Genomic DNA, 55393 nt, shown 5'->3' with positions numbered 1-55393 from the left:
TTGTTGCTTCCGCTGCGCCACCTTTTCCCCCCCCCCCGCTGCCCCCCCTCCCCCCCCCCCCCCCCCCCACCCCCCCCCCCCCCCCCCCCCCCCCCCCCCCCCCGCCCCCCCCCCCCCCGGCCGCGGACGCGTCAGGGGTTGGGGCCGGTGGCCACGGGCCGCTCCGGGTCCGAGGACCACTGCGACCAGCTGCCCGCGTACAGACTGGCCGGAATGCCCGCCACCTCCAGCGCGAGGACCTCGTGCGCCCCGGAGACCCCGGAACCGCAGTACACGCCCACCGCGGTGTCCCCCGCGGCGCCGAGCGCCGCGAACCGGGCGCGCAGCTCCCCGGCCGACAGGAACCGCCCGTCCGGGCCGACGTTCTCGGTGGTCGGGGCCGACACCGCGCCCGGGATGTGCCCGCCGACCGGGTCGATCGGCTCGACCTCGCCGCGGTAGCGCTCCCCCGCCCGGGCGTCCAGCAGGAGGCCCGTACGGGCCAGCGCGGCCGCGTCATCGGCCTCCAGCAGTCCGAACGCCCCCGGGTTTGGCTTGAAATCGCCCTCGACGGGTGCCGGCGCGTCGGTGGTGAGCACGCCGCCCGCCGCCGTCCACGCGGCCAGGCCGCCGTCCAGTACGCGCACGTTCCGGTGACCCGTCCAGCGCAGCAGCCACCAGGCACGGGCGGCCGCCCAGCCGAGACCGCCGTCGTACACGACCACCGGCGCATCGGTGCGCACCCCGGCCCGGCGCATCGCGGCGCCGAAGTCCTCCGGGTCCGGGAGCGGGTGGCGGCCGCCCGCCCCCGGCGGACCAGCCAGTTCGCGGTCCAGGTCGACGTACACGGCACCGGGGAGGTGCCCGGCTTCGTAGGCGGGGCGCTGGTCGGGGCCGCCCAGCTGCCAGCGGACGTCCAGGAGTACCGGCGGGCGGGAGCCGGCGAGCTCGCCCCGCAGTTCGGAGGCCGAGAGAATCGCAGTCATGGGCCCATCTTCCTCCCCGCCCTCGAACCCGTGTAACAAGCCCGACATCGACGGGGCGCAGTGATTCGGACATCTCTGTTCCGCGCCCCGGTCACGCGGCCGGTCGGGGCGCACGGGGTGCCGCGGAGTGCAAGCATCTGCGGGGAACAGGGACACTACGGCGGGAGACGGCTGACATGACGGAGGCATCGGGGGCTTCGCGGCGCACGCCCGGCACACCGTGCTGGGTGAGCCTGATGGTGCACGGCCTCGGGAGCACGGAGGACTTCTACGCCGACCTCTTCGGCTGGGAGTACGAGCCCGGACCCACCCAGTTCGGCCCGAGCGTGCGGGCCTTCCTCGACGGCCAGGAGGTCGCCGGGATCGGCGAGATGCCGCCGGACCGCCATCTTCCGGTGGCATGGACCCCGTACTTCGCCACGGACGACGCCGACTGCACCGCCGAATCCATCCGGTCCTGCGGCGGCACGGTCGCGGTGGGCCCGCTCGACGCGGGGGCGGCGGGGCGGATGGCGATCTGCTCCGACCCGCTCGGCGCGATCTTCGGGATCTGGCAGACCGACGGTCACCCCGCGGCCCACTGGGCGGGGGCGGCGGGCACCCCGGTGTGGAACGAGCTGCTCACCCAGGAGTCCTCGACGGTCGGCAAGTTCTACGAGCACGTCTTCGGCCACGAGGCCGAGCGGCACCCGGACGCCTCGGCCGACTTCGACTACCTGACGCTGCGCCTGGGCGGCCGTCCGGTCGCCGCCGTCCACGGGGTCGGCCGGTCTCTGCCGCACGACCGGGGGCCGCACTGGATGACGTACTTCGAGGTGGCGGACCCCGACGCGGCCGCCGCACGGGTGACCGGGCTGGGCGGCCGGGTCGTCACCCCGCCCCGGGAGCGGATCACGGGCCGGCTGGCCGTGGTCGCGGACCCGGAGGGAGCGGTGTTCGCGCTGGTCCGGACGGCTTCCGCCTAAGGGCCCTTAGAGCGGCAGCAGCTGCGGGCGCTTCGCGGTGCGGCCGTCGCCGGAGGAGGTGCCGCGCAGTCGGCGGCCGAGCCAGGGGCCGAGGAAGGCCGCCACCCAGGCCGCCTCGGCGGCGACGGCCCCGGCCAGCGCGCGGGGCGGCCGGGGCGGCAGCGGCTCCTTCCAGGCACCGCCGCTGCCGGGCAGCTCCAGGGCCTCGGCCAGGGCGGCGGCGATCCGGGCGTGGCCGAGGGGGCTGGCGTGCAGCCGGTCGGCGGTCCACAGCCGCGGGTCGGTGGCCACGGCCGCCCGGCCGGTCTCGGCGACCACGACCCCGTGGCGGGCGGCCGCGGCGCGGATGCGGTTGTTGAGCTCGCTCACGCGGGGGCTCAGCGGCCGGGCCAGGGGCGCGATGCGCGCCACGTCGGGGAAGGTCACGGTGGCCACCCGGGCCCCGGCACCGGTGAGCGCGGCGAACGCCTCCTCCAGCTCCCCGGCCACCTCGGCGGCGTCGAAGCGCGGCCGGAGCAGGTCGTTGACCCCCGCGACGACGGTCGCGACGTCCGGCCGCAGCTCCAGGGCGGGCCCGAGCTGTTCGGCGCGGACCTGTCCGGCGAGCCGGCCCCGGACCGCGAGGTTGGCGTACCGAAGCCCGGGGGCGGCGGCCGCGAGGTGACCGGCGAGGCGGTCGGCGAAGCCCCGCAGGCCCACCGTGTCGTCGCCGTCCCCCAGCCCCTCGGTCTGGCTGTCGCCCAGGGCGACGTAACGCAGGTACTCAGCCTTCCGCACGGGTGGTCCCCTCCCTCTTCCTCAGCACGTCCGCGGTGCGCAGGCACCAGTCCCGGTGGCCCTCCTCGAAGGCCACCCCGCGCAGGCAGGTCAGGTAGCCGCCGATCCGCTCGCCGCGCAGCAGGAACTCGTCCTCGTCCAGCTCGCCGCGCATGTCGCTCAGCAGCTTGCGCAGCAGCTCGATCTTGGCCTCGGCGGCGGCCGCCCGTTCCAGGAGCTGCTCGATGACCGGGGCGGTGCCGATGCGGTCGGCGCTCTGGACCTTCACGAGGAGGTCGTCGCGGATCGAGGAGGGCTTGGACGCCGCCCCGGCGAACCGCTCCAGTTCGGCGCGGCCGGTGCCGGTGACCCGGAACAGCCGCTTGTTGGGCCGGGACTCCTGCACCACCTCCCGGCCCGCGACCAGCCCGTCCGCCTCCAGCCTCGCCAGTTCGGCGTAGAGCTGCTGGGGCTGGGCGTGCCAGAAGTTCGCGACGCTGATGTCGAAGGCCTTCGCCAGCTGGTAGCCGCTGTACTCGCCGTCGAGCAGCGCCGCCAGTACCGCGTGCCGCAAGGCCATGGCCGCTCCCTCTTCCCTTTCCGTGCCCGCACCGGCACCATACTCAAAAATATGACTACTCGCATTCTTGAGTAATCGCCGACAGGAGGAGGGGCACATGGGGACCGTGGAGACCGCCGAACGCTTCCGCGCCGCCGTGGAGAAGCGCGATCTCGCCGCGCTGGACGACCTGTTCACGCAGGACATCCGGCTCTACAGCCCGGTGAAGTTCAACCCGTTCGAGGGCAAGGCCGCCGTCCTGGGCCTCTTCGGCGTCCTGCTGCGCACCTTCGAGGACCTGCGCTACCTCGGCCGGCTGGACGGCGACGCCGAGACCACCTCCGGCGACGGGGAGGCCCCGACGGTGATCCTGCCCTTCCGCGCGACGGTGGCGGGCAAGCAGATCCACGGCATCGACCAGCTCCAGTTCGACGAGGCGGGCCGGGTGAAGGAGTTCACGGTGATGGTCCGCCCCCAGTCCGCCGTCCAGGCCCTGGGCCAGGCGGTCCTGGCCGGCCTGATCGCCGACGGCCTCGCGCCGGAGGCCTGACGGCGGGTCAACACCACGGCCCGGCGGGCCCGTAGCCGCATCCCGGCAAGTACTTGCTACATTGGCAAGTACTTGCCGGGCGCTCGTACGTGGAACCGCCCGGCCACCACACAGGGGGGACCGCCATGAGCGAACAGGCCGTCGCAGCAGCGGCGTTGAAGGGGATCGCACGGATCGAGGCTGGCGCGCGGCAGCGGAGCCGGTGGCTCACCGGCTGCCTGTGGGCCTTCGCGGGATGGCAGCTCGTCCTCGTCCCCACCGTGCTGCTGTGGCACGGGCGGACGGGCACGCTCGTCAGCACGGTGGCGAACGCGGTCGTGGTGACGGGACTGTCCGCGTTCACCATGCGGCAGCCGGTGGTCCCCCGGGGCCACGGCCGCCGCCACCTCGGCGCGATCGGCGCGTGGGCCGCCGCGTACGTGCTGTCCCTCGCGCTGGGCCTCACCGTCTTCGCGGACAGCACCGCCTTCGTGGCCGCGGCCGCCCTGCTGTGCGCGCTGCCGCCCGCCGCCGCGGCCTGGCGGGAGGCCCGCGCGGCATGACACCGTCCCCCGGGACTCCGGCCGACCGGACTCCGCACCCGCGCCACGCGCTCGCCCCGCTGCTCTCCTCGGCCGTGCGCCTGTCGGTCGTGGCGGCCCTCGCGCCGGTGGAGAAGGCCGAGTTCGCCTACGTACGGGACCTCGTGGAGATCACCGACTCCGCGCTGTCGAAGCAGGTCGCGCGCCTGGAGGAGGCCGGCTGGGTGACGGTCGAGAAGGGGCGGGTCGGGCGCATGCCGCGCACCTGGCTGCTCCTGACCGGGGAGGGCCTGGCCGGCTACCGGCGGCACGTCGCCGCCCTCACAGCCATCGCGGGCCCGCCGCGCTGACCGCGGCGTGTCGCCGTCCGGCCGGCACCGCCGCGGTACGAGGATGTGGCCGGCGTTTCCGCACCTGACGGACCGCGCCCACGCGGCTACGCACCGCCCCGGGGAGCCGCCCACGAGTACTGTGGAAGGGCTCCCGGGGGCGCACCGGCGGATGGGGTTCACCGTGTCGACATCGAGTCACGAAACATTCGGCGCGCCCTGCTGGGTCAGCCTCATGGCCCGCGACCTCGACGCGGCGAAGGAGTTCTACAGCGCGGTCCTCGGATGGGAATTCGGCCCCGCCCACCTCGGCGAGGCCTTCGCCGTCGGCTTCGCCTCCGGGGTCCCGGTGGCCGGGATCGGCGCGCTGCCCCCGACGCTCAGCATCCCCGTCGCCTGGACCCCGTACTTCGCCGTGGACGACGCCGACGTCACGGCGGCGCGCATCCGGGAGCGCAGCGGGACCGTCGCCGTCGGCCCCCTGTCCTTCGGCACCGGCCGGGCCGCGCTCGCCTCCGACCGGGACGGGGCGGTCTTCGGGATCTGGCAGGGCGAGGCCATCCCGGACTGGGGCATGGGCGGCGAAGCGGCGCCGGCCTGGCTGGAGCTGCACACCAGGAACGCCTTCGACGCGGCCATCTTCTACGGCGAGGTCCTGGAGTGGGCCTGCGACCACGCCGGCTGCTGCGAGGTCGCCTACGTGGAGGAGGACGAACGCATCCTGCTCCGCCGCGCGGGCCGGACCGTGGCCCGCCTGCACGGCGGGACGCTCACGGAGGCCCCCGACCCGCACCTGAGGCCGCGCTGGCGCGTCCACTTCCGGGTTCCCGACCTGGACACCGCGGTGGAGGCCGCCACCGCGCTCGGCGGCAGTGCCGTCCCCGCCGCGGACTCCGGCGCCTTCCCCCACGAGCGCACCCTGCGGGACCGCGACGGCGCCGCGTTCAGCATCGTCGGCCCGGCCGCGCCCGGCCGCTTCTGAGCGCCTCTAGGCGTTGTTGACCGGGAGGACGTCCGGGGAGAGGCTGCCAGCGTGGGCGGACGCGGAGGTCATCAGGCGGCGGTGGTGGCGGCGGCAGAGGACCTCGTAGCCGATCTCCTCCGCCGGGCGGTTCACGTCGCCGACCACCACCTGGGCGCCCTCGACGACCATCTCCCCGCCCACCGTGCGGGCGTTGTGCGTGGCGCGGGCTCCGCACCAGCACAGGGCCTCGACCTGGAGCTGCTCGATCCGGTCCGCCAGCTCGATCAGCCGCTGCGAGCCCGGGAAGAGCTTGGTGCGGAAGTCGGTGGTGATCCCGAAGGCGAAGACGTCCATGTGCAGGTCGTCCACGACGCGCGCCAGCTGGTCGATCTGCTCGGGCGCGAGGAACTGCGCCTCGTCGACGATCACGTAGTCCGCCTTGCCGCCCTTGGACAGCAGCTCCACCAGGTACGCGTACAGGTCCATCCCCTCGCCGGCCTCGACCGCCTCGGTCACCAGCCCCAGGCGGGAGGAGATCTTGCCCTCGCCCGCCCGGTCGTCACGCGTGAAGATCACTCCCTGAAGCCCGCGCGCGGAACGGTTGTGGCCGATCTGGAGAGCCAGTGTGCTCTTTCCGCAGTCCATCGTTCCGGAGAAGAACACCAGCTCGGGCATGGGAAGTACGGGACCTTTCGGGTCGGGGTGGGAGAGGAGGGGGCGGGCGGGGGGCGGGTCAGGTGCGGATTTCGAGCAGCGGGACCAGTTGCTCGGCCGCGGTCATGGAGCCGTGCATCCCGGTCAGCGCCGACTCGTTGGGCTCGTTGCGGGAGGCGGTGATCGCGACGTCGGCCTGGGCCGCGGCGATCACGTCGCCGATCCGCCCGAGGACCCGCTCGTCGCACTCCCCCGGCGTCCCGAACCAGCCCAGTTCCAGGGCCTCTTCGCGGCTCGCCACCCAGAAGCGGTCGCCGAGCACCTCACGCCACACGGTCAGTACGTCGGCCTCGGCGCCCGGCACCGCGTAGACGTGCCGGGCCCGGCCCTCGCCGCCCAGCAGGGCCACGCCCGCGCCCAGCTCCCAGTCCTCGTCGAAGTCGATCCGGGAGTCCTCGTCGAAGGGGACGTCGACCATGCCGTGGTCGGAGGTGACGTACAGGGCGGTGCGGGGCGGCAGCTGCTCGGCGAGGCGCTGCACGAGCCGGTCGACGTACATGAGCTGTCCGCGCCAGGCGTCGGAGTCCACGCCGTGCCGGTGTCCGGCGCCGTCGAGTTCGCTGAAGTACGTGTACACGAGCGAGCGCTCGCCGGCCGCGAGCTGGATCGCCGCGAGGTCCATCCGCTCCTCGCCGGTCATCCGGCCGTGGAAGGTGCCGCCGCTGAGCGCGATCTGGGTGAGCGGGGTGGTCTGGAAGTTCGGCGCGGACACCTGCGCGGTGTGCACCCCGGCCGCGTCGGCGAGCTGGAAGACCGTCGGGTACGGCTGCCAGGGCTTCGGCGGGGTCCACGGGTGCCAGCGGAGCTGGTTCATCAGCTCGCCGGAGGCCGGGTTGCGCACGGCGTAGCCGGGCAGGCCGTGCCGGGCCGGCGGCAGGCCGGTGCCGACGGAGGCCAGGGAGGTGGCGGTGGTCGCCGGGAAGCCGGAGGTGATCGGCAGGCCGGTGCCGCCGCGCGAGCTCGCGAGGAGGGAGGTGAGGAACGGGGCCTCGTCCGGGTGGGCCTTGATCTGCTCCCAGCCCATGCCGTCGACCAGGAACACGCAGTTCCGGTCGGCCGGGGCCAGCTCGGTGATCCCGGAGGCGAGGCCGGGTACGCCCTGGCCGGCCGCGAGGGTCGGCAGCAGGTCGGCGAGCGAGCCGGAGCCGTACTGCGGGACCGGGGCGCCCGCGAGGTCGAGCAGCTCCGGCTCGTCCTGCCAGTTCGACGGTACGGAGTAGGACATCAGCGGGCGGGACCGGAGGTGGCCGCCGTCGCCTCGCTGAGCGCCTGCGCGAAGAGCAGCGCCTGGCGCACCGTCTCGGGGCCGTCGCCGGCCTCGCTGACGCGCAGGCTGAGGTCGTCGGCGGTGGAGTTGCCGGTGTAGCCGTGGTCGGAGTCGCAGTTGGGGTCGCCGCAGGCGGCGGGCTCCAGGTCGATGCGCGAGACCGCGCCCCAGCCGATGGTCAGGACGACCTCGCGGGGCAGCTGGCCGGGCGTGTACGACTCCGGGTTGGCCACGACGCGGCTGAGCACCACGGAGGAGATGCTGGAGAGCTTGACCGACTCGGTGGAGGTGGTCGCGTACGGGGACGGCGACCCGGCGTCGGCGGCCTGCTCGTCGGTGTGGCTGACGATGAACCGGTTGCCGGTCAGGACCAGCACGGTGACGTGCCGGCGCACCTCGTTGGAGTCGAAGGTGGTCTCCTGGTGGACCAGGTACGACGAGATCGGCTCGCCGCCCACCGCGGCCTCCACCGCCTCGGCCACGAGGGCCGGGTAGTAGCCGCTGCGCTCGATGGCCGCGCGCAGCCCCTGGGTCGTCGTACCGGATTTCGCCATGAGGTCCATCCTAAGGCCCGTACGGGCTCACCCTGCCTGCCGTGCGCTCAGTAGCTCGGCAGCGTTCGCGGGCCGAGGTCGGTCCGGGCGGGCGGGTGGGCCACGCGGACGGTGGCGCTGAGCACGGAGAGGCCCTCGGTGGCGACGACGACCGGCTCCAGCGAGACCCCGGTCACCTCCGGGTGGTCGTCCACCAGCCGGGACAGCCGCAGCAGCAGCTCCTCCAGGGCGGGGGTGTCGACGGGGTCGCTGCCGCGCCAGCCGAAGAGCAGCGGGGCGGCGCGGATGGAGCGGATCAGGGCGGCGGTGTCCCGGTCGGTGGCGGGGACCAGGCCGTGGGCGGTGTCGCCGAGCAGCTCGGAGGGGACCCCGGCGAGCCCGAAGGAGAGGACGGCTCCGGCGGCGGGGTCGACGGTGGCGCGGACGACGGTGTCCACCCCGCGCGGGGCCATCGCCTGCACCACGGGCTGCAGCTCGGCCGGCTTGCCGAGGGCCTCGGTGAGCTCCTCGTACGAGCGCCTGAGCTCGGCCTCGGTGGTGAGGTCGAGGCGTACGCCGCCCAGGTCGGCGCGGTGGCGCAGGTGCGGGGCGGTGGTCTTGAGGGCGACCGGGTAGCCCAGGACCCCGGCCGCGCGGACCGCGGCGTCGGGGCTGGGGGCGGGGAGGGTGGGCAGCACCCGGATCCCGTAGCGGGCGAGCAGCTCGCGGGCGTCGGCCTCGTCCAGGGTCAGCGCGCCCCCCTCCTCGACGCCGGCCAGCAGGGTGGCGAGCCGGGCCGCGGCGCCGGCCTCGTCGATGTCCTCGTATTCGGGGACCTGCCCGGTCTCGGCGTTGTCCCGGCGCCACTGGGCGTACCGCACGGCTTCGGCGACCGCCTTCACGGCGCGCTCGGCGGCCGGGTAGGCGGGGATCCGGCCGGCTCCCTCCGGGCCGTGCGCGCCGCCGTCGGCCGGGGCCTCGGCGGGCGGCGGGGGCGCGGCGGCAGGCGTGTCGCCGGCTGCGGCGGACAGGGCTTCGACCAGGTCGCCGAGTTCCACGTGGACCACGGCGACGGGCTTGCCCGGGACCTCGGCGACGGCCTCCCGCAGCGCCTGCGCGAGGTCGTCGGCGAGCTCGCGGTCGCTCACGGACGGGATGGCGGTGACGACGACCGCGTCGCAGTCGTCGGAGGCGAGCGCGGCGCACAGGGCGGTGCGGAAGTCGGCCGGGCCGGCGGCGGTCGTCAGGTCCAGCGGCGGCAGCGGGCGCAGCCCCTCGGTCAGGCAGGCGTCGTAGGTGAGCACGCCGAGGGACTCGGAGTTGCCGAGGACCGCCACCCTGGGCCCGGCCGGCAGCGGCTGCCCGGCGAGCAGCAGGCCGACGTCGACCAGCTCGGTGACGGTGTCGACGCGGATGACGCCGGCCTGGCGGAGCAGCTCGGAGACGGTGGCCTCGGGGAGCCGGGTGCCGGGGACGACGTGTCCGGCGGGGGTGTGGCGGCCGCCCAGGGCGACGACGACGGGCTTGGCGTCGGCCGTGCGGCGGGCGAGGCGGGTGAACTTGCGTGGGTTGCCGAGGGTTTCCAGGTACATCAGGGCGACGTCGGTGGCCTCGTCCTCGTACCAGTACTGGAGGATGTCGTTGCCGGAGACGTCGGCCCGGTTCCCGGCCGAGACGAAGGACGACAGTCCCTCGCCGCGCCGCAGCAGGGCGGACAGCAGGGCGATGCCGATCGCTCCGGACTGGGTGAACAGGCCGATCCGGCCGCGCGCGGAGGCGGGGGCCGGGGCGAGGCAGGCGTTCAGTTCCACCTCCGGGGCCGTGTTGATCACCCCGAAGGCGTTGGGTCCGATGAGCCGCATCCCGTACGAGCGGACCTGCCGCACCAGTTCGCGCTGGCGGTCGAGTCCGGCCGGGCCGCTCTCCCCGTATCCGGCGGACAGGACCACCAGCCCCTGCACCCCGTGCTCGCCGCAGGCGGCCACGGCGTCCGGGACCCGGTCCGCGGGGACGGCGATCACGGCGAGGTCGACGGGGGCGCCGATGTCGGCGAGGCCGCGGTAGGCCCGTACGCCTTCGAGGAGGTCGCCCTCCATGCCGGGGGCGCGGGCCTCGTTGACGGCGTAGAGGTGTCCGCGGAAACCTCCGTCGCGCAGGTTGCGCAGGACGGTGGCGCCCACGCCGGCGCCGGAGCGGCTGGCGCCGATCACCGCGACGGAGCCGGGGGCGAGGAGGCGCTGCACGGAGCGGGCCTCGGCGCGCTGTTCGCGGGCGCGCTGGACGGCGAGGGACTCGGCGGTGGGTTCGAGATCGAGGGTGAGGTGGACGGAGCCGTCCTCGAAGCTGCGCTTCTGCTGGTAGCCGACGTCCGTGAACACCTTGATCATCTTGGTGTTGGCCGGCAGCACCTCGGCCGCGAACCTGCGGATCCCGCGCTCCCGGGCCACCGCGCCGATGTGCTCCAGGAGGGCGGAGGCCACCCCGCGGCCCTGGTGGGCGTCCTGGACGAGGAAGGCGACCTCGGCCTCGTCGGCGGGGGCGGAGGCGGGCCGTCCGTCGGGGCCGATGCGGTCGAAGCGGACCGTGCCGATGAACTCCCCGCCGATGGTCGCGGCGAGGCCGACCCGGTCGACGTAGTCGTGGTGCGTGAAGCGGCGGACGTCGCGGTCCGAGAGGCGGGGGTAGGGCGCGAAGAAGCGGTAGTACTTCGACTCGTCCGAGACCTGTTCGTAGAAGCTGACCAGGCGGCCCGCGTCCTCGGTGGTGATGGGGCGGATCCGGGCGGTGCCGCCGTCGCGCAGCACGACGTCCGCTTCCCAGTGGGCCGGGTACGAGGGGTCCGACGCGGTGGTCATGGGGCCACCTTAAGGGGCGGTCCGGCCGGGTGTGCGGGTGCGGTGGGCGGCCCGCTCGGCGAGCGCGCGGCGAATGCGGCACGCCGGGTCGAACCAGTGCAAGCTGGGGAGGGTCGAACGGCGGTGGACAGGGGCCGAAGGTCGGTCCGAGCATTCCGGACGGCGTGAGAGACTGGTCTAGACAACCCGTAGAACCTGAAGGGCATCACCATGGCAGAGCGCCGCGTCAACGTCGGCTGGGCCGAGGGCCTGCACGCTCGTCCCGCCTCGATCTTCGTCCGGGCGACGACCGCCTCCGGAGTCCCGGTGACCATCGCGAAGGCCGGCGGCGACCCCGTCAACGCCGCGTCGATGCTGGCGGTCCTGGGCCTGGGCGCCCAGGGCGGCGAGGAGATCGTCCTGGCTTCCGACGCCGAGGGCGCGGACGCCGCGCTCGACCGCCTCGCGAAGCTGGTCGCCGAGGGCCTCGAGGAGCTCCCCGAGACCGTCTGACCCTTCGGGTCCGGTAGACCGGAAGCCGCAGTTCCCGCCACCCCGGGGCTGCGGCTTCCGCGTTCCCCGGCCGCCCCGACGGCGGGAGGAGCAGGGCGCCTTCCGAATCCTCCGGGGAATTACGGAATTCGGCGCGACGGAATCGAGCCACGGATCCGTAAATGCGGACGGCCAATACTGCGACGTCCGGGAGGGCCGGGATATCCCTCCTTTGTATACGGGACTTGTTAATGCCGGACGCTCGCCGTGTTTACGGCAGGTTGCGGATTCCTCACCCTCGGCCGGTACGCCCCGGCCGAGCGCTGCGCGTGCAGCGCGGTCAGGGCCCTGGCCCGCTCCGCGTCCCCGCGCGCGACGGCGTCCACGATGGCGGCGTGCTCGGCCCAGCACTCCGCGGGCTGAGCGGGGGCTTCGACCACGTACATCCAGGCGATCTTGTGCCGGGTCTGGGTCAGCAGGGCGATCAGCCCCGGGCTGCCGGAGGCCTGGGCCAGCGTCTCGTGGAACCAGCTCCCCAGGGAGCGCAGGTCCTCCCCCTGCGCCCGGCCGGCCCGCTCCCGGCCCAGCCTGACCAGTCCGCGCAGCACCTTCAGGTGGCCATCGGTGCGCCGGCGGGCGGCCCGGGAGGCGGCGAGCGGCTCCAGCAGCATCCGCAGCTCCAGGAGGTCGGCGGCCTCCTGCTCGGTCGGTTCGGCCACGCAGGCGCCCGCGTGGCGCCGCGTGGTGACGAAGCCCTCGGACTCCAGGGTGCGCAGCGCCTCGCGGACCGGGACGCGCGAGACCCCGTAGCGGCGGGCGAGCACCTCCTCGGTCAGCCGGCCGCCCGGCCCGAAGAATCCGGAGACGATATCGTCGCGAATCGCTGTGCACACCGCGTGCGCCGGAATACGCAAGGCCGGACCTCCGCTGGTTTCGGTTCGGTTTATCGTGGCCGTGCTGCGACTCTATTGCAACACGCGATAATTTCCGAGCAGGGCCGGAAATCCGAAACAATCAACGGACGGTTGGAGGGCGCTGTGGACGGCCTGGCAGCACGAAGAAGGCCCCGGCTCTGTGAGCCGGGGCCTTCTTCGGTGAAGCGTGCTGCGTGCCTGCGGGTCAGATGCCCACGCCGTGGCTGCGCAGGTAGGCCAGCGGGTTGATGTCCGTGCCGTACGTGGCGCCGGTGCGGGCCTCGAAGTGCAGGTGCGGGCCGCTGGAGTTGCCGGTGGAGCCCGACAGGCCGATCTGCTGGCCCGGGGTAACCGTTTCGCCGGCGGAGACGCTCAGCGAGTCCAGGTGGCCGTACTGGGTGTACGTGCCGTCGTTGTGCCGGATCACGACGTTGTTGCCGTAGGCGCCGCCCCAGCCGGCCTCGACGACGGTACCCGCGCCCACCGCGCGGACGGAGGTGCCGGAGTCGGCGTGGAAGTCGATGCCCGTGTGGCTGCCGGAGGACCACATGCCGCCGCCCGCGCCGTACGAGGTGCTGACGTACGAGCCCTCGATGGGGGACACGAACGTGTTGAGGCGCTTGCGGGCCTCTTCCTTGGCGGCCTTCTCGGCGGCCTCGCGCTCGGCCTTCTCCTTGGCCTCGGCGGTGCGCTTCGCCTCGGCGGCACGCGTCTTCGCCTCGGCCTCGGCCTGCGCCTGCGCGGCGACGGCCTCGGCGGCGCTCTGCTGGGTCGCGGCCTGGACCTCGATGTCGTCCTGCAGACCGTCGGCGACGACGATCGCGTTCTGACCGGTGTCCTCCATGGACGGAGCGCTGCTGTTGTCCGCCGCGAAGGCCGGAGCGGCCAGGGTGCCGACCACGCCCGTGGTGGCGAGGGCGGCGATGCCGGCGTAGCCGGCGGTCTTGCGGCTCAGACGGCTGGAACCACGGTGCTTACCAGAACCGGCGGCACGACTGCCAAACGCCATGAAGGGGGTGATCCTTTCCTTCCCTCTCGCCTACCGGGTTAGCTGACGGGTTCGGAGCAGGAAGGTCTCCTACGGGCCTCCTCTTGCGAGGGGGTCCGATTCACCCCAGGGACGCATGTGGGTCCCCGGCTCCCCAGGCTCGCGCCTGACGGGGACTCGGCGATCGCTGTCCGGTGCCGCGGGGGTGCGACGGGTGCAAACTGACGAACAGCACGGCCGACGCTAGGCGGATCATCAGTCAATCGCCAAACAGACGAGCGCTTTTGTTGCGTACGCCACACCGCATACCTGCAACCACGGCTCTAAACCGGACAAAGGGGGCTCCGATGGATGTTCCACCGGAGCCCCCTTCAAACGAGCCGGGTTCCGCCCCGTCTCGCGCCTCGCGCCGCTCAGTTGGAGACGACGGTGACCTCACCGATCCCGAGGGCCAGGACGGGCTCCTCGATCTGCGCGGCGTCGCCCACCAGGATGGTGACCAGACGGTCCACCGGGAAGGCGTTCACGACGGCCGAAGTGGCCTCCGCCGTACCGGTTTCGGCCAGCCGCGCGTACAGCCGCGCCTGGTAGTCGTCCGGCAGCTCCTGCTCCACCTGGTCGGCGAGGGTGCCGGCGACGGAGGCGGCCGTCTCGAACTTCAGCGGGGCCACGCCCACCAGGTTCTGCACCGCCACGTCCCGCTCGGCGTCGGTCAGTCCGCCCTCCGCGAGGGTGCGCAGCACCTTCCACAGGTCCTCCAGCGCCGGACCCGTGTTGGGGGTGTCCACCGAACCGCTGATGGCGAGCATCGAGGCGCCCTTGCCGTCGGCGGTCGAGCGCAGCACCTGCCCGAAGGCGCGCACGCCGTAGGTGTAGCCCTTCTCCTCGCGCAGCACCTTGTCCAGCCGGGAGGTGAGGGTGCCGCCGAGGCAGTAGGTGCCGAGCACCTGCGGGGCCCAGACGATGTCGTGCCGGTCCGGCCCGATCCGGCCGATCAGCAGCTGCGTCTGGACGGCGCCCGGCCGGTCCACGATGACCACGCGGCCCGTGTCGTCCGCCGTCACCGGCTGGACGGGGCGGGGCGCGGCGGTGTCGCCGGTCCAGGCGCCCAGGGTGTCCGCCAGCAGGGCGTCCAGGTCGATGCCGGTCAGGTCGCCGACGACCACCGCGGTGGCGGTGGAGGGACGTACGTGGGCCTCGTAGAAGGCGCGTACGGCCCCGGAGTCGATCCGCGCGACCGTCTCCTCGGTGCCCTGGCGCGGGCGGGACATGCGCAGCGTCGCCGGGAACAGCTCCTTGGAGAGCTCCTTGGCGGCGCGGCGCTGCGGGTTGGCCAGCTCGTGCGGGATCTCGTCGAGCCGGTTGCGCACCAGGCGGTCGACCTCGCTGTCGGCGAAGGCGGGCGCGCTCAGGGCCTCGGCGAGCAGGGCGAGCGCCTTGGGCAGCCGGGAGGCCGGGACCTCCAGGGAGACCCGCAGGCCGGGGTGGTCGGCGTGGGCGTCGAGCGTGGCGCCGCAGCGCTCCAGCTCGGCGGCGAACTCCTCGGCGGAGTGCTTGTCGGTGCCCTCCGACAGGGCGCGGGCCATGATGGTGGCCACCCCGTCGAGGCCCTCGGGCTCGGCGTCCAGCGGGGCCGCGAGGTTGACCTCGACCGCCACCACCTGCTGGCCGGGGCGGTGGCAGTGCAGCAGGGTCAGGCCGTTGGGGAGCGTGGAGCGCTCGGGGGCCGGGAAGGCCCACGGCTTCGCCTCGCCGGCCTGCGGCCGCGGGTGGAAGGTCATCGTGACGGCTGCGGTGTCGCTCACTGCTCCGCCCCCTCGTTCTCGTCGTGCTGCTCGGTCTCGTGGGCCTCGGCGCCGGCCAGCGGCTCGTAGACCAGTACCGCGCGGTTGTCGGGGCGCAGCCGGGCCGCGGCCACGGCCTGCACCTCCTCGGCGGTGACGTCCAGAACCCGCTCGACGGCGGTCAGGGCGAGCTGCGGGTCGCCGAACAGCACCGCGAAGCGGCACAGTTCGTCGGCGCGGCCGGCCACCGTGCTCAGCCGGTCCAGCCACTCGCGCTCCAGCTGTGCCTGGGCGCGCTCCATCTCCTCGGCCGTCGGGCCCTCGGCGGCGAACCGCGCGAGCTCCTCGTCGACGGCCGCCTCGATGGCGGGCACCTCGACGCCGCTGGAGGTCTTGACGTCCAGCCAGCCCAGCGAGGGCGCGCCGGCCAGTCGCAGCATGCCGAATCCGGCCGCCACGGCCGTCTGGTCACGGCGTACCAGGCGGTTGTGCAGGCGGGAGGACTCGCCGCCGCCCAGCACGGTCAGCGCCACGTCGGCGGCGTCGCACTCGCGGGTGCCGTCGTGCGGCAGGCGGTAGGCGGCCATCAGCGCACGCGCCGGGACCTCCTCGACGATCTCCTCGCGCAGCTGCCCGCCCATGACCTCGGGGAGCGAGCCGTCGCGCGGCGGCTGCTTGCCGTCGTGCGCCGGGATGGTGCCGAAGTACTTCTCGATCCAGGCGAGGGTCCGCTCCGGGTCGATGTCGCCCACGACCGACAGCACGGCGTTGTTGGGCGCGTAGTACGTACGGAAGAAGTTGCGCGCGTCCTCCAGGGAGGCGGCGTCCAGGTCGGCCATCGAGCCGATCGGGGTGTGGTGGTACGGGTGGCCCTCCGGGTAGGCGAGGGCGGTCAGCTTCTCGAACGCGGTGCCGTACGGGACGTTGTCGTACCGCTGGCGGCGCTCGTTCTTGACGACGTCGCGCTGGTTCTCCATGGACTCGTCGTCCAGGGCGGCCAGCAGCGAGCCCATGCGGTCCGCCTCAAGCCACAGGGCGAGCTCCAGCTGGTGGGCCGGCATCGTCTCGAAGTAGTTGGTGCGCTCGAAGCTGGTGGTGCCGTTCAGCGAGCCGCCGGCGCCCTGGACGAGCTCGAAGTGCCCGTTGCCCGGTACGCTCGCCGAACCCTGGAACATCAGGTGCTCGAAGAGGTGAGCCAGACCGGTCCGCCCCTTGACTTCGTGGCGCGAGCCGACGTCGTACCAGAGGCAGACGGCGGCGACCGGAGTGAGGTGGTCCTCGGACAGCACCACGCGCAGGCCGTTGGCCAGCCGGTGCTCGGTCGCTGTCAGGCCGCCGGAGCCGGCCTGAGCTGTGGCCGTGTGACCCATGGGCATGTGGTCCCTTCGATCGCGATGCAGAGATTTCTGTCAGACCTGCCACTGTATGCAAGCGCACCGACGGCCGGACAAGTTCCCGGGTCACTCCCCCCGACTCCGTACGGGGGACCCCCGGGGTCGGAGTCCGCGTTGTCGGTGCCTCGGGCCACAATGGTCCGCGTCAACCACGCCAGATCCCCCCAGTACACCCCGAACCTTGGTTAAGGAGCCGCGCAGCGATGGCCCGCCGCAGCACGAAGACCCCGCCGCCGGAGGATTTCGAGGAGAAGATCCTCGACATCGACGTCGTCGACGAAATGCAGGGCTCCTTCCTCGAGTACGCGTACTCGGTGATCTACTCCCGCGCCCTGCCCGACGCCCGCGACGGCATGAAGCCGGTGCACCGGCGCATCGTCTACCAGATGAACGAGATGGGCCTGCGGCCCGACCGGGGCTACGTCAAGTGCGCCCGCGTCGTCGGCGAGGTCATGGGCAAGCTGCACCCGCACGGCGACGCGTCGATCTACGACGCCCTCGTGCGCATGGCCCAGCCCTTCTCGATGCGGCTTCCGCTCGTCGACGGCCACGGCAACTTCGGCTCGCTCGGCAACGACGACCCGCCGGCCGCGATGCGCTACACCGAGTGCAAGATGGCCGACGCCACGTCGCTGATGACGGAGTCGATCGACGAGGACACGGTCGACTTCACCGCCAACTACGACGGCCAGGAGCGCGAGCCCGTCGCCCTGCCGGCGGCCTACCCGAACCTCCTCGTCAACGGCGCCTCCGGGATCGCCGTCGGCATGGCCACCAACATGGCCCCGCACAACCTGGGCGAGGTCATCGCGGCCGCCCGGCACCTGATCCGGTACCCGGAGGCGGACCTGGAGGCGCTGATGCGCTTCGTGCCGGGCCCCGACCTGCCGACCGGCGGCCGGATCGTCGGCCTGTCCGGGATCAAGGACGCCTACGAGAACGGCCGCGGCACCTTCAAGATCCGCGCGACGGTCTCCGTGGAGGACGTCACCCCGCGCCGCAAGGGCCTGGTCGTCACCGAACTGCCCTTCACGGTGGGTCCCGAGAAGGTCATCGCGAAGATCAAGGACCTCGTCGGCTCGAAGAAGCTCCAGGGCATCGCCGACGTCAAGGACCTCACGGACCGCTCGCACGGCCTGCGCCTGGTCATCGAGATCAAGAACGGCTTCCACCCGGAGGCCGTCCTGGAGCAGCTGTACAAGCTGACGCCGATGGAGGAGTCCTTCGGCATCAACAACGTCGCACTGGTCGACGGGCAGCCGCTGACGCTGGGCCTCAAGGAACTGCTGGAGGTCTACCTCGACCACCGCTTCGAGGTCGTGCGCCGGCGCAGCGAGTTCCGCCGGGGCAAGCGCCGCGACCGGCTGCACCTGGTCGAGGGCCTGCTCGTGGCCCTGCTCGACATCGACGAGGTCATCCGGATCATCCGCGACAGCGACAACTCCGCGCAGGCCAAGGAGCGCCTGATGGAGCGCTTCTCGCTGAGCGAGGTCCAGACCCAGTACATCCTGGACACCCCGCTGCGCCGCCTCACCCGCTTCGACCGGATCGAGCTGGAGGGCGAGCGCGACCGGCTGACCGGCGAGATCGACGAGCTGACCGGGATCCTGGAGTCGGACTCGGCGCTGCGCAAGCTGGTCTCCGCGGAACTGGCGGCGGTGGCGAAGAAGTTCGGCACCGAGCGGCGCACCGTGCTGCTGGAGTCGGCGGGCACCTCGGTGGCGGCCGTCCCGCTGGAGGTCGCCGACGACCCGTGCCGGGTGCTGCTGTCCTCCACCGGCCTGCTGGCCCGTACGGCGAACGCCGAGCCGCTCCCCGTCGAGGAGGGCGGCGGCCGCGCGAAGCACGACGTGATCGTCTCGCAGGTCGCGGCGACCGCCCGGGCCGACGTGGGCGCCGTCACCTCGTACGGCCGCCTGCTGCGGCTCGCGGTGATCGACCTGCCGCAGCTGCCGGACACGGCCGCCGCGCCCAACCTCGCGGGCGGCGCCCCGGTCGCGGAGTTCCTCTCCGGGCTGGAGGCCGACGAGTCGGTGGTCTGCCTGCTCTCCCTCGACGAGTCCTCGCAGGGCCTGGCCCTGGGCACCGAGCAGGGCGTGGTCAAGCGGGTCGTGCCCGACTACCCGGCGAACAAGGACGAGCTGGAGGTCATCACCCTCAAGGAGGGCGACCGGATCGTCGGCGCGGTCGAGCTGCGCACGGGCGAGGAGGACCTGGTCTTCATCACCGACGACGCCCAGCTGCTGCGCTACCCGGCCGGCCAGGTGCGCCCCCAGGGCCGCCCGGCGGGCGGCATGGCGGGCATCAAGCTCGCCGGGAACGCCAAGGTGATCCACTTCTCGGCGGTGGACCCGGCCCGGGACGCCCTGGTGTTCACGGTGGCGGGCTCCCACGGCACGCTGGACGACTCGGTGCGCTCCGGCAAGCTGACCCCGTTCGACCAGTACCCGCGCAAGGGCCGGGCCACCGGCGGTGTGCGCTGCCAGCGGTTCCTGAAGGGCGAGGACACGCTGACGCTGGCCTGGGCGGGCAACGCCCCGGTCCGCGCGGCTGCGGGGAACGGCTCCCCGGCCGAGCTGCCGGCCCCGGACCCGCGCCGCGACGGCTCGGGCACCGCGCTGCCGGCCGTCGTCGAGTCGCTGGCGGGCGCCGCGCTGTAACCGTGTGACGGGGCGGGCGGAGCGGGTGGTCCGGGTGGACGGATGCGTTCTCCGGGCCATCCGCCCCGCCCGCCCACTACTGTTTTCCCGGTACACGCGGGTGGGGGGAGAGCAGAGCTGATGAGTCGTCGGTCCAGCGGGACGATCGGCGTCTGGGCGGAGGCCCAGCGACAGCAGCAGCAGACGCAGCTGATCCAGATGCGCGAGGCGGAGCGCCGGGAGCGGGCGTACGAGCGTGAGGCCGCCCGGGACCGGCGCGAGCAGCAGGCCGCGTACAAACAGCACCGCGAGGCCGCGGCGCGGCGCCTCACGGAGCAGCTCGACGCGCAGGTGGCGGCCCTGCAGGGACTGCTGGCCTCGGGCTGCCGGGCGCCTGCGTTCCGGATGGCCTCCCTGGTGCGGGCCGAGCAGCTCCAGCCCTTCGACCCCGGCGGCCTCGGGCAGCCGGTGCCCATGCCGCAGCTGGCGCAGTTCCATCAGCAGAGCGGTGGCTGGGCCCTCGGCTCGCGCGGCCGGGCGGAGCGGGAGGCCCACGACCGGTACACCCGGGCCTGGCAGGCCGCGCACGCCACCGAGCAGGAGCGCCTGCGGCAGCTGGCGGCGTACCGGCAGCAGTACGACCAGTGGGCGGCGGAGCAGCTCGCCGGGATCCGCAGGCACAACAGCGGCCTCACCGATCTGGCCGGCTCCCTGCGCGCCGGGGAGCCCGACGCGGTGGTGGAGTACTTCTCGGCTGCCCTGTACGCCTCCACGGCCTGGCCCGGGGAGCTGCCCCGGCAGGTGTCGGCGGCGTACGACCCCGCGGCGCGCCAGCTCGTACTGGACTGGGAGCTGCCCCGGTACGAGGTGGTGCCGGAGGTGAAGTCCGTGCGATACATGCCGAGTACGGACCAGGACCGGGAGACGGCGCGGCCGGCCACGCAGCGCCGGGCGCTGTACCGGGACCTGCTCGCGCAGAGCCTGCTGCTGGTGCTGCACGAGCTGTTCGCGGCGGACGAGTTCGGTGCCCTGGACTCGGTGGTCGTCAACGGGTTCGTGGACGACCACGATCCGGTGACGGGCCGTGAGGCGCAGCTCGTACTGGCGACCGTGCAGGCGGCGCGCACCGCCTTCTCCGGGCTGCGGCTGGAGCAGGTGAGCGCGGTGGACTGCCTGGTCGAGGGGTTGCGGGGGCAGTTGTCGGCGCGCCCGGACCAGCTGACGGCCGTTCGGGCGGGCCGCCGGCCGGGCGAGGCCGGCGGGGACGTCGTCAGCCACGGCGGGCACGCCTCGGGCGGCGAGGACGAGCCCGACCTGTTCCAGATGGACCCGATCGCCTTCGAGAACCTGGTCGCGGAGCTCTTCCGGGCGATGGGCATGGAGGCGGTGACCACGCAGCGGTCCGGCGACGGCGGCGTGGACGTCGAGGCGCTGGACCCGGCCCCGATCCGGGGCGGGCGGATCGTGGTGCAGGTCAAGCGCTACCGCAACACCGTGCCGCCGACGGCGGTCCGTGACCTGTACGGCACGGTCCAGGACAAGGGGGCGAACAAGGGGGTGCTGGTCACCACCGCGTCCTTCGGGCCCGGGTCGTACACCTTTGCCAACGGCAAGCCGCTGGAGTTGGTTCCCGGGGCCGAGCTGGTGGAGCTGCTGCACCGGTACGGGCTGCGGGGGCGCCTGGGCAGCAGTCCCGTCCCGGCCCAGCGGACCTCCGGGGAGGCGGCCGCGGCCGCCACGCCCACCCTGGCCGATCCGTCTCCCGCCCCCGCCGACCACAACGTGCTGGGCATGTACTGGTCGGGGTCGGTGGCGCTCGACGTGTGCGCGCTGGTCTGCACGGGCGGCCGGGTGCTGAGCGAGGACCACTTCGTGTTCTTCAACAACCCGCGCACCCCGGACGGCTCGGTCCGCTCCCGCCCGCACGCCGCCCCGGACAAGGCGGCCGTCGAGGTGGGGTTCGACGCCCTGCCGTCGGAGGCCGACCGGCTGGTGCTGGTGGCCGCCGTGGACCCCGAGGTCAATCCGGACGCGGACCTGTCGGGCTTCACCGACGCCGGCATCCGGCTGCTGGACGCGGCGGGCGGGGAGCTGGGCCGACTGGAGGTCTCCGACGGCCGCGCCGGTGAAACGGCCCTGGTGCTGGGCTCGTTCCGGCGGCGGGCGAACGGGGACTGGGACTTCGTGGTCGGCGGCAAGGGCTACCGCGGCGGCCTGGAGGCCCTGCTGGGCGACTTCGGCATCGAGGTGGCCTAGGCCGGGTCCTCCGGCCCCTCCCCGGGCGGGGTGTCGCCCTCCGCCCCGGGGCCGTCCCCGCGGTCCGCCGCCGCGACGTAGCGCAGGACGCCCCACATGCTCTCGGGCGGGGCCTGTTCGGGGAACTCCTCGCGGCAGGCGTCCAGCTCGCGCAGCAGGCCCGGCCCGTCCGTGCCGGAGCCGATCAGGACGAGCTGCGTGCGGCGGGGCTCGCCCCGCCCCCAGGGGCCGGGGCCGAAGCGCAGGAAGCGGCCGACCGCGTGGACCTCGTACCGTTCCTGGTGGCCGGGCACGCCGAACCAGACGAACCCCTTGATCCGGTAGAGGCCGGCCGGGCGCCGGTCGAGGAAGTCGATGAAGCGGCGCGGGGACAGCGCCTGGTCGGAGGTGAACTCGACGCTCTCGTAGCGGGCGTGGGCGTGGGCCGCGTGGGCGTCGTGGTCGTCGTCATCGGCCGCCTCCGCGATCAGGTCCTCGAAGGACAGCTGCCCCCGCGTCTCGGTCCAGGGGCGGCGGTCGAAGAGCAGTTCCGGGTCGATCCGCCCGTGGTCGGCGCCGACCAGGGGCGTTCCCGGGGCGCAGAGCGCGGCGATCTCCCTCTCGATCCGGGCGCGTTCGGCGGGGTCCACCCGGTCGGTCTTGTTGAGCACCACCAGGTCGGCGACGGACAGGTGGCGGTCGGTCTCCGGGTGCGCGGCCCGTGTCCGGTCGAACTCCGCCGCGTCGACGACCTGTACCAGGCCGCCGTAGCGGATCGCGGGGTTCTCGTTGGCCACGAGCATCCGGACCATCTCCTGCGGCTCGGCGAGCCCGCTGGCCTCGATGACGATCACGTCGATCCGGTGGACGGGAGCGGCGAGCTTGTCCAGGTACGCGTCCAGCTCGCTGCCGTCGACGGCGCAGCACAGGCAGCCCCCGCCGAGGGAGACCATCGAGTCTCCGACCTGTCCGGCCACCGACATCGCGTCGATCTCGATCGAGCCGAAGTCGTTGACGACGACCCCGATCCGGGTGCCGCCCCGGTTGCCGAGGAGGTGGTTGAGGACCGTGGTCTTGCCGGAGCCGAGGAATCCGGCGAGGACCACGACGGGAATGGACTGGACGCTGTTCACCCGGACGATCGTAGTCAGCCCGCGACGGGTACCGGCTGCGGCGGGGTGGGGCCGGTGTAGCGCGCGGCCGGGCGGATGATCTTCGAGTCGGCGGCCTGCTCCAGGACGTTCGCGCTCCAGCCCACCACCCGGGCCGCGCAGAAGGTCGGGGTGAACATCTCGCGCGGCAGCCCGCACAGCTCCATGACCACGCCCGCGTAGAACTCCACGTTGGTGTGCAGCTCACGGCCCGGCTTGAGCTCGGCGAGGATCTCCTCGACCTGCCGTTCGACCTCGACCGCGAAGTCCACGAGCGGCCCGCCGAACTGCCGGGCGATGTCCCGCAGCATCCGCGAGCGGGGGTCCTCGGTGCGGTAGACGGGATGCCCGAAGCCCATGATCCGGTCCCCGGCCAGGACCCGCTCCCGGATCCACGGCCCGATGCGCTCCACCGTGCCGATGGCGTCCAGGGTGTCCAGGGCCCGGCTGGGCGCCCCGCCGTGCAGCGGGCCGGAGAGCGCGCCGATCGCCCCGGTGAGGCAGGCCGCGACGTCGGCGCCGGTGGAGGCGATGACGCGGGCGGTGAAGGTGGAGGCGTTGAAGCCGTGGTCGACGGTCGAGATCAGGTACCGCTCGACGGCGCGGGCCTTGACGGGGTCGGGCTCCTCACCGGTGAGCATCCACAGGTAGTTGGCCGCGTACGGCAGGTCGTCGCGCGGCTCGACCGGCTCCAGGCCCTGCCCCAGCCGGTGCAGGGCGGTGAGCAGGGTGGGTACGGCGGCGCAGGCGGCGAGCGCGTCGGCGGCCCGGCTCCCGGGGTCGAGGTCGTAGACCGGGCGGAAGCCGGAGCAGGCGCCGAGCAGCGAGAGCGCGGTGCGCAGTCCGGCGAGGGGCCCGGAGGGGGCGCTGGCGCCGGCGAGGGCGGGGAGGGCGTCGCGGACCTCGGCGGGCAGGTGCCGCAGCGGGGCGGTCTCGGCGGCGAAGGCGGCCCGCTCGGCGGCGTCCGAGGGGAGCGTGCCGCGGAACATCAGGTGCCACACGTCCTCGAAGGTGCGGCTCTGGGCGAGCTCGACGGCCGAGTACTGGCGGTAGTGGTAGAAGCCCTCGCGGCCCCGGACGTCACCGAGCTGGGTTTCGGTGACCACGACTCCCGCGAGACCGCGGGGTACTTCGACGGTGGTGTTCATGGATTGACCATCCATCCTTGATTGGATCGCTGTCAATATTGATGGAATCAACATATGTAGGCTGTGTGTCATGAGCGAAGACGAGAGGCGGCTCACCACCCGGGAGGCCGCGCAGCTCCTCGGAGTGAAGCCCGCGACGGTGTACGCGTACGTGAGCCGGGGCCAGCTCGGCAGCCGCCGCGACGCGGTCGGGCGGGGCAGCACCTTCGACGCGCGGGAGGTGGAGGCCCTGGCCAGGCGCAGCCGGCGGGAGGCCGCGGCGCCCGCCGGGGAGCTCTCCGTGCGCACCTCGCTCACCCTCATCGAGGCCGACCGGTACTTCTTCCGCGGCGTCGACGCCGTCGAGCTGGCCTCGCGCCACCCCTACGAGGAGGTCGCCGAGTGGCTCTGGACGGGCAGCCTGCCGCACGGGGCCCGGTTCACCGCTCCCCCGGAGGCGCTCGCCGCCGCCCGGCGGGCGGTGGCCGCGCTGCCCGAGCACAGCGGGCCCCTCGACCGGCTGCGGGTCGCGGTCGCCGCCGCGGCGGTGGTGGACCCGCTGCGCTTCGACCTGTCCGAGGAGGCGGTACTCGGCTCCGCGCGCTGCCTGATCCCGACGCTGGTCGGGGCCCTGCCCGAGGCGGACCCGGCCCGGGCCCCCGAAGGCGACGGGCCGCTCGCCCGGGCACTGTGGTCCCGGCTGACCTGGTGCGAGCCGGACCCGGTGGCCGTCGGCGCCCTGGACCTGGCGCTGGGCCTGCTGGTCGACCACGACCTCGCCGCCTCCACCCTCGCGGTACGGGTGGCCGCCTCGGCGCGGGCCCATCCGTACGCGGTGGTCTCGGCCGGGCTCGGCGCGCTGGAGGGCCCCCTGCACGGGGCGGCCGGGCGGCTCGCGCACCGGATGCTGGCGGAGGTCCTGGAGCGGGGCGGCGCCGCGCCCGTGGTGGCGGAGCACCTGCGCGCGGGGCGCCGGGTGCCCGGGCTCGGCCACCGGCTGTACCGGGGCGAGGACCCGAGGGCGCGGGCGCTGTTCGGGCACCTGGAGGGGCTCCCGCAGGCCGCCCCGGCGCTCGGTGCGGCACGGGACGTGGCGGCGGTGATGGCCCGGCACGGGCTGCACGCCAACGTGGACCTGGCGCTGGCGGTGCTGACGGTGTCCTGCGGGATGACCGCCGAGGCCGGTGAGACGGTCTTCGCGGTCGCCCGGACGGCGGGCTGGATCGCGCACGCGCTGGAGGAGTACCAGGAGCGCCCCCTGCGCATGCGCCCGAGCGGCCACTACACGGGCCCCCGCCCGCCCCGCCCGCTGCCCTGACCGGAACCCGCGCCCGGGACGGCCGCCCGTCGACGTCCCCCTGCGGGTGGGGCTTCTCATAGACGGGGGAATTCCGCTTCCTCCCCCGCCGACCTACGGTGCTAGTCATGCGGTTCCTCCCCACGGGCGCTCGGCGCCTCGGGCTGCCCAGACGGGCCGTCTCGCAGATCCTGCTGACCCAGCTGGCCATCGCGGCCGGCGTCGCCGTCCTGGCGACCGGGCTCTTCCTGGCCCCCCTGAGCGGCCAGCTGGACGACCAGGCGATGCGGCGGGCCCTGGCCATCGCCCAGAGCACGGCCGCCGACCCGTCCCTGGCCGCCGACCTCCTGCGGTCGGAGCCGACGGCGGACAGCCCCGTGCAGTCCGCGGCCGAGCGGATCCGCAGGGCGACCGGCGCCGAGTACGTGGTGGTCCTCGACCTCCACGGAATCCGCCGCTCCCACCCCAGCGCCGACCGGATCGGACGGCCGGTCTCCACCGATCCGAGCGACGCGCTCGCCGGCCACGAGGTGATGGAGATCGACGAGGGCACCCTGGGCCGATCCGCCCGGGGCAAGGTCCCCCTGGTCGCCGCCGACGGGGAGGTCGTCGGCGCCGTCTCGGTCGGCATCGCCTACGACAGCGTCCGCGACCGGCTGCTCGGCGCCATCCCCGGACTGCTCGCCCACGCGGGCGGCGCCCTGGCGGCCGGCGCGCTGGCCGCCTACCTCCTCTCCCGCCGGATCCATCGGCAGACCCGCGACCTGGCCTTCTCCGACATCGCGGGCCTCCTCGCGGAGCGCGAGGCCATGCTGCACTCCATCCGGGAAGGCGTGATCGCCCTCGATCCGGACGACCGGGTGCGGCTCGTCAACGACGAGGCCGCCCGGCTGCTGGGCCTCCCCCCGGACAGCGCGGGCACCCTCGCCGGCCGGCCGCTGGACGAGGTCCTCGGCACGGGCCGCACCAGCGACGTCCTCACCGGGCGGGTCACCGGCCGGGACCTCCTCACCGTCCAGGGCCCGCGGGTCCTGGTCGCCAACCGGATGCCGACCGCCGACGGCGGAGCCGTCGCCACCCTGCGCGACCGCACCGAGGTGGAACGCCTGGGCCGTGAACTGGACTCCACCAAAGGCCTGATCGACGCCCTGCGCGCCCAGGACCACGAGCACGCGAACCGCCTCCACACCCTCCTCGGCCTGCTCGAACTGGGCCTGCACGAGGAAGCCGTCGACTTCGTCAACGAGGTCGTCGGAGTCCACCGCACCACGGCCGAGCAGGTCACCGAGAAGGTCCACGACCCCCTGCTCGCGGCCCTGCTCGTGGGCAAGGCCACCGTCGCCGCCGAGCGCGGCGTCGCGCTGCGCCTCGCCCCGGCCGCACTCCTCCCCGACCGCCTGGTGGACCCGGGCGGCCTCGTCACGATTCTCGGCAACCTCGTGGACAACGCCCTGGACGCGGCCGCCGGCTCGGCCGCGCCCCTGGTCGAGGTCGACATCCGCGCGCAGGGGCGCACCGCCGTGCTGCGGGTGCGCGACAGCGGCCCCGGGGTCCCCGCCGGCCGGCACGAGGAGATCTTCACCGAGGGCTGGTCGACCAAGCAGCCCGAGGCCCACCGCGAGCGCGGGCTGGGCCTGGCCCTCGTACGCCGCCTCGCGGAGCGGCAGGGCGGCAGCGCACGGGCCGGGGCGGCAGAGGACGGAGGGGCGGAGTTCTCCGTCGTGCTCCCGGAGGCCCTGCGATGAACGAGGCCCCGATCCACGTATTGGTCGTCGACGACGACATGCGTGTTGCCAGGATCAACGCGGCGTACGTGGCGAAGGTTCCCGGTTTCCGGGTCTGCGGCGAGGTCCATTCGGCCGCCGAGGCCCTGGACTTCCTCACCGCCCGCCCTGTGGACCTGGTCCTCCTCGACCACTACCTCCCGGACGAGAACGGCCTCGACCTGGTACGCCGCCTGCGCCAGCTCGGCCACCACACAGACGTGATCATGGTCACGGCCGCCCGGGACCTCGCCACCGTCCAGGCGGCCATGCGGCTCGGCGCCCTCCAGTACCTGGTCAAGCCGTTCACCTTCGCCGGGCTGCGCACCAAACTGGAGGCCTACGCCTCCCTGCGCCGCTCCCTCTCCGGCGGCGGCGAGGCCGAACAGGCCGAGGTCGACCGGATCTTCGGCGCCCTCGCCGCGGCCGGCACCCCGAACGAGCTGCCCAAGGGACACTCCCCCACCACCGCGGAGCTGGTACGCCAGGTACTGCGCGCCGCCGAAGGCCCCCTGTCCACCCAGCAGATCGCCGACCGCGCCGGCATCAGCCGGCAGACCGCCCAGCGCTACCTGAAACTCCTGGACCGGGCCGGCCGCGTCACACTGGCCCTGCGCTACGGCGAGACCGGCCGCCCCGAACACCGCTACGCCTGGCGCCCCTCGGACGGCGGTTAGGGCGTGTCTTTCGGAGCAGGCCGGGCCCGATCCGAAGGACACGCCCCGGGCCTCACACCGCGCCGGCCCCCGTCAGGGAGCGGACCTCCGTCTCGGCGTGCTTGCGCTCGTCCGCCTCCTCCGCGGAGGTGACGGTGCCCAGCCAGCCCGCCAGGAAGCCGAGCGGGATCGAGACGATGCCTGGGTTCTGCAGCGGGAAGTACTGGAAGTCCACGCCCGGGAAGAGGGATTCGGGGCTCCCGGAGACGACGGGCGAGAGGACCACCAGCAGCACCGCCGGAACCAGCCCCCCGTACACCGACCAGACCGCCCCCCGTGTGGTGAAGCCCCGCCAGAACAGCGAGTACAGCAGCACCGGCAGGTTCGCCGAGGCCGCCACGGCGAAGGCCAGCCCCACCAGGAAGGCCACGTTCAGGTCCTGCGCGATCAGCCCCAGGGCAATGGCCACCGCCCCGATCCCGACGGCCGCGATCCGTGCCACGGCCACCTCGCTGCGCTGCCGGGCGTGGCGGCGCTTGAGGGAGGCGTACAGATCGTGCGCGACGGAGGCCGACGAGGCCAGGGTGATCCCGGCGACCACCGCGAGGATGGTCGCGAAGGCGATGGCGGCCACGATCGCGAACAGCACCGCGCCCCCGGTGGAGTCGGCGCCCCCGCCCAGGAAGGCCGCCAGCAGCGGTACGGCCGTGTTCCCGGAGGCGTTCGAGGCCCGTACCTCGTCGGGCCCGACCAGCGCGGCCGCCCCGAAGCCGAGCACGACGGTCATCAGGTAGAAGCCCCCGATCAGCGCGATCGCCCACACCACCGACCGGCGGGCGGCCCGCGCGGTCGGCACGGTGTAGAAGCGCGACAGGATGTGCGGCAGGCCCGCGGTGCCCAGGACCAGCGCGAGGCCGAGGCTCATGAAGTCGACCCGGGCGGTCCAGTCCCCGCCGTACTTGAGGCCCGGGCTCAGGAAGCGGGCCCCGTGCCCGCTGCGCTCGGCGGCGCCCGAGAGCAGCTGGTCGAGGTTCCCGTGGAAGCGGAGCAGGACGAGCACGGTCAGGGCGACGGCCCCGCCCATCAGCAGGACCGCCTTGACGATCTGGATCCAGGTGGTGGCCCGCATCCCGCCGAAGGTCACGTAGACCACCATCAGCGCCCCGACCCCGATCACGGTCAGGGTCCGGGCGGCGGGGCCCGAGTCCGAGAGCAGCAGGCCCACCAGGCTGCCCGCCCCGACCATCTGCGCGACCAGGTAGAGCACGGAGACGACCACCGAGGAGGTGCCGGCGGCGATCCGGACGGGCCGCTCGCTCATCCGGGCGGCCACCACGTCGGCGAGAGTGAACCTCCCGCAGTTGCGCACCAGTTCGGCGACCAGGAAGAGGACCACCAGCCAGGCGACGAGGAAGCCGACGGAGTAGAGCAGGCCGTCGTAGCCGAAGAGGGCGATCAGCCCGGAGATCCCCAGGAAGGAGGCGGCGGACATGTAGTCGCCGGCGATGGCGAAACCGTTCTCCATCGGGGAGAAGAGCCGCCCGCCCGCGTAGAACTCCTCGGCCGAGCCGTGCCGGTTGCGGCTGACCCAGGTCGTGATGCCGAGGGTGACCGCGATGAAGGCGCTGAAGAGGATCAGCGCGAGGGTCTGGTGCTCGGTGGTCACGCCCCCTCCCCCCGGACCGTCCTCGTCCGCGGCCGGCCGTACTCCTGCTCGTGGGCGGCCGCCCGGCCCTGTGCGCGCTCCTGCACGCGCTCCTGCTCGAAGACCGTCCAGCGCAGGTCGAGCGCGGCCCGGTCACGACGCAGCCGCGCGTGCCGGGCGTAGGCCCAGGTCAGCAGGAAGGTGCTGAGGAACTGTCCGAGACCGGCCAGCAGGGCCACGTTGACCGCGCCGGCCACGGGCCGGGCCATGAGCCCCGGTGCCGCGGTGGCGGCGACCACGTAGGCGACGTACCAGAGGAAGAAGCCGGCGGTCGCGGGGACGACGAACCTCCGGTAGCGGCCGCGGACCTCCTGGAAGGCGGCGCTGCGCTGCACTTCGAGGTAGATCTCGGACGCGCCGGGCGCCGCCCGGCCCCCGGGGACCGGGGCGGCCTGGGCCGGGACCGTGTCCGCGCCCTCGCCCCAGCCCACGGCCAGCGCGTCGTACCAGGGGTCGTCCAGCCGGATCGTTCCGGCATCACGACCTTCGTGCTTGTCCACCGAACTCTCCTTGTCCGCCGCCGCATTGGCCGCGTGCCCACAAGGATGTGCCGGATGGTCGGTTTCCGGACTGATGTACCGGTGCTCTTCACCCCTTCAGGTGACGGAACGAGCGGCACCGGTGTGCCGGAACGCCGTTTCCGCATCCGCGGTACCGGCCGTGGCCGGCCGGTACCGCGGAGGGGTCAGGCGTCGATGCGCGAGCGGTCGAGGGTCGCCGCGGAGCCGGTGATGAACTCCTTGCGCGGGGCCACCTCATTGCCCATGAGCAGGTCGAATACCTGCTCGGCCGAGTCCAGGTCGCCGATGTTGATCCGCCGCAGGGTGCGGTGGCGGGGGTCCATCGTGGTCTCCGCCAGCTGGTCCGCGTCCATCTCGCCGAGACCCTTGTAGCGCTGGATGGCGTCCTTGTACCTGATGTTCTTGCGCTGGTACTCCAGCAAGGTCTGGCGCAGCTCGTTGTCCGAATACGTGTAGACGTACTTGTCCTGGCCCTTCTTGGGCTGGACCAGCTCGATCCGGTGCAGCGGCGGCACGGCCGCGAAGACCCGGCCCGCCTCGACCATCGGACGCATGTACCGCTGGAAGAGCGTGAGCAGCAGGCAGCGGATGTGCGCGCCGTCGACGTCGGCGTCGACGAGGAGGACGATCTTCCCGTAGCGGGCGGCGTCGATGTCGAAGGTACGGCCGGAGCCGGCTCCTATGACCTGGATGATCGCGCCGCACTCGGCGTTCTTGAGCATGTCCGAGACCGAGGACTTCTGGACGTTGAGGATCTTGCCCCGGATCGGCAGCAGTGCCTGGAACTCGGAGTTCCGCGCAAGCTTGGCCGTACCGAGGGCCGAGTCTCCCTCGACGATGAAGAGCTCGCTGCGGTCCACGTCGTCGCTGCGGCAGTCGGCCAGCTTGGCCGGCAGCGAGGAGGACTCCAGCGCGGTCTTGCGGCGCTGCGCCTCCTTGTGCTGGCGGGCCGCGATCCGGGTCCGGGCGGCCGCGACGATCTTCTCCATCACGGCGCGGGCCTGCTGCTTGTCGTCGCGCTTGGTGGAGGTCAGGAATGCCTTGAGCTCCTTGGCGACGACGGCGGCCACGATCCTGGTGGCCGCGGAGGTGCCGAGCACCTCCTTGGTCTGGCCCTCGAACTGCGGCTCGGCGAGGCGGACGGTCACGACCGCCGTCATGCCCTCCATGGCGTCGTCCTTGACCACGTCGTCCTCGGCGACGCGCAGGAGCTTCGCGGAGCGCAGCACCTCGTTCACGGTCTTGGTGACCGAGCGTTCGAATCCGGAGACGTGGGTGCCGCCCTTGGGGGTGGCGATGATGTTCACGAAGGACTTGACGCCGGTCTCGTACCCCGTGCCCCAGCGCAGGGCGATGTCCACGCCGAGCTCACGGGTGACCTCGGTGGGGGTCATGTGGCCGCGGTCGTCGAGGACCGGGACGGTCTCCTTGAAGGTACCGGTACCGGTCAGGCGCAGTACGTCGCAGACGGCCTTGTCCTGGGCGAGGTACTCGCAGAACTCGCTGATCCCCCCGTCGAAGCGGAAGGTCTCCTCGGTCTTGCCGGCGCCGTCGATGCCCCGCTCGTCGCGGACGACGATGGTCAGGCCGGGGACGAGGAAGGCGGTCTGGCGGGCGCGCTGGTAGAGGGTCTCCAGGGAGAGCCGGGCGTCCTTGAGGAAGATCTGCCGGTCGGCCCAGTAGCGGACCCGGGTGCCGGTCTTGCCCTTGGCGATCCGCTTGGCCTTGCGCAGGCCGTTCGCCGGGTCGAAGGGGCTCTCGGGGCCCTGCTCGGCGAAGAGGCCGGGGACGCCGCGGCGGAAGCTGATGGCGTGCGTGGAGCTGTTCCGGTCGACCTCGACGTCCAGGCGGGCGGAGAGGGCGTTGACCACGGAGGCGCCGACGCCGTGCAGGCCGCCGGAGGCCGCGTAGGAGCCCCCGCCGAACTTGCCGCCGGCGTGCAGCTTGGTCATGACGACCTCGACGCCGGACAGGCCGGTCTTGGGCTCGACGTCGACGGGGATGCCGCGGCCGTTGTCGCGGACCTCGACCGAGGCGTCGTCGTGCAGGATCACCTCGATGTGGTCGCAGTAGCCGCCCAGGGCCTCGTCGACGGAATTGTCGATGATCTCCCAGAGGCAGTGCATCAGGCCTCGGCTGTCGGTGGAGCCGATATACATGCCGGGGCGCTTGCGGACGGCCTCGAGGCCTTCGAGGACGAGCAGGTGCCGCGCGGTGTAGTTGGAACCGTCCCGGTCTGCTCCGGACAGCAGCGCGCTGGAAGGCACGGACGTGTCGGCGGTCACGCAGTTCGCTCCTCGCTGAATTTCTTTTCTGGCCCGGTGGGGCGCAGGGGTGGCTGGGTCGCCGGTCGAAGGGTACCGAGGCCTGGTAGAGCCGATGCAACGCCACCCTCGTGGGTTCCACAGCCTAGTGCAGATCCGCACGGATGTTCGATCCCCCGCAGGGGTGAAGCAAACATCACGTTCCCTTCGACGCATGAACCATTTAGGGTTCGGGCACGTCCTCATGAACAACCGGCACTCACGCCGGGGAGGACGAGAACTGCTACAAGCGAACGACTGACAACGCGAAACCGTAAAGCAACGCAATACGGCTCCTTCGCCGCCAACCGGCAGCAGCCGGCCAGCTTCGGAAGGAAGTTTCGAGGAAAAGCCGCGAGCGGGAACGTTTTCGGCCTGGTTGGATGTTGACCCTGGTACGACAGCTCGTCGAGCTAGAGAAGAGGCGACGTGACTACTGTTCTGACACCCGCGACCCCGCTGACGGCCGCTGACCGATGCGACCGTTGCGGCGCCCAGGCATATCTGCGCGTCGTCCTCCTGAGCGGTGGTGAACTGCTCTTCTGCGCCCACCACGGGCGTAAGTTCGAGCCGGAACTCAAGAAGATCGCCGCGGAAATACAGGATGAGACCGAGCGGCTTACGTCCGCTCCGGCCGCCAGTGCGGCCGACGAGGACCGCTGACACAAGGCCTGAACCTCGCATCCGACGAGCCAGGACCGGCCAGGCCGGTCGACGGGCGGTATCCCTGAGACCCAGGGGTACCGCCCGTCCTCATGTCCGCAGGTGCCCGGGGACACCCGGGCCCTCCGCGCTCCGGGCCCCGCCCTGTGGCGGCCCCCGTACCCCTTCCCGGGGCCTGCGGGGCGCCTGGAGCCCCTCCGGGCGCCCCGCGTGGTGTCCTAGACCCCGCTCGGCCGTGCGCGCCTCTCGGGGCCGCTCACGAAGCCGACCAGCGGTGCGATCCGGGTGTACACCCCCGGGCTGTCGGCGCGTCCGCAGCCGCGCCCCCAGGACACCAGCCCGATGAGCCGCCCCTGCGCCACCAGCGGTCCGCCGCTGTCCCCCTGGCAGGCGTCCTTCCCTCCCGAGCTGTCGCCCGCGCACACCATGGATTCCTGCCGGTACTGCCCGTCCGAGTCCCCCGGGTACGCCCGGTGGCAGACCTCGTCGGCCAGTACGGTGACCCGCGCCGCCCGCAGCCCGTACGCGTAGTCGCCGAAGCCGCTGGTGTCGCCCCACCCGTACACGGCCGCCTCGGTGCCCGCCCCGTAGGCGGGGTGGCCGGCCCCGGCCATGGGGAGCACGTGGTCCGCCGGCACCGCTTCGGCCAGCTCCAGCACGGCGAGGTCCCCGGCGTTGGTCCCGGGATCGTAGGCGGGGTTGACCCGGGCCCCGGCCACCGCGATCTCGCGGCCCTCGGGCGCGCGGAGCTCCGTACGCCCGGTGATCACGCGGAAGTCGGCGACGGATTCGACCGGCCCGCCCAGTACCTGGCGGCCGAGGCAGTGGGCCGCCGTCACCACGGTGGTCGGCGCGACGATGACACCGCCGCAGAACTGCCCGTCACGGATACCCCCGAACCGGTCACGGCTGGCGAGGGCCACCACCCAGGGGCTGTCGGCGACCCGTACCGGGCTCCCGCCTATGACGACGCTGTCCGCGGCCACCCTGGGCGCCTGGGCCAGCGGCGCCGCGGCCGCTCCCGCCACCAGGGTCAGAGCGCCCGCCAGGGCACGGGCGAAGGGACGACGCATGAGGCCTCCTGACTCTGAGTGTGCTCGAATACACCCAGAGTGGGATGGCCGGGGGACATGCGCACCTGCGGCCCCGGGCCCGGCCCGAGGGCCCGCCGGAGCGGTCGAAGAGCCGTCGAGGACGGTTCGGCGTACGCTCGACGCCCGGTCGGGGGCCGGTAAGGCCGGGAGGGCACCCGGCCGGACCGGCCGCGGACCGGCTCAGTCCAGGTAGTCGCGCAGGACCTGCGAGCGCGACGGGTGGCGCAGCTTCGACATGGTCTTGGACTCGATCTGGCGGATGCGCTCACGGGTGACCCCGTAGACCTTGCCGATCTCGTCGAGGGTCTTGGGCTGCCCGTCGGTCAGTCCGAAGCGCATCGAGACCACGCCCGCCTCTCGCTCGCTCAGCGTGTCGAGCACCGAGTGGAGCTGCTCCTGCAAGAGCGTGAAGCTCACGGCGTCGGCCGGGACGACCGCCTCGGAGTCCTCGATGAGGTCACCGAACTCGCTGTCGCCGTCCTCGCCGAGCGGGGTGTGCAGGGAGATCGGCTCGCGGCCGTACTTCTGGACCTCGATGACCTTCTCGGGGGTCATGTCGAGTTCCTTGGCCAGTTCCTCCGGGGTGGGCTCGCGGCCCAGGTCCTGGAGCATCTGGCGCTGCACACGGGCGAGCTTGTTGATCACTTCGACCATGTGCACCGGGATGCGGATGGTGCGGGCCTGGTCGGCCATGGCCCGGGTGATCGCCTGCCGGATCCACCAGGTCGCGTACGTGGAGAACTTGTAGCCCTTGGTGTAGTCGAACTTCTCGACCGCGCGGATCAGACCCAGGTTGCCCTCCTGGATCAGGTCCAGGAACAGCATGCCGCGGCCGGTGTAGCGCTTGGCCAGCGAGACGACGAGGCGGAGGTTGGCCTCCAGGAGGTGGTTCTTGGCGCGGCGGCCGTCCTCGGCGATGATCTCCAGCTCGCGCTTGAGCTTGGGGGCCAGCTTGTCGGAGTTCGCCAGCTTGTCCTCGGCGAACAGGCCCGCCTCGATGCGCTTGGCGAGCTCGACCTCCTGCTCGGCGTTGAGGAGGGGGACCTTGCCGATCTGCTTGAGGTAGTCCTTGACGGGGTCGGCGGTGGCGCCGGCCACGACGACCTGCTGGGCGGGGGCGTCGTCCTCGTCGTCGGAGATGACGAAGCCCTTGTTCTCGCCGCCCTCGTCCTCCTCCTCGGCCTCCGCCTTCGCGGCGTCGGGGCCCTCGTCGGGAGTCTCCTCGTCGCCCTCGTCGGCGTCCTTCTTGGCGGCGGTCTTCTTCGCCGCCGTCTTCTTCGCGGCGGTCTTCTTGGCGGGTGCGGCCTTCTTGGCCGCCGTCTTCTTCGCCGCCGTCTTCTTCGCGGCGGGCTCGGCTGCGGGCTCCCCGGCGAGCACGTCGGCGGTGTCGGGGTCCGCCGCACCCGCCTCCGCGATGGTGTCGGCCACTGCCGGGGCGGCCGCCGTCTTGGCCGCGACGGTCTTCGTCGCCGTCCGCTTCGCGGGAGTCTTCGCTGCGACGCTCTTGCGTGGGGTGCGCTTGGGCGACTCCGCGGCACTGACCATCAGCGTCACACCCTCTTCCTCGAGGATCTGGTTGAGGCTGCGCAGAACATTCTTCCACTGGGTCGCAGGAATCTGGTCAGCCTCGAAGGCCCGACGCACGTCATCGCCGGCGATCTGCCCCTCGGCCTTGCCCCGCTCGATGAGCGCCATCACAGACTCGGAATCGGCGATCTCCGGCGGGAGCGTACGGGATGTGCTGGCCGACACGAACAACCTCTCGGAACGATGGGAACGGCTTCCGACCCCGGCCTGGTGCTGGACCGGAGCCGACGACCACCGACTGGGGATGGGCCGGGGGCGCGGGCAGGGGCCGGGGAGCTGCACAGCATCCCCAAGGGCTGCTGTCTTCCCTCCGTCGGCCATCACCTCTTAGGTCATCGCGTGACGTCGCGGAGCGTTACGCCCAATCTTCGTGCCCCGAGCGCACCCCTTGGTGGCCTGCGTCACACCGCGTGCGCGGCCGTGCCGGTCCCGCGGTCGTCCGCACTCGCCCGGGGCCCCCGAAGCGGAGCCCCGCGCGCAGACCCCGCACGCCGCTGTCGCCGGGCCCGAAGGGGGCCCGGCGACCGGTGGTGCGCTCCCACGCCCCCGTGCGTCGGAGCGTCAGTGCTCGCGCGGGGCGGGGACCACGCGCTCGACCTCCGGATGCACCGTCAGGAGCTGACGCATGGCGCTCTCGGCACCCGCGCCGTCGCCGGAGGCCAGGGCCTCCACCATCCGCGCGTGGTGTGCCACGCAGGTCTCGCCGGGGCGGTCGCAGGAGGTGATGGGGCTGCCGGAGACCTGGAGGGCGGCGGACACGATGCCCGAGAGGTGCTCCAGCATGCGGTTGCCCGCGACCTGGATCAGGAGCGCGTGGAATTCGTTGTCGGCGCGGGCGAAGGTGATCGCGTCGCCCTGGCCGAGGGCGTGGCCCATGATCTCGACCATGTCGGAGAGGCGCTGCTGGACGTCCGGGCGGCCGTGTCCGGCGGCGAGGCGGGCGGCCAGCGGCTCGATCGTCCAGCGGAGCTCGTTGAGCTCGCGGCGCTGGTCGTCGCGCTGGGGGCCGAAGGCGCGCCACTCGATGATGTCGGGGTCGAGGAGGTTCCAGTCGGCGACCGGCCGGACCCGGGTGCCCACGTTGGGGCGGGCGCTGACGAGGCCCTTGGCCTCCAGGACCCGCAGCGATTCGCGGACGACGGTACGGGAGACCTCGAAGCGCTGTCCGATCTCCTCGGGGACCAGCGGCCGGTCCGCGCCGAGGTCGCCGGAGACGATCATCTGGCCGAGCTGCTGGACGAGTTGGCCGTGCAGTCCGCGGCCGCGGCTGCCTGCCGCCCGGCGTCCGACGCGGCTCAACTCGACGTCGGCGCCGTCCCAGTGGGGTGGTCCGACCCGGTCGGAGCCGGCGGCCTCCGCGTAGGGGTAGCGGTCGAGTTCGCCCGGGCCGGCGAGGCCGGTGTCGGCATGGCGGGCGGCGGTCATCATGGCGTGCGCAAGGGTACTCACGAATCCTTTGTCGGCCGTGCCTCCACGACCCTTGAGGTCTTTGGTGAAAAGCACACGAAAGGGTGATCGGTGCCACCTACGCAATTGACGCCTTATCGTAAGGAACCGGGCCTTTTGCGGGGAGTTGCGGTCCGCTTCGCGTGATTCCGTGCGAAGCGGACTTCTACGGTCGCTCCGCAGTCGCCCCCCGCATCGGAACGATCACCAACGGACTCTGGCGCGCAGTCCTGTGAACCCATAGGCGCACAACAGGACCATCAACGACAACACCAGGGCGGTGCCCACGGGTTGGGCCATCACCCGAAGGGCCCCCAGCACGAAGCGGTCCCCTTCGGGCGGCCAGGGCGCGGAGGCCAGGGCGCGCAGCCGGGAGGCGACTCCGCTCGCGGGGTACGCGGACTGCCCCTCCAGGGCCTTGCGCACCAACGGCACGACCGCCACCGGTACGGCGAGCACGGCGCCCAGGCCCGCGAGGGAGGACCGGAAGACCCCGGAGGCGAGCACCCCGGCCCAGGCGCAGCCGACCAGCAGCCCGGCCCAACTCGCGGCCGGGGCGAGCCACTCGGCCGGGGCGCGCAGCGGGGCGGTCCCGAAGACGAGGCGGAGCGCGGCGGCGTCGGCGGTGACCGCGAGGGCCCCGAGCACGAGGGCGAGGGCGGCGCACACCCCGAGCTTGGCGGTGAGCAGCCCCAGCCGGCGGGGCACGGTGCCCCGGTCGGCTGCGAGGGCGGGGTAGCGGTACTCCTCGCCGAAGGCCAGGGCTCCCAGCAGCCCGGCGCCGAGCGCGGCCGGGGGCAGGGGGAGCGGCTCGGGCCACGCGGCGAGGATCCGGTTCTGCGGGGTGTGGCCGGCGCGGGCGAGCACGAGGGCGGTGGCGGCGGAGACGGCGACGACGAGGGCGGCGGTGAGGAAGGGGGTAGCGGTGCCGAAGGCTCGGCGCAGCTCGTAGCGCAGCGGTCGCAGCGGGCCGCCCACGCGGCGCACGGCCGGGGCGGGGCGCGCGGGTCGGGCGTGCCGGGCCCGCCGCGCGAGGGCCCGCGTGCGCCCGGCGGACTCGGGGGCGGGCACCTGGGCGGGAGCGGGCGGGGCCTCGGCGGCCGGTTCGGCGCGGACCCCGGCACCGGACCCGGCGGCGGGTCCGGAGGCGGGTCCGGGGACGGCGCCCGGGCCGGGGACGGGGACGGCGGCAGGGCCGGCGTCGGCGCGGGGTTCCGTGTGGACGCCCGCGCCGGCACCGGCCGTGACGGCGCCCGGGCCGGTGCGGAGCTGTGCGGCGGCTTCCACCCGGGCCTCCACCCGGACCCCCGAGCCGGTCCGGGTGCGGGCCTGCGGCACGGGCGGGACGGGTGCTCCGGTGTCGCCCGTCTCGTCCGCGAGCTGGTGGACCAGTACGCCGTGGCGGAACGCGGCCTCGCCGACCTCGGCGCAGTTGCTCCCGTACACCGAGAGCCGGCTGCCGCTCTCCTCGACGATCTCCACCACCCGGTGCGCGGCCCGTGCCTCCCGGCCCAGTACGTCGGCCAGCCGGGCGGCGTGCGGGGTGCGCACGGCGACCCTGGGCCGCAGGCGGGTGCGCGCGAAGTCCGCGGCGTCCTGGTCGGCGACGAGCCGCCCCGCGGCGATGGAGACGACCCGGTCGGCGCTGCGGGCGGCTTCCTTCGCGTCGTCGGTGGTGAAGAGCACGGCGCCGCCCAGGGAGGCGTGGCCGCGCAGCAGACCGTGCAGCCAGGCCCGTTCCCGGGGGGCAAGCCCTGCCGTGGGTCCGTCGAGGAGCAGGGTGCACGGGTCGGCGAGCATGGCCGCCGCCAGCCCGACCCGGCGGTCCATCCCGGCCGAGAGTGACCCGAGCCGCTGGTCGCGCAGGCCGCCGATGCCGACGACCTCCATCATGGCGTCGGCCCGGGAGGCGGGGACGCCGACGGCGGCGCAGAGCATCCGGAGCTGGTTGCGGACCGTCCGCGACGGGTGCCCGGGGACGTCGCCGAGGAGGACCCCGACCTCGCGGCCGGGATGCGGGATCCGGTGCAGCGGGCGGCCGCGGAAGTAGGTGACGCCGCGGCCGGGTTCGAGTTCGAGCATGAGCCGCAGTGCGGTGGTCTTGCCCGAACCCGGCTCTCCGAGCAGGGCGGTCACGCACCCCGGGCGGGCCTCGAAGGTGAGGTCGTCCACGAGGGGCGGGAGATCTCGACGGGGTGTGCTGGTGAGTCCGATGGCCTGGAGCATCGCTTCTCTCGCGGGGTGTGAGACCGCTTTGCGGCAGCGTGAGTACCGCATGCAAGATAACGCGATATGTCCGATTTTCTACGCAACCGGCCCGCGCCCGTACCGATATGGCCGCAGGCCGGCCCCCGGACGGCGGAGGGCGCCGCCGGGACTCCGGCGGATCAGACCTCCGGGCGCAGCATCGGCGGGTTGAGCAGGGTCGCCCCGCCGGCCCTGAACAGCTGGGCCGGCCGCCCGCCCTGACGGGTGGTCGTCCCCCCGGCGGGCACCAGGAACCCGGGGGTCCCGGTGACCTTGCGGTGGAAGTTGCGCGGGTCGAGCGCCACGCCCCACACGGCCTCGTACACCCGGCGCAGCTCGCCGACGGTGAACTCGGGCGGGCAGAAGGCGGTGGCCAGCGAGGAGTACTCGATCTTCGAGCGGGCCCGCTCGACGCCGTCGGCGAGGATCGTCGCATGGTCGAAGGCGAGCCCGGCGGAGGCCTGGTCGGGGCCTTCGAGGAGTTCGTCGACGGGGGCCCAGCGGGCGCTGTTGGCATCGCCTCCGGCCCGCGGGGCGGGCAGGTCCGGGGCGAGGACCAGGTGGGCCACGCTGACCACCCGCATCCGGGGGTCGCGCTTGGGGTCCCCGTAGGTGGCGAGCTGTTCGAGGTGCGCTCCGTTGTCCACGCCGGGGGCGGCCGGGTCGTGCGCGCACAGGCCGGTCTCCTCGGAGAGTTCCCTGGCCGCGGCGCCCGCCAGGTCCTCGTCCCCGCGCACGAAGCCGCCGGGCAGCGCCCAGCGGCCCTGGAACGGCTGCTCACCCCGTCGCACGACCAGCGCGCAGAGCGCGTGGCGCCGCACGGTGAGCACGACCAGGTCGACGGTGACGGCGAAGGGCGGGAAGGCCGACGGGTCGTAGGGCGACATGCCGCGATCATAGTCGTCTGCCTGACGATAAACAGTCGTTTCGTGATCCCGAGGACGGTGATCTGGACCCCAGTCAGGATCCTCCCGAGCACCAGGGGCCACCGTGCGGGCCTCCCCTCAGCCTCCCAGTTGGAGCCCATCGGCCGCCTCCTCCACCATGCCGACGCCGAGCCGGCTGATCCGGACGGTGAAGGGCTCCCCCGCCACCCGCAGCCCGGAGAGTCGCAGGGCACCGAGGGGGGCGCCCGCCCTGGGGGCCACGGCTACCGTGCCCGCCGGGGCGTCCGGGCGGATGCCGGCGAGGGCGGTGAGCGCGTGGATCCCTGCGGCCGCGGCCACGGCCGCGGGCCGGCAGGCCGCCGGATGCGGCAGGGGCGCGCTGCCCGCGGTGCGCTGCTCGGCGGCGTGCATCTCCGGCAGCCGGTACTCGAAGGCCTCCGCCGCGTCGAGCAGGCCCCGCAGCAGACCGGCGGCCTCCTTCTCGAAGCCCGCCTGGGCCAGCCCGGCCACCGCGACGGCGCTCTCGTGGGCCCGGACCGCTCCCGACCGGTGGCCGAAGGGGTTGTGCCCGGGCTCCCGGGCCGCCATGCTCCGCAATCCCCATCCCGAATCCATGGCGGGGGCTCCCAGCAGCCGGGCGAGCTGTTCGGTGCGGACGGGGTCCAGCAGCCCGGGCGCCATCCGGCCCCCGCCGAGCAGGCCCGTGTCCAGCAGGTGCGCGGCGGCTCCGGTGAGCCGGGGCAGCGGCCGGCCGTCGGGGTGCAGGGCGGCGGCGGGGCGGCCCCCGTCCGGGCCGTCGATCCAGAACCGGGCCCGGAACCTCTCCCGCAGGGCGGCCGCCCACTCCCGCCACTCCCCCGCTCCGCCGCGCCCGCACCCGTCCAGCAGGTCGGCGCCGAGCAGCGCGGCCCGATGCGCGTGGGCCTGGGTCTCGCAGCGCCGGGGCCCCGGGTCGGGGTCGGCCAGGAAACCGTCCTCCCCCAGCGCCCCGCGCAGCCAGTCCAGGCAGCGCTCGGCGACGGGCAGCAGCCGGGCCACCTCCTCCTCGGGCAGGCCCCACCGCCGGGCCTCCGCGAGCACCGCCGGGAAGCCGAGGGTGGCTTCGGTCCCGGTGCAGCCGGGCGGCAGCTGCGGCCCGGCGGCCCGCAGCGGACCCGGGATCTTCCCCGCGTCCGGGCCCCGGCCCCCGGTCTGCCCGCGGGCCAGGATCCGCAGCGTGGCGGCAGCCAGTCCGGTGCCGAGCGGCAGTGCCATCCGCGCGGCCCACAACGACTCCGCCGGGGCCGGCCCGAGCCGCCACGGCACTCCTGCCGCCGCGAAGGCGTCGCCGGGTTCCGCGGGGTCCCGCAGGAGCAGCGCCCGGAGGTCTTCGACGCTGGTGCGGAACCACGCGTCGACCCTCGGGTCGTCCCCCTCCGCGCGGGCTGCGGCCAAGGGGTTCGCCACCTGCCCGGCGGGGGCCCGCGCGGTGCGGTCCCGGGTGGTGCGCAGCTCGATGGTGCGGGACTCGCCGGGGCCGAGGTCGAGCTCCCACCGCAGCAGCCCGGCCGAGGCGAGGGCGTCGTCGGGGGCCGGCTCGGCGGTGGTGACGGCCAGGGCGTCCCCGGTGCTCCAGCGCAGTCCGGCCGCGTGCACCGCGGCAGCGAGCTCCGGCCCGGCGCGGCCGGCGGCCACCGCGGCCAGCTCGGCCAGGTCGGTGCCGAGGGAAACCTCCACGGGCAGGCGCAGGGGGCGGGCGGCGAAGCTGCGCATGGTGATGCGCTCGGTGCCGTCGGCGTGGCGGATCCGTTCGACCCCGATGTCGGGGTCCGGCCCGGGCTCGACCCCGGTGCGGACGGTGGCGGTGAAGGCGGCCCGGTCCGCGCCGAGGCTGCGGCCCTGGACGGCGACCGGGTCCCGCCCGGCGACGCGCAGCACGCAGCGTGAGAGCAGCCTGCGCCCGGAGCGGTAGATCCCGTCGATCCCCCGGCCGGTCAGCTGGCCGTGCTCGGGCGAGATGGCCAGGCAGGGCGCGGCGACACAGATGACCGCCCCGTGCACCGGCGGCAACTCGGCCCGACGCCCGGCACCGGCGGCGGCCGTCTGCCCGGGCACCCCGGCACCGGCACCCGCACCAGCGCCCGGCGGCTGCCCCGCAGCGGCACCCCACCCCGCAGCGATCGAGCCCGCACCGGCACCGGACGCCTGCCCAGGCGGCTGCCCCGGCGGCTGCCCCGGCGGCACGGCAGCCCCCGGCATCGGGCCGGCCGGGCGCTCCGGCGGGCGCTCCGCCGGGTACCCGGGCGCCGATTCCGGCTGGCGGGAAGCTGGGGTGGGAGGGGGCCCGGACGGGCCGCTTCGGGGTACGGGGGGAGCCATGTGCCGCCTTGTCTGCGCTCCGGCCGGTTCTGCGGGGCGGCGGCGCGGCCGGGCCCCCACCACCCCCCAGCTGAACGCCCCCACCCCCGCCCGGGTCACGGGCCCCGGTGGCGGCTGCCCGCCCCGGGCGGGCCGGCTTCGGCGCGGGGGCCGGCCCGCCGCACCCCGCAGGACACCCGCCGGGCCCTGCCGGGGGCTCACTGCCCGCTCCCCTCGGTGCGGCGGGAGGCGCGGCGGCGCTGCCCGGTGCGGCGGCCGGGCGGGCGGGTGGCTCCGGCGGGCCGCTTGCGGCCCGGCTCGCGGCGCCTGCGCTCCTCCCGCAGGCACTCCCGCAGCCCTTCGGGGTCGATGCCCTCGTTGCAGGCGTGGTGGAGGAGCTGGGCGAACCGGTACTCGGCGTCGGCCCGCAGGGCCAGCCCGAACGCGATCCGGGCGGTCGGCTCGTCCCCGGTGGACCATGAGACCCAGCCGGCCAGGGTCAGCGGGGCAGCCGCGTGCTCCCCGTAGGCACCGACGCAGCGCCGGGCCAGGGCCCGCCACAGCCTCAGGGCGGGCGCGGCTTCGTCGTCCTCCATCCACTCGGCGGCGATGTCGCGGATCTCCCGGTCCTGGAGCCCGAGGATCACGGCGGCGGCCTCGTCGTGGCCGAGCAGCGCGTCGTCCCAGTCGTCGGCGAGCGGCCCGCCCTCCGCGGGCGGCGCGAGGGTCAGGCGGCGCATCAGGGTCCGCGCCAGGGCGAGGGTCTGCGCGCCGACCTCCTCCCGGGTCGCCCCGTCGAGGATCCTCGGCACCAGGGCCGTGGCGGCCCGCTCCAGTGCCTCTTCCTGCTCGCCGGCCCAGGCCCCGCAGAGCGGGGTCAGCCGGCTCTCGATCTCCTTGAGGGAGCCCCGGACCTGGAGCCCCGCGAAGGTGGCCGCGGCGGCCATCACCGATGTGCCGGGCGGCGCCAGCGGGTTGCCCTCGGCCGGGCAGCATCCGTCGTCGCCGCAGGTGTAGGACCAGTAGCGGCCGGCGGAGAGGCACAGCGCCTCCAGGACCGGCACGTCCAGGGCGCCGCAGGCGATCCGCAGCCGCTGGGCGAGCGGCCGCAGCCGGGTCATGACCCGCTGCCCGCTCTCGCCGCCCCGGGGGTCCTGGCAGAGGAAGACAACGATGCCGTCGGGCTTGCCGCCGCGCCGTTCGCTGCCGCGGATGAGGCATTCGGCGACCTGCCGGGCGGTGTCCTCCCATTCGGCCGTGGCGGGGGGGATGCCCACGCGCAGGCGGCCGCCGAAGCGTCCGTTCTCGCCGTGTACGGCGACCATGACGAGGGAGTCGGTGGGATGGAAGCCGAGCATGTAGGGCAGCGCGTCGGCCAGTTCCGCCGGGCTGCGCAGGGTGATCTGGGGTTCGGTGGGGACTCCGGAGGGGCTGATGGAGGGCCGTCCGGACGGGCTGGGTGATTCGTGGTTCGTCGTCATGCGTCCGACGGTCCCGTGCCCGGTCCGATCCGGAAACCCCTGTGGATAACCCGTTCGATCTTCAACATCCACAGGTCCGGATCCGCATTGGCGCGATGTCAGAGCCATCGGGTTGCATGGGGGCATGAACGCAGACCTGAGGTCCTCGGCCGATTCCGTACTCGCCCGCCTCGTGGGCGACCCCACGGGCACCGCACGGCTGCGCGAGGACCAGTGGCGGGCGATCGAGGCCCTCGTCGCGCACAAGCGGCGGGCCCTGGTCGTCCAGCGCACCGGCTGGGGCAAGTCCGCGGTCTACTTCGTGGCCACTTCCCTGCTGCGCGCGAGCGGCGCCGGACCGACCGTGATCGTCTCCCCGCTGCTGGCGCTGATGCGCAATCAGGTCGAGGCAGCCGCGCGGGCGGGCATCCACGCGCGCACCATCAACTCCGCCAACCCGGAGGAGTGGGAGGGCATCCAGGCCGAGGTGGCGGCGGGCGAGGTCGACGTCCTGCTGGTCAGCCCCGAGCGGCTGAACAATCCGGACTTCCGCGACCAGGTGCTCCCCAAGCTGGCGGCTGCCACGGGCCTGCTCGTGGTCGACGAGGCGCACTGCATCTCAGACTGGGGACACGACTTCCGTCCCGACTACCGCCGGCTGCGCACGATGCTCGCCGATCTCCCGCCGGGCGTCCCCGTGCTGGCGACGACCGCCACCGCCAACGCCCGGGTGACGGCCGACGTCGCGGAACAGCTCGGCACGGGGGCCGGCACGGACGCGCTGGTGCTGCGCGGCCCGCTGGACCGCGAGAGCCTGAGCCTGGCGGTCCTGGCCCTGCCCGACGCCGCGCACCGGCTGGCCTGGCTCGCCGACCACCTCTCCGAGCTGCCGGGGTCCGGAATCATCTACACCCTGACGGTGGCCGCCGCCGAGGAGGTCACCGCCTACCTGCGCCACCGCGGCCACACGGTGTCCTCGTACACCGGCAAGACGGAGAACGCCGACCGCGAGCAGGCGGAGAGCGACCTCCAGGCCAACCGGGTGAAGGCCCTGGTGGCGACCTCCGCCCTGGGGATGGGCTTCGACAAGCCCGACCTGGGCTTCGTGGTGCACCTGGGCTCGCCGTCGTCCCCCATCGCCTACTACCAGCAGGTCGGCCGGGCCGGCCGCGGGGTGGAGCACGCCGAGGTCCTGCTGCTGCCGGGCCGTGAGGACGAGGCGATCTGGCAGTACTTCGCCTCGGTGGCCTTCCCCCCGGAGGAGCAGGTGCGCCGCACCCTGGACGTGCTGGCCCAGGCGGGGCGCCCGCTCTCGCTGCCCGCGCTGGAGCCGCTGGTGGACCTGCGCCGCACCCGGCTGGAGACGATGCTGAAGGTGCTCGACGTGGACGGAGCCGTCCACCGGGTGAAGGGCGGCTGGACCGCCACCGGCGAGCCCTGGGTGTACGACTCCGAGCGGTATGCCTGGGTCGCCCGGCAGCGGTCCGCCGAGCAGCAGGCGATGCGGGACTACGCGGCCACGACCGCCTGCCGGATGGAGTTCCTGCGCCGCCAGCTCGACGACGAGGAGGCCGCCGCCTGCGGCCGCTGCGACAACTGCGCCGGCGCCCGCTTCACGGCGGACGTCTCCGGCGCCGCGCTGGACACCGCGCGGGGCGAACTGGGCCGCCCCGGAGTGGAACTGGAACCGCGCAGGATGTGGCCGACCGGCCTCGCGGCGGTGGGCGTGGACCTCAAGGGGCGGATCCCGGCCGGGGAGCAGTCGTCGACCGGGCGCGCCCTGGGCAGGCTGTCCGACATCGGCTGGGGCAACCGGCTGCGTCCCATGCTGGCCCCGCAGGCGGCCGACCAGCCCGTTCCGGACGATGTGGCGCAGGCCGTGGTGGCCGTGCTCGCCGACTGGGCCCGGGGTCCCGGTGGTTGGGCCTCGGGGGCCGCTGACGCTCCGGCCCGGCCGGTGGGCGTGGTCGCGCTGCCTTCGCGCAGCCGTCCGCAGCTGGTCGGCTCCCTGGCCGCGCGCATCGCCGAGGTGGGGCGGATCCCCCTGCTGGGGGCGCTGGAATACACGGATCAGGCGCCGCAGTTCGGGCTGCCGTCCTCGAACAGCGCCCAGCGGGTCCGCGGGCTCCACCAGGCGTTGACCGTGCCGCCAGCCCTGGCGGCGAGCCTTTCCGAGGTCCGGGGTCCGGTGTTCCTCGTCGACGATCGCGCGGAGAGCGGATGGACCCTCGCGGTGGCCGCCCGGCTGCTGCGGCGGGCGGGGGTCGAGGGGGTGTTTCCGCTGGTGCTCGCGCTCCAGCCGTAGCGGAATGCGTCATCCTCGGCGTGGCGGGGCAAGGATATGAGCGGCATACCGGCGAATTCCGGTCCGCGGCCGCAAATGCTCATTGCCCCATCCTCGCGGGCCACGCGAGAATCGGAGTGCTCCCGCTCGGCTCGTCGGCACTCTCCTGGGCCGCGCTGCGGCGCGCCCACACCTCAGCCGTGCCCGTACGCGGGCGTGTACCCGAAGGGAGGACCGTGACCTTCGGATTCGCCCCGTCCTCGACCACGTCACTGGCAGCGGCGGCCGGTGGCGCAAGCCGGCACGGCAGACTGCTCGAACCCTCCGAGTGGACGGCGGCGGGGGTTCCCCTGCTCCGCAATCCGCGCGAGGTGGTCAGCGGGCTGCACTCCCGGCACAGCCCCGCTCCGTCCACCGCCGTCATAGCCGTGCTCGGCCCCGAGGAACAGCTCGTCGCGAGCGCCTCGTTCGTGCAGAAGTCCGCTTCGGCGGACGGCTGGGAATACCGCAACGCGCTGCTTTCGCGGCTGCGCCGGGTCATCCCGCACGACCTGCGGCGCCGGACCCCGGTCCGGACGGCGGTGCTGATGTACTGCCGTGACGGCGACGAGCGCTGGACCGAGGAGGACGGTGCCTGGATGTGGGGGCTGCGCGATGCCTGCACCCTGCACGGGCTGCGCTGCGGCGCGTACATCACGCTGACCCGCGGCGGCTGGCAGGTGGTGGGTGAGGGCCGGGGCGGGCGGCGGCCCGGTTCGGACTCCCGGCCCGAGCCGCTCGGCTCCCTGACCCCCGAGCGCACGCCGCTGACCCTGAGCACCGTGGGCGGCATGCCGGAGCCCCTGCGCCGGACCGCCGCGCGCTAGGACGCAGCCGGCGGACCCGGGCACCGACGTCCTGGGAGCGACGGCGCCGGCGGCAGGACCTGCACGCCGTCGGGAGCCGTCGGGAGCCGTCACGCACCGCCGCGTACGGGCGGGGGCAGCCCTCACGGCCGTACTCCCGGGGAAGGGGGTACGGCTGGTCGGGCTTCGGACTTCAGCGGGGCCGGCCCACGGCCCGCCCCGCCCCTCGCCCGTGCGGGATACGGGGCGTCAGACGCCCGCACCCAGTACGGAGTTGATCTGCTTGACGTCGCCGCACACGATCAGCAGCGCACCCGCCCGGGCGAGCGCCACCGGCAGTGCGGTGGAGGTCGCCGCGGCCGGTCCGCCGTTGGCCGCGAAGACCACGACGGGGCGGCCGGAGGCGCGCTGCACGTGCGCCGCGTCCGCGTAGAAGACGTCGTCCCCGGCGTCGTGCTGGGCCCAGTAGGAGGCCTCGCCGAAGGACAGTTCGTGGGCGGCCCACGGGTGCGGGTCGCCGGTTGTGATCACCAGGATCTCGCCGGGCGCGCGCCCGGTGTCGAGCAGCAGGTCCACGGCCTCCTCGGCCGCGTCCAGCGCACCCTCGGCGGAGGCCGGGATCAGCTGGACCTGCGGGACCGCCGCCGAGACGGACGGTGCGGTGGGGGCCGCGGGAACGGGCCCGGGGGTGGTCTCCGCCGCGCGCGGCGCGGGCGGACCGGGCCGGGGGGCGACACCCGCGCGGCTCGCCGCCGCGGGGGAGGGACCGGGGCGCCCGGGCCGGGGAACGGCTACGGGACGCGGACCAGGTACAGGGCGGGGGGTCTGCGCGGTGCGGCTCGCGGCCGGCGTGACGCGGGGACCCTGGGCACTCTCGTGAATCTGAGGCTCCTCGATGGCGGGGGTGAGAGGCATGAGTTGATATCTATCAAACACCGGTACGAAACGTACCGGTTGGTGGCACGTGGGTGCGATCAGAAATCGAAGCCGAGTTGGCCTCCGTTTTCCAGCTCAATCGCTTCCTCGCTGCGGCGCACCTTCTTCAAGTGCCGCCACTGGGGCAGTGCGTCGAGGTAGGACCACGAGAGCCGGTGGTACGCGGTGGGCCCGCGCACCTCCAGCGCGGCCCGGTGCACCGGCGAGGGGTAGCCCGCGTTCGCGGCGAAGGCGAAGTCCTCGATTCCGTCGCCCGGTTCGCCGAGTTCGGCCATCATCCGGTCGCGCCGGACCTTGGCGATCACCGAGGCCGCGGCCACGGCGACGCAGGACTGGTCGCCCTTGATGACCGTACGGACCAGCCAGGGCGGGCCGAGGTAGTCGTGCTTGCCGTCGAGGATCACCGCGTCGGGCCGCACCGGGAGTGCCTCCAGCGCGCGTACCGCCGCGAGCCGCAGGGCCGCCGTCATCCCGAGTTCGTCGATCTCCTCCGGGGAGGCGTGCCCCAGGGCGTGCGCGGTGACCCAGTCCTCCAGGACCTCGAGCAGCGCGTCGCGCCGCTTCGGGGTGAGCAGTTTGGAGTCGGTGAGCCCCTCGGGCGGGCGGCGCAGGCCGGTGATCGCCGCGCAGACGGTGACGGGACCGGCCCAGGCCCCTCGTCCGACCTCGTCGACCCCGGCGATGACCTTGGCGCCGGTGGTTGCACGGAGGGAGCGTTCGACGGTGTGGGTGGGTGCTTCGTACGGCATGGCGCCAGCAAGGTTACGCCGCCCCGGGCCGCCTGCACACCCCGGCCCGGGGCAAGCGGCGCCGGGGCGTGTCCGCGGGGCCGCGCGGCGTGCGCGCGCCGCCCCGTCCGGAGCCCCTCCCCGGTGTTCGCGGGGTGCCCGTGCGGGCCCGGCCGCGGGCGCCGGCGGGCTCGTACGGAGGCCTCCGGCCGGGCTTCCCGACGGTTCACACCCGGAGCATCGGCACCATCAGCCCGTCGATCATCTCCGCGATCTCGACGTCCGGCCATTCGCTTCCGCACACCTTCGCGCGGTACATGAGCATCGCCGGAATCACCTCGGTGAGCATGGGACTCGTGGCGTCGGGCCGGACATCTCCCCGCTCGATTCCACGCTGGAACAGCCCTCGTATCACCTCGTGCGCCGGCTCGTGCAGGCCCTTCCAGATCACCTCTCGGAACAGTCCGGCGTGGGCGTGGTCGCATTCGTGAAGCACCGCGCGGAGTGCCACCCCGGCCTGGGAGCGCATGACGTCCCGCATCCGCACGCACAGCCGGTACAGGTCCTCGCGCACCGATCCGTGGTCGGCGATCTCCCCCAGTGCGGGCAGCCCCGCCCGCAGCACCTCTGCCACCAGATCGGTCTTGGTGGGCCAGCGCCGGTAGACGGCCGCCTTGCCGGTGCGCGCCCCGGCCGCGACCGCCTCCATGGTGAGGGCGTTCCAGCCGACGGTGCTGAGCTGCTCCAGGGCCGAGTCCAAAATCGCCCGTTCGAGCGCCGGCCCCCGCCTGCGCACCGGCGCCGCCCCCTCCGGCCAGCCCGAATCCGCCATGCCCGTACCTCCGACCGGCCCGCGCGTTTCCCGCGCACATTTTCAGCCTTAGTGAACGCTTGCGTTCCCTACATCCGGGCTCCTACCGTGGACCCGCAGTGAACGAATGCGTTCACTATTTCACTTCGGGGGGATCCACAGTGACAAGCGCTCAACTCGCCCCGCCCCGGATACCGGGGGCCGCCCGACGGCCCGGACGTCCAGGGGTGGCGCTCGCCGTCATCGCCGCCAGCCAGCTCATGGTCGTCCTCGACGCGACCATCGTGAACATCGCGCTCCCGCACATCCAGACGGCGCTCTCCTTCTCCACCACCGACCTGTCCTGGGTGATCAGCGCCTACACCCTCGCCTTCGGCGGACTGCTGCTGCTCGGCGGCCGGGCCGGCGACATCCTGGGCCGACGCCGCGTCTTCGTGGCCGGAATCCTGCTGTTCACCCTGGCCTCCCTGCTCGGCGGCTTCGCCCAGGAGCCCTGGCAGCTGATGGCGGCCCGCGCCCTCCAGGGCGTCGGCGGGGCCATCGCCTCGCCGACCGCGCTCGCCCTGATCACCACGACCTTCGCCGAAGGCCCCGACCGCAACCGCGCCTTCGGGGTCTTCGCCGCCGTGTCCGCCGGCGGCGGCGCCGTCGGCCTGCTGGCCGGCGGCATGCTCACCGAGTGGCTCGACTGGCGGTGGGTGCTCTTCGTCAACGTGCCGATCGGCGTGCTCATCGCCGTCCTCGCCCCGCTCTACATCAACGAGTCCGAACGCCACCCGGGCCGCTTCGACGCGGCCGGCGCGCTCACCTCGACCGGCGGGATGGCCTCGCTCGTCTACGGGTTCATCCGCGCGTCCGAGGACGGCTGGCGCGACTCGCTGACCATCGGCTCCTTCGCCGCCGCCGTCGTCCTGCTCGGCCTCTTCGTGCTCATCGAGTCGCGCGCCGCCGAACCGATCATCCCGCTACGGATGTTCGCCGACCGCAACCGCGCCGGCACCTACCTGATCATGCTCGGTCTCGCCGCCGCCATGTTCGGCATGTTCTTCTTCATCGTCCAGTTCGTGCAGAACGTGCTGGGCTTCTCACCCATCCAGTCCGGCGTCGGCTTCCTGCCGGTGACGGTGGCGATCATCGCCGCCGCCGGGCTCTCGCAGCGCTTCCTGCCGCGCCTGGGCCCCAAGCCGTTCATGGTCACCGGCTCGGCCCTCACCGGGATCGGCCTGGCCTGGCTGACCTTCATCCGCACCGACAGCACCTACCTGTCCGGCGTGCTCGGCCCGATGCTGCTGTTCGGCTTCGGCATGGGCCTCAACTTCGTCACCCTCACCCTCACCGCAGTCTCCGGCGTGGCACCGCAGGAGGCGGGCGCGGCCTCCGGGCTGCTGAACGCCAGCCAGCAGGTGGGCGGTTCGCTCGGCCTGTCGATCCTGGTCACCGTCTTCGGCACCGCCGGGCGCGACGAAGCCGCCAAACAGGTCCCGGACTTCATGGCGCACGCTGAACCGGAGCAGCTGGCCGCCTTCAAGGAGACCGGGCAGCTGCCGGACCCCTGGGGGGACCTCGTCCTCACCCAGGGCATCTCCACCGCCTTCATCGCCGCCGTCGCCATGGCGGGGCTGGCACTGGCCACCGCGCTGCTGGTGATCCGGGTGCGCAAGAGCGACCTGGAGGCCCTGAGCGGAGCCGCCGCCGAGGCCGGCCCCGCGGCCTGAGCGCGCGGCCCCGTACGAGCCGTACGGCCACCGCCTGGACAGACGTACGAGGAGCACCGGGCGCGGAGCCACCCCCGCGCCCGGCACCCTCCCGCCCGGCACCGGCGCCACCCGGCCGGGGCCCCTCAGCAGCCGGTACCCGTCAGCCGGGCAGGCCGGGCAGCCACGCCGGGAGCGCCTCGGTCCGGTCCAGCCAGGCCTGCGGCAGCGCCGCGTCCCCGCGCCCGCCCAGTACCCCGCCGACGATCGCGCAGGTGGTGTCCACGTCGCCGCCCACCTGTGCGGTGGTCCAGAACGCCCGCTCGAAGTCGTCCAGCGCCCGGGCCGCCGACCACAGCGCGAAGGGCACCGTGTCGTGGGCGCTCGTGCGCCGCCCGCAGCCCAGCACCGCGGCGACCGTGGTCGCGTCGCCGTAGTCCAGCATGTCCCGCGCCCTGCGCACCCCCGCGCCGACGGCGCTGCGCGGCACCAGTGCGATCACCCCGTCGAGCAGGTCCGCGGCGGTCGGCGCCCCCGCCGGGGACGCCGCCAGCGCGGCCGCGGCGGCGACGGCCATCGCCCCGCACACCGCCTCGCGGTGCTGGTGGGTGGTGTAGGCGGAGATCTCCGCCTGGTGCGTGGCCTGCTCGGGGTCGTCCGCGTACCAGGCGCCGAGCGGGGCGATCCGCATGGCGGCGCCGTTGCCCCAGGAGCCCTGGCCGTTGAAGAGCTCGGCGGCCAGCGTGCGCCAGTCCTCGCCCTCCCGGACGAGGCGCAGCATCCGGTTCACGGCGGGCCCGTAGCCGCGGTCGAAGTCGTGGTGGTCGGCGAAGGAGGCCGCCAGCGCGTCCTGGTCGACGCGGCCGTGCGTGGCGAGCACGGCCAGCACCGAGCAGGCCATCTCGGTGTCGTCGGTCCACTGCCACGGCTCGCTGCCGGCCGGCAGCTCGCGCCGCTTCAGCAGCGGATAGTTGACGGGAACGAAGTACTGGGAGCCCAGGGCATCCCCCAGGGCCAGCCCTCGGAGGCTGGACAGGGCGCGTGCGTAACGCGTTTCGGAAGTGGAGTCAGCGGTCATCGCGCGTCACTTTAGCCGTCCAGGTCATAAGGCTCGGGTGTGGTCCACCGCTCAAACGGGCGGTCCATCCGGTACCGGCCGTCGGGTCCGAGCAGCAGGACGCGGTATTCGCCGTTGCCCGGGTTGGACAGGGCCTCGAACTCGGCCACCGACCAGTGGAACCAGCGCATGCAGAACAGCCGCATCGTCAGGCCGTGGGTGACCAGCAGGACGTTCTCGGGATGGTCCGGGGCCTCGAAGCTGCGGTAGAGGCTCTCCAGGAAGGAGCCGACGCGGTCGTAGACGTCGGCGCCCGACTCGCCCTGCGCGAAGCGGTAGAAGAAGTGCCCGTACGCGTCCCGGTACGCCTTCTGGAGCTTCACGTCGTCGCGGTCCTGCCAGTTCCCCCAGTCCTGCTCGCGCAGCCGGGGCTCCTCTCGCATGCGTACCCGCGCCGGGTCCAGCCGCAGTTCGCGGAAGGTCTGCAGGGTCCGGCGGTAGGGGGAGACGTACGCGCTGATGCTCTCCTCGCCGAAGAGCTCGCGCAGCCGCTCCCCCGCGGCCGCGGCCTGCTCGTGGCCGGTGCGGGTCAGCCGCAGGGCGTGGTCGGGCTCCCGCTCGTACACCGTGTCATCGACGTTTCCCTCCGATTCCCCGTGCCGGACTAGGACGATGCGCCGTGGTCGAACCATCCCCCGACCCTATTCGGCCGCCGGGACGGGTACGCCCCGGGCACGCCGGTCGGGGGTGACGCTTGTCCTACGGTCATACCGTCCAGCCGGGTTCGAGGTCGACGACGTCCCCGGTGAGCGCCTCCACATCGGCCTCGGTCTGGGCGCGCAGCGAGAGCCGCTCGACCCGCTCCTGCCGGTACTTGCCGTGCTCCGCCGCCGCCCGCCACATCGACAGCACCAGGAACTCCCGCCCGGGCGCCTCCCCGAACAGGCCCCGGATCATCCCGGGCGACCCCGCCATGGCGGGGTTCCACACCTTCTCCTGCATCAGCGCGAAATGGTCCACGCGCCCTTCCCGCACGCGGGTGTGGGCGACGCGCACCACATCGGCGTCGCTGAAGCGCGGCTCGAAGCCGGTCTTCACGTCGAAGCGGTGGTCGAAGAGCGTGACCCGGGCATCGGTGTAGGTGCCGTTCTGTGAGGCCGCCAGTCTGTCGTGCGAGCGGGCCATGAACGAGTCGTAGAAGGAACGGCTCTCCCAGAACGCGAAGACATGCGCGACCCCCTGCCGGCCTCTGCTCCAGCCGCCGCCCTGGCCCCGGAATCCCGGTTCGCCGGGCAGCCCCGCCCACTTGCGCTGCCCGCGCTCGAACCCGCGTCGGTCCGTCACCGTGCAGCGAATCCACTTGACCAGCACCGCGCCATCGTACGGGCCGGGCGCGGTCCGGGTCAGTCCCCGGAGCGGTGGATCCGTACCAGTTCCGCCGCATCCCGATCGGGCAGCCGAAGCCCGAACTCCCGGTCGAGGAGGGCGGGCAGCCGGCCGGAGTCCACCGGCTCCCGCTCGGTCCGCCCGTCGGGGAACAGGTGCGTCAGCTCGCGCCCGACGAGCGTCTTGCGCACGGCGTCCCCCGGGAGCTGCACGATGGCCTTCCCGACGAAGGAGGACCGGGGGTGCGTGGAGCTGTAGTGGTTCAGCACGACGTAGTCCACGGGGTGGTACCGCTGCGGGGAGAAGGCGTACAGGTCCCGCCAGTCCTCCCCGCGGCGGGTCCGGAGCACGAGGACGCCTTCCTCCTCCTCGTGGACCGCGTACGTCCACGGGCCCTGGCACACCTCGGTGCCGGGCCGCGCGAGCGGGACGGGCTCGCGCGGGCCCATGGAGCCGAATCCGGCGTCGCAGAGCCACGGTTCGCCCTCGACGGTGACGACGAGCATCGCGTGCGTCACCGCCAGCAGGGAGTCGCCCCGCGTACGGTTGCGGGCACCGCGCCCGGAGACCTCGAAGCCGATCCGCTCCAGGGCAGCGGCCAGCAGCGAGTTCTGCTCGTAGCAGTAGCCACCCCTGCGGGCGTGCACGAGCTTGTCCTCCAGAGCCTTGACCTCCAGCTCGACGGGGCGGCCGAGCAGGACGTCCAGGCTCTCGAAGGGGATGGCGGCGGTGTGGGCCCGGTGCACCTCGTACAACGTCCCGAGGTCCGGCCGGAGTTCCCCCGCCGCCCGTCCCGTCCCGCCGCCGAGCCCGATCCGCGCCAGGTACGCGTCCAGGTCCAGTTCGTCACCGCTCCACATGGCTTCCCGCTCCCCCGCCGTGAAATCCCCGTGCCCGCGCGTGCCTGGGCCCCGCACAATGATCGCCATGACCGCCCTGCACACCAACCCCCTCTTCGCCCGTCTGGCCACGGCGGAACGCGTCCTCGTCGCCGGCGCCGGCGGGGGCTTCGACATCTACTCGGGCCTGCCCATCGCGCTGTCGCTTCTGCACCAGGGCAAGGAGGTGTACCTGGCGAACCTCTCCTTCTCCACCCTCGCCGGGCTGCCCGCCGAGGAGTGGGCGGCCCCCGACCTGGCCGTCGTCACCCCCGACTCCGCGCCCCACCTGTCCTACTTCCCGGAGCGGACCCTCGCGCAGTGGCTCCGGCTGCACCGCTACCCCTCGACGGTGTACGCCTTCCCCCAGGTCGGGGTGCAGCCGCTGCGCGCCGCCTACCGGGCGCTGATCGGCCTCCACCGGATCGACGCGGTGGTGCTCGTCGACGGGGGCACGGACATCCTGATGCGGGGCGACGAGGCGGGCCTCGGCACGCCGGAGGAGGACCTGACCAGCGTGGCGGCGCTGGCCGCGCTGGACGACGTACCGGAACGGCTCGTGGTGTCGGTCGGCTTCGGCGTGGACGCGTACCACGGGGTCAGTCACGCCCTGGTCCTGGAGAACATCGCGGCGCTGGAACGGGACGGGGCGTACCTCGGCGCCTTCTCGATACCACGGGCCACTCGGGAGGGGGCACTCTTCCTGGACGCGGTGGCCCATGCCCAGGACCACACGCCGGACCGTCCGAGCATCGTGGCGGGGTCGGTCGCGGCGGCCGTCCGCGGCTCCTTCGGCGACGTCCGGTTCACCGAACGCACCCGGGGCAGCGAGCTCTTCGTGAACCCGCTGATGTCCCTGTGCTTCGCCTTCGAGCTGCGCGGGCTCGCCGACCGCTGCCTCTACCTGGACCGCATCGAGGACACCCACCTGATGCGCCAGGTCCACTCCAGGATCGCGGAGTTCCGCGAGGACCTGGTCACCCGGCCCTCCCGGGCGATCCCCCACTGACTGACGGACGGCCGGACGAACGACGGGCGGGGGGGGGGGGGGGGGGGGGGGGGGGGGGGGGGGGGGGGGGGGGGGGGGGGGGGGGGGGGGGGGGGGGGGGGGGGGGGGGGGGGGGGGG

46 protein-coding genes and 1 riboswitch are annotated in these 55393 nt (G+C 73.7%); of the genes, 16 read left to right on the top strand and 30 right to left on the bottom strand.

Annotated features, from left to right (window positions below):
* Positions 1-131: 131 nt before the first annotated feature.
* Positions 132-965, bottom strand: coding sequence for a sulfurtransferase (locus tag ACZ7IF_RS34645; protein WP_470979987.1), 834 nt, complete (start codon positions 963-965; stop codon positions 132-134).
* 176 nt (positions 966-1141) lie between these two features.
* Between ACZ7IF_RS34645 and ACZ7IF_RS34640 the strand changes: the two genes are divergently transcribed.
* A complete protein-coding gene (locus tag ACZ7IF_RS34640) occupies positions 1142-1930 on the top strand; it encodes a VOC family protein (RefSeq protein WP_470979984.1) in 789 nt (262 codons plus the stop codon).
* 6 nt (positions 1931-1936) lie between these two features.
* On the opposite strand, the gene ACZ7IF_RS34635 is transcribed toward ACZ7IF_RS34640, so the two are convergent.
* Entirely contained in the window at positions 1937-2707 is a 771-nt protein-coding gene (locus ACZ7IF_RS34635; protein ID WP_470979981.1) for an SGNH/GDSL hydrolase family protein, read from the bottom strand.
* Positions 2694-3266, bottom strand: a complete 573-nt coding sequence (locus tag ACZ7IF_RS34630) for a PadR family transcriptional regulator (RefSeq protein WP_470979978.1) — start codon at positions 3264-3266, stop codon at positions 2694-2696. Before ACZ7IF_RS34630 ends, ACZ7IF_RS34635 begins: the two co-directional genes overlap by 14 nt.
* 97 nt (positions 3267-3363) lie before the next feature.
* Between ACZ7IF_RS34630 and ACZ7IF_RS34625 the strand changes: the two genes are divergently transcribed.
* The 4 genes from ACZ7IF_RS34625 to ACZ7IF_RS34610 all read left to right on the top strand — a co-directional run bounded on the left by ACZ7IF_RS34625 (position 3364) and on the right by ACZ7IF_RS34610 (position 5627).
* On the top strand, positions 3364-3795 hold the full coding sequence (locus ACZ7IF_RS34625; RefSeq protein WP_470979975.1) for a nuclear transport factor 2 family protein: 432 nt from the start codon (positions 3364-3366) through the stop codon (positions 3793-3795).
* Positions 3796-3920: 125 nt separating this feature from the next.
* Positions 3921-4337: a hypothetical protein gene (locus ACZ7IF_RS34620; protein ID WP_470979972.1), complete on the top strand. Its 417-nt coding sequence runs from the start codon at positions 3921-3923 to the stop codon at positions 4335-4337.
* The gene (locus ACZ7IF_RS34615; RefSeq protein ID WP_470979969.1) at positions 4334-4666 is read left to right on the top strand and encodes a winged helix-turn-helix domain-containing protein; all 333 of its coding nucleotides are present in this window, start codon (positions 4334-4336) and stop codon (positions 4664-4666) included. Before ACZ7IF_RS34620 ends, ACZ7IF_RS34615 begins: the two co-directional genes overlap by 4 nt.
* 214 nt (positions 4667-4880) lie before the next feature.
* The gene (locus ACZ7IF_RS34610; RefSeq protein ID WP_470980011.1) at positions 4881-5627 is read left to right on the top strand and encodes a VOC family protein; all 747 of its coding nucleotides are present in this window, start codon (positions 4881-4883) and stop codon (positions 5625-5627) included.
* A 6-nt stretch (positions 5628-5633) separates the two neighbouring features.
* On the opposite strand, the gene ACZ7IF_RS34605 is transcribed toward ACZ7IF_RS34610, so the two are convergent.
* From ACZ7IF_RS34605 to ACZ7IF_RS34590, 4 genes are read right to left on the bottom strand one after another with little or no spacing between them, the layout of a single operon-like run.
* The gene (locus tag ACZ7IF_RS34605) at positions 5634-6284 is read right to left on the bottom strand and encodes a thymidine kinase (RefSeq protein ID WP_470979966.1); all 651 of its coding nucleotides are present in this window, start codon (positions 6282-6284) and stop codon (positions 5634-5636) included.
* 58 nt (positions 6285-6342) lie between these two features.
* Positions 6343-7548 carry an alkaline phosphatase family protein gene (locus tag ACZ7IF_RS34600; RefSeq protein WP_470979963.1) on the bottom strand — a complete coding sequence of 402 codons (1206 nt, stop codon included), beginning with the start codon at positions 7546-7548 and terminating at the stop codon, positions 6343-6345.
* Positions 7548-8144 (bottom strand): DUF5998 family protein, encoded by a 597-nt coding sequence (locus tag ACZ7IF_RS34595; RefSeq protein WP_206436577.1) that lies wholly within the window; start codon positions 8142-8144, stop codon positions 7548-7550. The genes ACZ7IF_RS34600 and ACZ7IF_RS34595 overlap by 1 nt, the downstream gene beginning before the upstream one ends.
* Positions 8145-8191: 47 nt before the next feature.
* Positions 8192-10978: a bifunctional acetate--CoA ligase family protein/GNAT family N-acetyltransferase gene (locus tag ACZ7IF_RS34590; RefSeq protein ID WP_470979960.1), complete on the bottom strand. Its 2787-nt coding sequence runs from the start codon at positions 10976-10978 to the stop codon at positions 8192-8194.
* A gap of 210 nt (positions 10979-11188) precedes the next feature.
* On the opposite strand from ACZ7IF_RS34590, the gene ACZ7IF_RS34585 reads away from it, so the two are divergent.
* Positions 11189-11470 carry an HPr family phosphocarrier protein gene (locus ACZ7IF_RS34585; RefSeq protein ID WP_007267025.1) on the top strand — a complete coding sequence of 94 codons (282 nt, stop codon included), beginning with the start codon at positions 11189-11191 and terminating at the stop codon, positions 11468-11470.
* A gap of 227 nt (positions 11471-11697) precedes the next feature.
* Here the strand turns inward: ACZ7IF_RS34585 and ACZ7IF_RS34580 are convergent, their stop codons facing one another.
* The 4 genes from ACZ7IF_RS34580 to ACZ7IF_RS34565 all read right to left on the bottom strand — a co-directional run bounded on the left by ACZ7IF_RS34580 (position 11698) and on the right by ACZ7IF_RS34565 (position 16505).
* Positions 11698-12363 (bottom strand): GntR family transcriptional regulator, encoded by a 666-nt coding sequence (locus ACZ7IF_RS34580; RefSeq protein ID WP_470979957.1) that lies wholly within the window; start codon positions 12361-12363, stop codon positions 11698-11700.
* A 205-nt stretch (positions 12364-12568) separates the two neighbouring features.
* The gene (locus tag ACZ7IF_RS34575) at positions 12569-13372 is read right to left on the bottom strand and encodes a M23 family metallopeptidase (RefSeq protein WP_470979954.1); all 804 of its coding nucleotides are present in this window, start codon (positions 13370-13372) and stop codon (positions 12569-12571) included.
* Between the two features lie 12 nt (positions 13373-13384).
* Positions 13385-13544: riboswitch (cyclic di-AMP (ydaO/yuaA leader) on the bottom strand.
* A gap of 220 nt (positions 13545-13764) precedes the next feature.
* On the bottom strand, positions 13765-15132 hold the full coding sequence (locus ACZ7IF_RS34570) for a M16 family metallopeptidase (protein WP_470980008.1): 1368 nt from the start codon (positions 15130-15132) through the stop codon (positions 13765-13767).
* A 20-nt stretch (positions 15133-15152) separates the two neighbouring features.
* A complete protein-coding gene (locus ACZ7IF_RS34565; RefSeq protein ID WP_470979950.1) occupies positions 15153-16505 on the bottom strand; it encodes a M16 family metallopeptidase in 1353 nt (450 codons plus the stop codon).
* A gap of 227 nt (positions 16506-16732) precedes the next feature.
* Between ACZ7IF_RS34565 and ACZ7IF_RS34560 the strand changes: the two genes are divergently transcribed.
* Together ACZ7IF_RS34560 and ACZ7IF_RS34555 are read left to right on the top strand one after the other, a co-directional pair.
* Positions 16733-19189, top strand: coding sequence for a DNA gyrase/topoisomerase IV subunit A (locus ACZ7IF_RS34560; protein WP_470979947.1), 2457 nt, complete (start codon positions 16733-16735; stop codon positions 19187-19189).
* Between the two features lie 120 nt (positions 19190-19309).
* Entirely contained in the window at positions 19310-21424 is a 2115-nt protein-coding gene (locus tag ACZ7IF_RS34555) for a restriction endonuclease (RefSeq protein ID WP_470979944.1), read from the top strand.
* On the opposite strand, the gene ACZ7IF_RS34550 is transcribed toward ACZ7IF_RS34555, so the two are convergent.
* Together ACZ7IF_RS34550 and ACZ7IF_RS34545 are read right to left on the bottom strand one after the other, a co-directional pair.
* Positions 21421-22536, bottom strand: a complete 1116-nt coding sequence (locus ACZ7IF_RS34550; RefSeq protein WP_470979941.1) for a CobW family GTP-binding protein — start codon at positions 22534-22536, stop codon at positions 21421-21423. The genes ACZ7IF_RS34555 and ACZ7IF_RS34550 overlap by 4 nt on opposite strands.
* A 14-nt stretch (positions 22537-22550) precedes the next feature.
* Positions 22551-23717, bottom strand: a complete 1167-nt coding sequence (locus ACZ7IF_RS34545; protein WP_470979938.1) for a citrate synthase/methylcitrate synthase — start codon at positions 23715-23717, stop codon at positions 22551-22553.
* Between the two features lie 55 nt (positions 23718-23772).
* On the opposite strand from ACZ7IF_RS34545, the gene ACZ7IF_RS34540 reads away from it, so the two are divergent.
* From ACZ7IF_RS34540 to ACZ7IF_RS34530, 3 genes are all read left to right on the top strand, one after another.
* Complete coding sequence (locus ACZ7IF_RS34540) at positions 23773-24999, top strand: citrate synthase (RefSeq protein ID WP_470979935.1); 1227 nt, start codon at positions 23773-23775, stop codon at positions 24997-24999.
* A 107-nt stretch (positions 25000-25106) separates the two neighbouring features.
* Complete coding sequence (locus tag ACZ7IF_RS34535; protein ID WP_470979932.1) at positions 25107-26723, top strand: ATP-binding protein; 1617 nt, start codon at positions 25107-25109, stop codon at positions 26721-26723.
* Positions 26720-27418, top strand: coding sequence for a DUF7342 family protein (locus ACZ7IF_RS34530; protein WP_470979929.1), 699 nt, complete (start codon positions 26720-26722; stop codon positions 27416-27418). The genes ACZ7IF_RS34535 and ACZ7IF_RS34530 overlap by 4 nt, the downstream gene beginning before the upstream one ends.
* Before the next feature lie 52 nt (positions 27419-27470).
* On the opposite strand, the gene ACZ7IF_RS34525 is transcribed toward ACZ7IF_RS34530, so the two are convergent.
* From ACZ7IF_RS34525 to ACZ7IF_RS34515, 3 genes are all read right to left on the bottom strand, one after another.
* Positions 27471-29063 carry a solute symporter family protein gene (locus ACZ7IF_RS34525; protein ID WP_470979926.1) on the bottom strand — a complete coding sequence of 531 codons (1593 nt, stop codon included), beginning with the start codon at positions 29061-29063 and terminating at the stop codon, positions 27471-27473.
* A complete protein-coding gene (locus tag ACZ7IF_RS34520) occupies positions 29060-29602 on the bottom strand; it encodes a DUF485 domain-containing protein (protein ID WP_470979923.1) in 543 nt (180 codons plus the stop codon). The genes ACZ7IF_RS34525 and ACZ7IF_RS34520 overlap by 4 nt, the downstream gene beginning before the upstream one ends.
* Before the next feature lie 185 nt (positions 29603-29787).
* Entirely contained in the window at positions 29788-31908 is a 2121-nt protein-coding gene (locus ACZ7IF_RS34515) for a DNA gyrase/topoisomerase IV subunit B (RefSeq protein WP_470979920.1), read from the bottom strand.
* A 447-nt stretch (positions 31909-32355) separates the two neighbouring features.
* Here ACZ7IF_RS34515 and ACZ7IF_RS34510 point away from each other — a divergent pair, with 447 nt between their 5' ends.
* Positions 32356-32589, top strand: a complete 234-nt coding sequence (locus ACZ7IF_RS34510; protein ID WP_007267009.1) for a DUF7455 domain-containing protein — start codon at positions 32356-32358, stop codon at positions 32587-32589.
* 218 nt (positions 32590-32807) lie between these two features.
* Here ACZ7IF_RS34510 and ACZ7IF_RS34505 read toward each other — a convergent pair whose 3' ends face one another.
* The 7 genes from ACZ7IF_RS34505 to ACZ7IF_RS34475 all read right to left on the bottom strand — a co-directional run bounded on the left by ACZ7IF_RS34505 (position 32808) and on the right by ACZ7IF_RS34475 (position 43668).
* The gene (locus tag ACZ7IF_RS34505; protein WP_470979917.1) at positions 32808-33662 is read right to left on the bottom strand and encodes a serine protease; all 855 of its coding nucleotides are present in this window, start codon (positions 33660-33662) and stop codon (positions 32808-32810) included.
* A gap of 201 nt (positions 33663-33863) precedes the next feature.
* Positions 33864-35435: an RNA polymerase sigma factor gene (locus ACZ7IF_RS34500; RefSeq protein WP_470979914.1), complete on the bottom strand. Its 1572-nt coding sequence runs from the start codon at positions 35433-35435 to the stop codon at positions 33864-33866.
* A 396-nt stretch (positions 35436-35831) separates the two neighbouring features.
* Positions 35832-36719 (bottom strand): FadR/GntR family transcriptional regulator, encoded by an 888-nt coding sequence (locus tag ACZ7IF_RS34495; RefSeq protein ID WP_470979911.1) that lies wholly within the window; start codon positions 36717-36719, stop codon positions 35832-35834.
* 201 nt (positions 36720-36920) lie between these two features.
* A complete protein-coding gene (locus ACZ7IF_RS34490) occupies positions 36921-38942 on the bottom strand; it encodes an ATP-binding cassette domain-containing protein (protein WP_470979908.1) in 2022 nt (673 codons plus the stop codon).
* Positions 38943-39103: 161 nt separating this feature from the next.
* Positions 39104-39850, bottom strand: a complete 747-nt coding sequence (locus tag ACZ7IF_RS34485) for an NUDIX hydrolase (RefSeq protein ID WP_405978244.1) — start codon at positions 39848-39850, stop codon at positions 39104-39106.
* 117 nt (positions 39851-39967) lie between these two features.
* Positions 39968-42088 (bottom strand): glycogen debranching N-terminal domain-containing protein, encoded by a 2121-nt coding sequence (locus tag ACZ7IF_RS34480; protein WP_470979905.1) that lies wholly within the window; start codon positions 42086-42088, stop codon positions 39968-39970.
* Between the two features lie 317 nt (positions 42089-42405).
* Positions 42406-43668, bottom strand: coding sequence for a DUF4192 domain-containing protein (locus ACZ7IF_RS34475; protein ID WP_470979902.1), 1263 nt, complete (start codon positions 43666-43668; stop codon positions 42406-42408).
* A 124-nt stretch (positions 43669-43792) separates the two neighbouring features.
* Here ACZ7IF_RS34475 and ACZ7IF_RS34470 point away from each other — a divergent pair, with 124 nt between their 5' ends.
* On the top strand, positions 43793-45952 hold the full coding sequence (locus ACZ7IF_RS34470) for a RecQ family ATP-dependent DNA helicase (RefSeq protein WP_470979900.1): 2160 nt from the start codon (positions 43793-43795) through the stop codon (positions 45950-45952).
* Positions 45953-46167: 215 nt separating this feature from the next.
* Positions 46168-46797: a hypothetical protein gene (locus ACZ7IF_RS34465; protein ID WP_470979897.1), complete on the top strand. Its 630-nt coding sequence runs from the start codon at positions 46168-46170 to the stop codon at positions 46795-46797.
* Positions 46798-47025: 228 nt separating this feature from the next.
* Here the strand turns inward: ACZ7IF_RS34465 and ACZ7IF_RS34460 are convergent, their stop codons facing one another.
* The 3 genes from ACZ7IF_RS34460 to ACZ7IF_RS34450 all read right to left on the bottom strand — a co-directional run bounded on the left by ACZ7IF_RS34460 (position 47026) and on the right by ACZ7IF_RS34450 (position 49272).
* Positions 47026-47691: a hypothetical protein gene (locus ACZ7IF_RS34460; RefSeq protein WP_470979894.1), complete on the bottom strand. Its 666-nt coding sequence runs from the start codon at positions 47689-47691 to the stop codon at positions 47026-47028.
* Positions 47692-47750: 59 nt separating this feature from the next.
* Positions 47751-48461 carry a ribonuclease HII gene (locus ACZ7IF_RS34455; RefSeq protein WP_470979891.1) on the bottom strand — a complete coding sequence of 237 codons (711 nt, stop codon included), beginning with the start codon at positions 48459-48461 and terminating at the stop codon, positions 47751-47753.
* 205 nt (positions 48462-48666) lie between these two features.
* Positions 48667-49272: a TetR/AcrR family transcriptional regulator gene (locus tag ACZ7IF_RS34450; protein WP_470979888.1), complete on the bottom strand. Its 606-nt coding sequence runs from the start codon at positions 49270-49272 to the stop codon at positions 48667-48669.
* Positions 49273-49412: 140 nt separating this feature from the next.
* On the opposite strand from ACZ7IF_RS34450, the gene ACZ7IF_RS34445 reads away from it, so the two are divergent.
* Entirely contained in the window at positions 49413-50966 is a 1554-nt protein-coding gene (locus ACZ7IF_RS34445; RefSeq protein WP_470979886.1) for an MFS transporter, read from the top strand.
* A 142-nt stretch (positions 50967-51108) separates the two neighbouring features.
* Here the strand turns inward: ACZ7IF_RS34445 and ACZ7IF_RS34440 are convergent, their stop codons facing one another.
* From ACZ7IF_RS34440 to ACZ7IF_RS34425, 4 genes are all read right to left on the bottom strand, one after another.
* The gene (locus tag ACZ7IF_RS34440) at positions 51109-52023 is read right to left on the bottom strand and encodes an ADP-ribosylglycohydrolase family protein (RefSeq protein ID WP_470979883.1); all 915 of its coding nucleotides are present in this window, start codon (positions 52021-52023) and stop codon (positions 51109-51111) included.
* A gap of 11 nt (positions 52024-52034) precedes the next feature.
* Complete coding sequence (locus ACZ7IF_RS34435; protein ID WP_362461526.1) at positions 52035-52694, bottom strand: histidine phosphatase family protein; 660 nt, start codon at positions 52692-52694, stop codon at positions 52035-52037.
* A 73-nt stretch (positions 52695-52767) separates the two neighbouring features.
* Positions 52768-53373 carry a YdbC family protein gene (locus ACZ7IF_RS34430; RefSeq protein WP_007266991.1) on the bottom strand — a complete coding sequence of 202 codons (606 nt, stop codon included), beginning with the start codon at positions 53371-53373 and terminating at the stop codon, positions 52768-52770.
* Between the two features lie 32 nt (positions 53374-53405).
* On the bottom strand, positions 53406-54248 hold the full coding sequence (locus ACZ7IF_RS34425; RefSeq protein WP_470979880.1) for an arylamine N-acetyltransferase family protein: 843 nt from the start codon (positions 54246-54248) through the stop codon (positions 53406-53408).
* Between the two features lie 67 nt (positions 54249-54315).
* Here ACZ7IF_RS34425 and ACZ7IF_RS34420 point away from each other — a divergent pair, with 67 nt between their 5' ends.
* Positions 54316-55275 carry a DUF1152 domain-containing protein gene (locus ACZ7IF_RS34420; protein WP_470979877.1) on the top strand — a complete coding sequence of 320 codons (960 nt, stop codon included), beginning with the start codon at positions 54316-54318 and terminating at the stop codon, positions 55273-55275.
* The last annotated feature ends 118 nt before the right edge of the window (positions 55276-55393 follow it).

Source organism: Streptomyces sp. NPDC037421, assembly GCF_055602105.1.
This window is presented reverse-complemented; position numbering and strand designations above follow the sequence as displayed.

Excerpts from the sequence above, each read along its gene's own strand:
- ACZ7IF_RS34535 (WP_470979932.1), top strand. The coding sequence starts at position 25,107 with ATGCGGTTCCTCCCCACGGGCGCTCGGCGCCTCGGGCTGCCCAGACGG.
- ACZ7IF_RS34505 (WP_470979917.1), bottom strand. The coding sequence starts at position 33,662 with ATGCGTCGTCCCTTCGCCCGTGCCCTGGCGGGCGCTCTGACCCTGGTG.
- ACZ7IF_RS34575 (WP_470979954.1), bottom strand. The coding sequence starts at position 13,372 with ATGGCGTTTGGCAGTCGTGCCGCCGGTTCTGGTAAGCACCGTGGTTCC.
- ACZ7IF_RS34460 (WP_470979894.1), bottom strand. The coding sequence starts at position 47,691 with ATGCCTCTCACCCCCGCCATCGAGGAGCCTCAGATTCACGAGAGTGCC.
- ACZ7IF_RS34570 (WP_470980008.1), bottom strand. The coding sequence starts at position 15,132 with ATGACCTTCCACCCGCGGCCGCAGGCCGGCGAGGCGAAGCCGTGGGCC.
- ACZ7IF_RS34545 (WP_470979938.1), bottom strand. The coding sequence starts at position 23,717 with ATGGATGGTCAATCCATGAACACCACCGTCGAAGTACCCCGCGGTCTC.
- ACZ7IF_RS34585 (WP_007267025.1), top strand. The coding sequence starts at position 11,189 with ATGGCAGAGCGCCGCGTCAACGTCGGCTGGGCCGAGGGCCTGCACGCT.
- ACZ7IF_RS34540 (WP_470979935.1), top strand. The coding sequence starts at position 23,773 with ATGAGCGAAGACGAGAGGCGGCTCACCACCCGGGAGGCCGCGCAGCTC.
- ACZ7IF_RS34640 (WP_470979984.1), top strand. The coding sequence starts at position 1,142 with ATGACGGAGGCATCGGGGGCTTCGCGGCGCACGCCCGGCACACCGTGC.
- ACZ7IF_RS34435 (WP_362461526.1), bottom strand. The coding sequence starts at position 52,694 with ATGGTTCGACCACGGCGCATCGTCCTAGTCCGGCACGGGGAATCGGAG.
- ACZ7IF_RS34565 (WP_470979950.1), bottom strand. The coding sequence starts at position 16,505 with ATGGGTCACACGGCCACAGCTCAGGCCGGCTCCGGCGGCCTGACAGCG.
- ACZ7IF_RS34610 (WP_470980011.1), top strand. The coding sequence starts at position 4,881 with ATGGCCCGCGACCTCGACGCGGCGAAGGAGTTCTACAGCGCGGTCCTC.
- ACZ7IF_RS34425 (WP_470979880.1), bottom strand. The coding sequence starts at position 54,248 with ATGTGGAGCGGTGACGAACTGGACCTGGACGCGTACCTGGCGCGGATC.
- ACZ7IF_RS34625 (WP_470979975.1), top strand. The coding sequence starts at position 3,364 with ATGGGGACCGTGGAGACCGCCGAACGCTTCCGCGCCGCCGTGGAGAAG.
- ACZ7IF_RS34420 (WP_470979877.1), top strand. The coding sequence starts at position 54,316 with ATGACCGCCCTGCACACCAACCCCCTCTTCGCCCGTCTGGCCACGGCG.
- ACZ7IF_RS34485 (WP_405978244.1), bottom strand. The coding sequence starts at position 39,850 with ATGTCGCCCTACGACCCGTCGGCCTTCCCGCCCTTCGCCGTCACCGTC.
- ACZ7IF_RS34480 (WP_470979905.1), bottom strand. The coding sequence starts at position 42,088 with ATGCCGGGGGCTGCCGTGCCGCCGGGGCAGCCGCCGGGGCAGCCGCCT.
- ACZ7IF_RS34450 (WP_470979888.1), bottom strand. The coding sequence starts at position 49,272 with ATGGCGGATTCGGGCTGGCCGGAGGGGGCGGCGCCGGTGCGCAGGCGG.
- ACZ7IF_RS34615 (WP_470979969.1), top strand. The coding sequence starts at position 4,334 with ATGACACCGTCCCCCGGGACTCCGGCCGACCGGACTCCGCACCCGCGC.
- ACZ7IF_RS34560 (WP_470979947.1), top strand. The coding sequence starts at position 16,733 with ATGGCCCGCCGCAGCACGAAGACCCCGCCGCCGGAGGATTTCGAGGAG.
- ACZ7IF_RS34645 (WP_470979987.1), bottom strand. The coding sequence starts at position 965 with ATGACTGCGATTCTCTCGGCCTCCGAACTGCGGGGCGAGCTCGCCGGC.
- ACZ7IF_RS34630 (WP_470979978.1), bottom strand. The coding sequence starts at position 3,266 with ATGGCCTTGCGGCACGCGGTACTGGCGGCGCTGCTCGACGGCGAGTAC.
- ACZ7IF_RS34475 (WP_470979902.1), bottom strand. The coding sequence starts at position 43,668 with ATGACGACGAACCACGAATCACCCAGCCCGTCCGGACGGCCCTCCATC.
- ACZ7IF_RS34440 (WP_470979883.1), bottom strand. The coding sequence starts at position 52,023 with ATGACCGCTGACTCCACTTCCGAAACGCGTTACGCACGCGCCCTGTCC.
- ACZ7IF_RS34620 (WP_470979972.1), top strand. The coding sequence starts at position 3,921 with ATGAGCGAACAGGCCGTCGCAGCAGCGGCGTTGAAGGGGATCGCACGG.
- ACZ7IF_RS34530 (WP_470979929.1), top strand. The coding sequence starts at position 26,720 with ATGAACGAGGCCCCGATCCACGTATTGGTCGTCGACGACGACATGCGT.
- ACZ7IF_RS34600 (WP_470979963.1), bottom strand. The coding sequence starts at position 7,548 with ATGTCCTACTCCGTACCGTCGAACTGGCAGGACGAGCCGGAGCTGCTC.
- ACZ7IF_RS34470 (WP_470979900.1), top strand. The coding sequence starts at position 43,793 with ATGAACGCAGACCTGAGGTCCTCGGCCGATTCCGTACTCGCCCGCCTC.
- ACZ7IF_RS34605 (WP_470979966.1), bottom strand. The coding sequence starts at position 6,284 with ATGCCCGAGCTGGTGTTCTTCTCCGGAACGATGGACTGCGGAAAGAGC.
- ACZ7IF_RS34455 (WP_470979891.1), bottom strand. The coding sequence starts at position 48,461 with ATGCCGTACGAAGCACCCACCCACACCGTCGAACGCTCCCTCCGTGCA.
- ACZ7IF_RS34590 (WP_470979960.1), bottom strand. The coding sequence starts at position 10,978 with ATGACCACCGCGTCGGACCCCTCGTACCCGGCCCACTGGGAAGCGGAC.
- ACZ7IF_RS34555 (WP_470979944.1), top strand. The coding sequence starts at position 19,310 with ATGAGTCGTCGGTCCAGCGGGACGATCGGCGTCTGGGCGGAGGCCCAG.
- ACZ7IF_RS34490 (WP_470979908.1), bottom strand. The coding sequence starts at position 38,942 with ATGCTCCAGGCCATCGGACTCACCAGCACACCCCGTCGAGATCTCCCG.
- ACZ7IF_RS34595 (WP_206436577.1), bottom strand. The coding sequence starts at position 8,144 with ATGGCGAAATCCGGTACGACGACCCAGGGGCTGCGCGCGGCCATCGAG.